The 50,575-nt window shown below is 71.2% G+C and carries 41 protein-coding genes, 3 tRNA genes, 4 pseudogenes and 1 riboswitch; of the genes and pseudogenes, 28 read left to right on the top strand and 20 right to left on the bottom strand.

From position 1 onward, the window contains the following. The 5 genes and pseudogenes from ACFYXA_RS24365 to ACFYXA_RS24345 all read left to right on the top strand — a co-directional run. Positions 1 to 311: pseudogene (locus ACFYXA_RS24365) on the top strand (RNA helicase); the annotation flags it as partial. Positions 312 to 500: 189 nt separating this feature from the next. Next, positions 501 to 573, top strand: a tRNA-Lys gene (locus ACFYXA_RS24360). Between the two features lie 480 nt (positions 574 to 1,053). Further along, a complete protein-coding gene (locus tag ACFYXA_RS24355; RefSeq protein ID WP_389036298.1) occupies positions 1,054 to 2,010 on the top strand; it encodes an STAS domain-containing protein in 957 nt (318 codons plus the stop codon). 134 nt (positions 2,011 to 2,144) lie between these two features. After that, positions 2,145 to 2,615 (top strand): DUF5994 family protein, encoded by a 471-nt coding sequence (locus tag ACFYXA_RS24350; protein WP_389036294.1) that lies wholly within the window; start codon positions 2,145 to 2,147, stop codon positions 2,613 to 2,615. Positions 2,616 to 2,692: 77 nt separating this feature from the next. Beyond that, positions 2,693 to 3,886 carry a PP2C family protein-serine/threonine phosphatase gene (locus tag ACFYXA_RS24345; protein WP_389036291.1) on the top strand — a complete coding sequence of 398 codons (1,194 nt, stop codon included), beginning with the start codon at positions 2,693 to 2,695 and terminating at the stop codon, positions 3,884 to 3,886. A 36-nt stretch (positions 3,887 to 3,922) separates the two neighbouring features. Here ACFYXA_RS24345 and ACFYXA_RS24340 read toward each other — a convergent pair. The 3 genes and pseudogenes from ACFYXA_RS24340 to ACFYXA_RS24330 all read right to left on the bottom strand — a co-directional run bounded on the left by ACFYXA_RS24340 (position 3,923) and on the right by ACFYXA_RS24330 (position 6,769). Then, positions 3,923 to 4,403 (bottom strand): annotated as a pseudogene (locus tag ACFYXA_RS24340) (DUF5994 family protein). Positions 4,404 to 4,559: 156 nt separating this feature from the next. Next, on the bottom strand, positions 4,560 to 6,086 hold the full coding sequence (xerC, locus tag ACFYXA_RS24335; protein ID WP_389036288.1) for a tyrosine recombinase XerC: 1,527 nt from the start codon (positions 6,084 to 6,086) through the stop codon (positions 4,560 to 4,562). Beyond that, positions 6,083 to 6,769, bottom strand: a complete 687-nt coding sequence (locus tag ACFYXA_RS24330) for a helix-turn-helix domain-containing protein (RefSeq protein WP_389036285.1) — start codon at positions 6,767 to 6,769, stop codon at positions 6,083 to 6,085. The genes xerC and ACFYXA_RS24330 overlap by 4 nt, the downstream gene beginning before the upstream one ends. 96 nt (positions 6,770 to 6,865) lie before the next feature. Between ACFYXA_RS24330 and ACFYXA_RS24325 the strand changes: the two genes are divergently transcribed. The 5 genes and pseudogenes from ACFYXA_RS24325 to ACFYXA_RS24305 all read left to right on the top strand — a co-directional run bounded on the left by ACFYXA_RS24325 (position 6,866) and on the right by ACFYXA_RS24305 (position 12,544). Next, positions 6,866 to 7,105: a hypothetical protein gene (locus ACFYXA_RS24325; protein ID WP_389036282.1), complete on the top strand. Its 240-nt coding sequence runs from the start codon at positions 6,866 to 6,868 to the stop codon at positions 7,103 to 7,105. A gap of 263 nt (positions 7,106 to 7,368) precedes the next feature. Beyond that, positions 7,369 to 8,631: a DUF3631 domain-containing protein gene (locus ACFYXA_RS24320; protein WP_389036280.1), complete on the top strand. Its 1,263-nt coding sequence runs from the start codon at positions 7,369 to 7,371 to the stop codon at positions 8,629 to 8,631. A 488-nt stretch (positions 8,632 to 9,119) separates the two neighbouring features. Continuing rightward, complete coding sequence (locus ACFYXA_RS24315; RefSeq protein ID WP_389036277.1) at positions 9,120 to 9,917, top strand: DUF2637 domain-containing protein; 798 nt, start codon at positions 9,120 to 9,122, stop codon at positions 9,915 to 9,917. 346 nt (positions 9,918 to 10,263) lie between these two features. Beyond that, entirely contained in the window at positions 10,264 to 10,824 is a 561-nt protein-coding gene (locus ACFYXA_RS24310) for a MobC family plasmid mobilization relaxosome protein (RefSeq protein ID WP_389036274.1), read from the top strand. Beyond that, positions 10,821 to 12,544, top strand: a pseudogene (locus ACFYXA_RS24305) (relaxase/mobilization nuclease domain-containing protein). Before ACFYXA_RS24310 ends, ACFYXA_RS24305 begins: the two are co-directional and overlap by 4 nt. A 61-nt stretch (positions 12,545 to 12,605) precedes the next feature. On the opposite strand, the gene ACFYXA_RS24300 reads toward ACFYXA_RS24305, so the two are convergent. The 6 genes from ACFYXA_RS24300 to ACFYXA_RS24275 form a co-directional block, all read right to left on the bottom strand. Beyond that, entirely contained in the window at positions 12,606 to 12,971 is a 366-nt protein-coding gene (locus ACFYXA_RS24300; RefSeq protein ID WP_388576014.1) for a hypothetical protein, read from the bottom strand. 894 nt (positions 12,972 to 13,865) lie between these two features. Further along, positions 13,866 to 14,453, bottom strand: coding sequence for a class IV adenylate cyclase (locus tag ACFYXA_RS24295; protein ID WP_125499778.1), 588 nt, complete (start codon positions 14,451 to 14,453; stop codon positions 13,866 to 13,868). An 11-nt stretch (positions 14,454 to 14,464) separates the two neighbouring features. Next, positions 14,465 to 15,127: an SAM-dependent methyltransferase gene (locus tag ACFYXA_RS24290; protein ID WP_389036270.1), complete on the bottom strand. Its 663-nt coding sequence runs from the start codon at positions 15,125 to 15,127 to the stop codon at positions 14,465 to 14,467. Beyond that, complete coding sequence (locus ACFYXA_RS24285) at positions 15,045 to 15,617, bottom strand: hypothetical protein (protein ID WP_389036267.1); 573 nt, start codon at positions 15,615 to 15,617, stop codon at positions 15,045 to 15,047. Before ACFYXA_RS24285 ends, ACFYXA_RS24290 begins: the two co-directional genes overlap by 83 nt. Before the next feature lie 61 nt (positions 15,618 to 15,678). Continuing rightward, complete coding sequence (locus ACFYXA_RS24280) at positions 15,679 to 16,581, bottom strand: radical SAM protein (protein ID WP_125499775.1); 903 nt, start codon at positions 16,579 to 16,581, stop codon at positions 15,679 to 15,681. Positions 16,582 to 16,686: 105 nt separating this feature from the next. Further along, on the bottom strand, positions 16,687 to 17,379 hold the full coding sequence (locus ACFYXA_RS24275) for an HAD family hydrolase (RefSeq protein ID WP_389036264.1): 693 nt from the start codon (positions 17,377 to 17,379) through the stop codon (positions 16,687 to 16,689). Positions 17,380 to 17,476: 97 nt separating this feature from the next. Between ACFYXA_RS24275 and ACFYXA_RS24270 the strand changes: the two genes are divergently transcribed. Together ACFYXA_RS24270 and ACFYXA_RS24265 are read left to right on the top strand one after the other, a co-directional pair. Beyond that, positions 17,477 to 18,250 (top strand): XRE family transcriptional regulator, encoded by a 774-nt coding sequence (locus ACFYXA_RS24270; protein WP_389036261.1) that lies wholly within the window; start codon positions 17,477 to 17,479, stop codon positions 18,248 to 18,250. Continuing rightward, the gene (locus ACFYXA_RS24265) at positions 18,237 to 18,704 is read left to right on the top strand and encodes an NUDIX hydrolase (RefSeq protein WP_389036258.1); all 468 of its coding nucleotides are present in this window, start codon (positions 18,237 to 18,239) and stop codon (positions 18,702 to 18,704) included. Before ACFYXA_RS24270 ends, ACFYXA_RS24265 begins: the two co-directional genes overlap by 14 nt. On the opposite strand, the gene ACFYXA_RS24260 is transcribed toward ACFYXA_RS24265, so the two are convergent. Further along, entirely contained in the window at positions 18,692 to 19,255 is a 564-nt protein-coding gene (locus ACFYXA_RS24260) for an HD domain-containing protein (protein ID WP_384607194.1), read from the bottom strand. The genes ACFYXA_RS24265 and ACFYXA_RS24260 overlap by 13 nt on opposite strands. Before the next feature lie 113 nt (positions 19,256 to 19,368). On the opposite strand from ACFYXA_RS24260, the gene ACFYXA_RS24255 reads away from it, so the two are divergent. From ACFYXA_RS24255 to ACFYXA_RS24220, 8 genes are all read left to right on the top strand, one after another. After that, on the top strand, positions 19,369 to 20,391 hold the full coding sequence (locus ACFYXA_RS24255; RefSeq protein ID WP_382077161.1) for a hypothetical protein: 1,023 nt from the start codon (positions 19,369 to 19,371) through the stop codon (positions 20,389 to 20,391). 150 nt (positions 20,392 to 20,541) lie between these two features. Continuing rightward, positions 20,542 to 20,615 (top strand) — tRNA-Lys (locus tag ACFYXA_RS24250). A 267-nt stretch (positions 20,616 to 20,882) separates the two neighbouring features. Beyond that, positions 20,883 to 21,800: a hypothetical protein gene (locus ACFYXA_RS24245; protein ID WP_389036254.1), complete on the top strand. Its 918-nt coding sequence runs from the start codon at positions 20,883 to 20,885 to the stop codon at positions 21,798 to 21,800. Between the two features lie 321 nt (positions 21,801 to 22,121). After that, complete coding sequence (locus ACFYXA_RS24240) at positions 22,122 to 22,613, top strand: hypothetical protein (protein WP_242620783.1); 492 nt, start codon at positions 22,122 to 22,124, stop codon at positions 22,611 to 22,613. A 26-nt stretch (positions 22,614 to 22,639) separates the two neighbouring features. Next, on the top strand, positions 22,640 to 24,244 hold the full coding sequence (locus ACFYXA_RS24235; protein WP_389036251.1) for a hypothetical protein: 1,605 nt from the start codon (positions 22,640 to 22,642) through the stop codon (positions 24,242 to 24,244). A 52-nt stretch (positions 24,245 to 24,296) separates the two neighbouring features. Further along, the gene (locus ACFYXA_RS24230; protein ID WP_389036248.1) at positions 24,297 to 25,013 is read left to right on the top strand and encodes an ATP-binding cassette domain-containing protein; all 717 of its coding nucleotides are present in this window, start codon (positions 24,297 to 24,299) and stop codon (positions 25,011 to 25,013) included. Further along, positions 25,010 to 26,212: an FtsX-like permease family protein gene (locus ACFYXA_RS24225; protein ID WP_389036245.1), complete on the top strand. Its 1,203-nt coding sequence runs from the start codon at positions 25,010 to 25,012 to the stop codon at positions 26,210 to 26,212. The genes ACFYXA_RS24230 and ACFYXA_RS24225 overlap by 4 nt, the downstream gene beginning before the upstream one ends. A gap of 145 nt (positions 26,213 to 26,357) precedes the next feature. Next, positions 26,358 to 26,756 (top strand): ASCH domain-containing protein, encoded by a 399-nt coding sequence (locus ACFYXA_RS24220; protein ID WP_389036242.1) that lies wholly within the window; start codon positions 26,358 to 26,360, stop codon positions 26,754 to 26,756. Positions 26,757 to 26,775: 19 nt separating this feature from the next. On the opposite strand, the gene ribA is transcribed toward ACFYXA_RS24220, so the two are convergent. Then, positions 26,776 to 27,411, bottom strand: a complete 636-nt coding sequence (ribA, locus tag ACFYXA_RS24215) for a GTP cyclohydrolase II (RefSeq protein ID WP_352251281.1) — start codon at positions 27,409 to 27,411, stop codon at positions 26,776 to 26,778. 203 nt (positions 27,412 to 27,614) lie between these two features. Continuing rightward, positions 27,615 to 28,136: a MarR family transcriptional regulator gene (locus ACFYXA_RS24210; RefSeq protein ID WP_352251283.1), complete on the bottom strand. Its 522-nt coding sequence runs from the start codon at positions 28,134 to 28,136 to the stop codon at positions 27,615 to 27,617. Between the two features lie 50 nt (positions 28,137 to 28,186). On the opposite strand from ACFYXA_RS24210, the gene ACFYXA_RS24205 reads away from it, so the two are divergent. The 4 genes from ACFYXA_RS24205 (at position 28,187) to ACFYXA_RS24190 (ending at position 32,078) form a co-directional block, all read left to right on the top strand. Continuing rightward, positions 28,187 to 29,320, top strand: a complete 1,134-nt coding sequence (locus tag ACFYXA_RS24205; RefSeq protein ID WP_389036237.1) for a dihydrofolate reductase family protein — start codon at positions 28,187 to 28,189, stop codon at positions 29,318 to 29,320. A 99-nt stretch (positions 29,321 to 29,419) separates the two neighbouring features. Next, positions 29,420 to 29,493, top strand: a tRNA-Met gene (locus ACFYXA_RS24200). 352 nt (positions 29,494 to 29,845) lie between these two features. Further along, a riboswitch (cyclic di-AMP (ydaO/yuaA leader) is annotated at positions 29,846 to 30,004 on the top strand. Between the two features lie 7 nt (positions 30,005 to 30,011). Next, the gene (locus tag ACFYXA_RS24195; RefSeq protein ID WP_389036235.1) at positions 30,012 to 31,058 is read left to right on the top strand and encodes a M23 family metallopeptidase; all 1,047 of its coding nucleotides are present in this window, start codon (positions 30,012 to 30,014) and stop codon (positions 31,056 to 31,058) included. Positions 31,059 to 31,133: 75 nt separating this feature from the next. After that, positions 31,134 to 32,078 (top strand): aldo/keto reductase, encoded by a 945-nt coding sequence (locus ACFYXA_RS24190; protein WP_352251289.1) that lies wholly within the window; start codon positions 31,134 to 31,136, stop codon positions 32,076 to 32,078. Positions 32,079 to 32,147: 69 nt separating this feature from the next. Here the strand turns inward: ACFYXA_RS24190 and ACFYXA_RS24185 are convergent, their stop codons facing one another. From ACFYXA_RS24185 to ACFYXA_RS24170, 4 genes are all read right to left on the bottom strand, one after another. After that, positions 32,148 to 33,809 (bottom strand): PrsW family intramembrane metalloprotease, encoded by a 1,662-nt coding sequence (locus tag ACFYXA_RS24185; protein ID WP_389036232.1) that lies wholly within the window; start codon positions 33,807 to 33,809, stop codon positions 32,148 to 32,150. 51 nt (positions 33,810 to 33,860) lie between these two features. Next, entirely contained in the window at positions 33,861 to 34,685 is an 825-nt protein-coding gene (trmB, locus tag ACFYXA_RS24180) for a tRNA (guanosine(46)-N7)-methyltransferase TrmB (RefSeq protein WP_389036229.1), read from the bottom strand. Between the two features lie 672 nt (positions 34,686 to 35,357). Continuing rightward, the gene (lhgO, locus tag ACFYXA_RS24175; protein WP_389037152.1) at positions 35,358 to 36,566 is read right to left on the bottom strand and encodes an L-2-hydroxyglutarate oxidase; all 1,209 of its coding nucleotides are present in this window, start codon (positions 36,564 to 36,566) and stop codon (positions 35,358 to 35,360) included. An 88-nt stretch (positions 36,567 to 36,654) separates the two neighbouring features. Next, the gene (locus ACFYXA_RS24170) at positions 36,655 to 38,079 is read right to left on the bottom strand and encodes an MFS transporter (protein ID WP_352251295.1); all 1,425 of its coding nucleotides are present in this window, start codon (positions 38,077 to 38,079) and stop codon (positions 36,655 to 36,657) included. Between the two features lie 723 nt (positions 38,080 to 38,802). On the opposite strand from ACFYXA_RS24170, the gene ACFYXA_RS24165 reads away from it, so the two are divergent. Further along, positions 38,803 to 40,980: an asparagine synthase-related protein gene (locus ACFYXA_RS24165; RefSeq protein ID WP_352251297.1), complete on the top strand. Its 2,178-nt coding sequence runs from the start codon at positions 38,803 to 38,805 to the stop codon at positions 40,978 to 40,980. A gap of 3 nt (positions 40,981 to 40,983) precedes the next feature. On the opposite strand, the gene ACFYXA_RS24160 is transcribed toward ACFYXA_RS24165, so the two are convergent. The 3 genes and pseudogenes from ACFYXA_RS24160 to ACFYXA_RS24150 all read right to left on the bottom strand — a co-directional run bounded on the left by ACFYXA_RS24160 (position 40,984) and on the right by ACFYXA_RS24150 (position 44,381). Further along, positions 40,984 to 41,274, bottom strand: coding sequence for an NPCBM/NEW2 domain-containing protein (locus ACFYXA_RS24160; RefSeq protein WP_389037149.1), 291 nt, complete (start codon positions 41,272 to 41,274; stop codon positions 40,984 to 40,986). 803 nt (positions 41,275 to 42,077) lie between these two features. Beyond that, a pseudogene (locus tag ACFYXA_RS24155) lies at positions 42,078 to 43,455 on the bottom strand (RNA polymerase sigma factor); the annotation flags it as partial. A 158-nt stretch (positions 43,456 to 43,613) separates the two neighbouring features. Continuing rightward, positions 43,614 to 44,381 carry a TetR/AcrR family transcriptional regulator gene (locus ACFYXA_RS24150; RefSeq protein ID WP_130439470.1) on the bottom strand — a complete coding sequence of 256 codons (768 nt, stop codon included), beginning with the start codon at positions 44,379 to 44,381 and terminating at the stop codon, positions 43,614 to 43,616. 380 nt (positions 44,382 to 44,761) lie between these two features. Between ACFYXA_RS24150 and ACFYXA_RS24145 the strand changes: the two genes are divergently transcribed. Together ACFYXA_RS24145 and ACFYXA_RS24140 are read left to right on the top strand one after the other, a co-directional pair. Next, complete coding sequence (locus tag ACFYXA_RS24145; protein ID WP_352253643.1) at positions 44,762 to 46,138, top strand: NAD(P)/FAD-dependent oxidoreductase; 1,377 nt, start codon at positions 44,762 to 44,764, stop codon at positions 46,136 to 46,138. Positions 46,139 to 46,361: 223 nt separating this feature from the next. Continuing rightward, on the top strand, positions 46,362 to 48,014 hold the full coding sequence (locus ACFYXA_RS24140; RefSeq protein ID WP_389036223.1) for a SpoIIE family protein phosphatase: 1,653 nt from the start codon (positions 46,362 to 46,364) through the stop codon (positions 48,012 to 48,014). A gap of 61 nt (positions 48,015 to 48,075) precedes the next feature. Here the strand turns inward: ACFYXA_RS24140 and ACFYXA_RS24135 are convergent, their stop codons facing one another. Further along, a complete protein-coding gene (locus ACFYXA_RS24135) occupies positions 48,076 to 49,338 on the bottom strand; it encodes an MFS transporter (RefSeq protein WP_352253647.1) in 1,263 nt (420 codons plus the stop codon). Positions 49,339 to 49,506: 168 nt separating this feature from the next. Between ACFYXA_RS24135 and ACFYXA_RS24130 the strand changes: the two genes are divergently transcribed. Then, positions 49,507 to 50,070, top strand: a complete 564-nt coding sequence (locus tag ACFYXA_RS24130) for a MarR family transcriptional regulator (RefSeq protein ID WP_352253639.1) — start codon at positions 49,507 to 49,509, stop codon at positions 50,068 to 50,070. The last annotated feature ends 505 nt before the right edge of the window (positions 50,071 to 50,575 follow it).

Below are 50,575 nucleotides of genomic sequence, written 5' to 3'. Positions count from 1 at the left end.
CCCGTGACCGTGGCGCCGGCCGCTCCTTCGAGCGCCGTGACGACCGCGGTGGTTTCAACCGCGACCGTGACCGTGACCGTGGCGCCGGCCGTTCCTTCGAGCGCCGCGACGACCGGGGCGGCTTCCGTGGGCGTGACGAGCGCGGCGGGCACCGTGGCAGCGACCGTCCGTTCAACCGCGACCGCCGCGACGACCGCCCGGGCTTCCGCACCGGCGGCCACGACCGCCCGTACGGCCGCCGTGACGACCACCGCGGCGGCGGCTCCTTCGGCCGCCGCGAGGACAAGCCGCGCTGGAAGCGCAACGGCTGAGTCCCTCTGAAGTGACGAAGGGCCCCGTGACACGCGATGTCACGGGGCCCTTCCACATTCACCACGCGCGAAAACGCCGTCCGAAGCGCCCGTTTCCTTCCCCTTCCCGACCACTGACAGGGCCGTGTCCCCGATACCCGATCGGAGACACGGCCACGTCCCGCTATGCTCGGGGAGGCAACATCGCCTGGGCCCTTAGCTCAATTGGCAGAGCAGTGGACTTTTAATCCATTGGTTGTGGGTTCGAGTCCCACAGGGCCTACGGCTGGTAGGCGGGGGATATGGCCCCTGACCTGCTACGCAGCGCCTGAGTCGGCTTCGGTCGGCTCGGGCGCTGCTTCGTTTTCAGGCCCGTGCGTGAGCGATGCGTGAGCGGATGTGCCCGTGACCTGCGGAACGTGCTTGGGCCCGGCGGCGGTGGATACCCCGTAGGTATGGGGTCAAGCAGAGTGCCCCACGAGTGGGCCGTCTGCCGCGGATGTCTCCATGGACCCGTTCGGCAGGCGGTGTGCTCGGCTCGGATGAGTCTGTCCGGCGCCAGATTTCCGGTTGCCGGCGACGTACGGTGAAAGTACCGAGGGCGTCACGCACTCCGACTCTCCTGTCGGGTCGTCCTCGGCGAGAGACGAAAACCCGGGCCGCCCGAGCGGACGGTGCGGAGACGGGTCGGCATCATGGCCACCGCGATCACAGCAACTCCGCGACCCTCCCTGGTTATCGCGTTTCCCTGCCGAGGGGCGGCGTGACGGTCGTGCAGCGGCTGGACATCCACCGGCGTGACCGGGGAGAGCGGGCCCTCGTCACGCTCGTCGGCGCGATCGGACCCGCCACGGCTCCCCTGTTGCGGGCCGCGCTGGAGCAGTGCCTGCGCGACGGCGTGACCGGCATCGACGTCGATCTCACCACCGTCGGCTTCTGTGACTCCCAGGGCCTGGACGTCTTCCTGACGGCGTCGCAACACGCGGACCGGGCGCATGCTTTCGTGCGGCTGCACCATCCGTGCGCCCAGATCACCCGACTTCTCGCCGTCACCGGCTCCGCCTCCCTGCTCAGTGAGGTGCCGGGTGCGTCTCCGTCGGCCGACGAGCAGCAGGGCGGCGGCGGCCTGGTCGGTGCACCTGTAGTGAAGGACGGGATCCGTCTCCGCCGCCTGACCCGCTGGCAGGCGGAGGACCTGAGCGAGGACATCGCCGACCTGGCCGTGGAACCCGTCGCGGGCTTGTCAGCGAGCACGGACCGGGAGCGGGGCGACTTCTTGGGGCGGCTTGTCATCAGCGCCCGACGGCCCGGCTTTGCGTTGCTGGTCGCCGAAACGACGGTGCTGGTGGGGTGTGCCTTCGGATTCCCGGTGGGTCCCGGTGCCCGCTCGGAGCGGGGGTTGCAGGAGAGCGTCCAGCGGCTCACCGGCTGTGCCCGGTTCCTGCTCCTCACCCAGGTCGTTGCGCATCATCACGCCCAGCGCCGAGACATCGGTCGCCGTCTGCAACAGCGTCTGCTGGCCGACCGGCGCACCGCGCTCGGAGTCGCCCTGATCCGTCCGGCAGACCAGGCCGGCCAGGCCGCCTTCGAGTCCTGGGGCTGGCGAAATTGCGGAGAGATGGTGGGGTTGCCCGGTCTGGGCGCACCCTGCGTGCTGGTCCTCTTCCAGGAGAACGCGCCTGTACCGGCGCCTCCGGCCTTGGGCCCGGGCCGGGCGTAGCCTGGGAGACACCGAGAGCATGTCGGGCGCACGATCTGGCGGCGCCGTTCCCGGCGAGTGACGAACGAGGGCAGCGCCTTCACTGCCCGGGACGGGATCGCACGATGGACTCCCTCACACCGCCCGCCGAAGGTATGCCAACGGATGACGAGCACACGTACCGGATGCCGCTGGCGCGGTTGAGCCTCACCCCGGAGTCCAGCCACGGCCCGCTCGACGGAGCATGGTGGCCGCGCTGTGACGTCCTGGAGCTGGAGTTGCCCGCCCTCGTGGGCTCGTTGGACCCCGGCCACGGTACGGTCACCCGCGTCACGGTGGGGACTGCCGCGTGGCCCGACGCCCCGGGAACGGTGCCGGCGCCCGACCACGTGATCGAGGTCCTCCTGAGCGAGGCCGCCGACGAAGCGCATGCCATCACCCTGGAGTGCGGCACCGTGGGGCGCTGGGAGCTGCTGGTCATCCCGCCCGACGAGCCGACGGGAACGGCCGGTCGGCTGCTGACGGCCGCCGCCGATCCCTGGAACACGCAGTCGGCTCAGTGCATCCTGGCCCGCGTCGAGGACGGCCACGGCCAGGAGAGCGCCAGGCAGCGGAACGGCCCATGATGGACTGATGGGACAGGCAGCTCTTTCGTCGGCCACCGCCGCCGCCCGCGTCCGCGTGGATCACGTTGGGTGAGCGGATGACGGCCGAACCGCGCGCGGACCGCTCCGAGAGCTTCGGGGAAGCGCTCCTGGGGACGGTTCTCGATCGCGCGCATGAGCTTCCGCCCCACCTCGTCGGCCCACTGGTCGCCGACATGATGGAGCGGCTGGGGGGCCGCCGTCCGCAGATCCTGCTGCAGGACTACGGCCAGCTGCTGCTCGTCCCCTTGCCCGGCGAGGGCCTCACGGACGGGGGCCCGCAGGTGATTGACGATTCCGCCGCGGGCCGCTGCTTTCTCGGTGCGCTGCCCGTCGAGCTGCCCGAGGGTGACGGCGTACGCGTCCACCTGCCGCTGCTCGACGGCGGCGACCAGGTGGGCGTCATGGCCGTGACGCTGGACCGGGTCGACGACGACGACCGCCGCATGCTGCGCCGGCTCTCCGCTCTGGTGGCCGACCTGCTGGTGACCAAGCACGGATATTCCGACCTGTCCTTCCGTACCCGACGCCGTGAACCGATGAGCGTGGCCGCCGAGATCCAGTGGGCGCTGCTGCCGCCCCTGGCCATGATCATGCCGCGCGTCGCCCTGGCCGGAGTCCTGGAGCCCGCGTACGACGTGGCGGGGGACAGCTTCGACTACGCGCTCAACGGCGACGTCCTCCACCTGGCCATGATCGACGCGATGGGGCACGGCCTCGGCGCGGCCACGATGGCCACCGTGGCCATCGGCGCGTACCGCTACGCCCGCCGCCTGAGCACCGGCCTGACGGAGATCTACGCCTTCATGGACGACGCCGTGGCGAAGCAGTTCGGCGCCGACCACTTCGTCACCGCGCAGATGATGCGGCTGGACACGACGACGGGCCACCTGCAGTGGGTCAACGCCGGACACCCCGCACCGATACTCGTCCGCGACCACCGTGTCACGCGCCGACTGGTCGGCCCGACGACTCTCCCCGTGGGCCTTGGCGGTGCGGAGCCGGAGGTAAGTGCGCTGCGGTTGGAACGGGGAGACCGCGTCCTGTGCTTCACCGACGGGCTGATCGAGGAGCACGCGACGGGCGAGGAGCAGTTCGGGGAGGAGCAGTTGATCGACTGGGTGAACGGGCTGGAGAGAACCGGCCGCGGGGTCCGGGCGGTGGCGCGTGCCCTGTCGCACACACTCAAGCGGGCACGGGGCGGCCAGACCACGGACGATGCGACGCTGCTCCTGGTGGAGTGGCGCGGCTGACCGCACCGCCGAGTCTGCCCCGCCTGCGGCGACTCATCAGCCCGACGCCGTCTGCCCGCCTCCTGTGTCGATGAGGATCTGCTCCGCAGAGCTGACGTTGCCGGCCAGGACGGCCTGCGCCATCGCCGCGTGAGCGGCCTCGGGCGTCGCCTCCGGGGGGATGACCAGCAGCGAGAAGTGGTCCCTGTCGCCCCGGGTGATCAAGATGGTGCCATCACCCACTGGGAAGGTCCACGTGCACCACGCGGTCGTCGATGACGATCCGCGTCGGGAGCCCCTCCCAAGCTGTGGCGTCCAGCCCGACCCGGCTCAGAGGGCCCAAGTGCTCGGCGAGGGCGCTCAGCAGCGCGGGCAACTCGGCTCCGATGTCCCGCGACCGTGGCCACCATGCACCGTCGAGGACGCCTTCGCGTGATGCCGTCGTCTCCAGCCGGAGCAATGCGCTCCCCGGTCGCACGGCATGGTGTACACCACTTGGCAGATGCCGGGAAGCATGGGATATGTCGGAGTCGGCCATGAGCGGACCACCCGTTCGGGATGCGTTGCGAACACGGGAATCGCCTCGCGCTCACCACGCTACTCCAGGTACCGCCCGGCGCCGGTACTTGCGAGATCGCTGTGGTGGAGAGACCTGCTTTGACACCAAGCGTGAGCGGGCGGGCAGAGGCTTCGCTCAGGCGACGGTCTCGTCGCCTGCCGGACGGGACCGGGGAATCAGCTTCGCCGCCTTCTCGGCGATCTCACGGTCCAGCTCGGGGAGCAGGCTCGTGTACGTGTCCGAGGTCAGCGTGATGGTGGAGTGCCGGAGCGTCTCCTTAACGGTGTGGATGTCGCCACCGCCTCCGTGCGTGAGCGTCGCGGCCACGTGGCGCAGGTCCCGCAGGGTGATGGGCGGCAGGTCGGTCGTGGCGAGGATGCGGCGGAAGGTCTCCGAGACCGTCTCCGGGTGGAGCCAGGAGCCGTCCTCCTTCGTGAAGACCTTGCCCGTGTCCTGCCAAGCTGCGCCCCACTTGGCCCGCTCCTTGTCCTGGCGGGCCTTGTGGTCGCGCAGGACGGCGATGTTCATGCTGTCGAGCGCGATCGTGTTCGCGCTGCCGTCCGTCTTCGGCTCGGACTCGTAGGGGTCCCAGCCGTCCACCACGATCTCCTTGGCAGGGGTGATGAGGCCGGCGTCGAGATCGATCTCGTGCCAGTCCTGGCCGACCGCCTCACCGCGCCGGAGGCCACGGGTGCCCATCAGGTGGAAGGCCGCGTACAGACGGTCGCCCTCTGCGGCGTCGAGGAAGGTGCCGAACTGCTGCGGGGTCCACACCATGACCGTGCCGGGGATCTCGCCCGTCTCGCGCCAGCGCCGGACCCGCTCCGCGGTCCAGAGGAGGGGCTTGGGGCGCCTACCGGACTCCAGCTCGACGTGGGAGGCCGGGTTGAAGGTGATGAGCTGCTGGGCGATCGCGGAGTTCAGCGCCGCGCGCAGGGTGCGGCGGATCGCCTGCCGGGTGGCCGGGCCGGTGATCTTCCGGAACGGCTTCATCTCCGCCAGCTTGGCCCGTTCGACCGCGAGGAGCTTCCGCTCGGCTCCCACGGGACGTCCGGGCTTGCTCGGCTTGCAGCGGGCGATCTGCTCGCGGCGGGCCTCGTTCTCGGCCGCGATCACCTCGTTCTCATCGGCGATCGTGTCGAACATCTCCACGAGGTGGCCGACGTTGAGCCGGTCGAGGCGTACATGGCCGATGTGCGGCTTCAGGTGAACGCGGATGTGGGAGGCGTAGCCGTTGAGCGTGGTCTTGCGGCGCTTCTTCGCGGCGAACCACTGGTCGAGCCACTCGCCGACGGTGAGGCTGCCACGGAGGGCCAGGCCCGCCCTGAGGCGGCGTTGGGTCTCCTCGATGGCCGGCAGCGGGGCTTTCTCGGCTGCGACCTCCTCCAGCATGGTGACGAGGCGCTGGAGGCTGTCAGGGTCGTCCTTGTCCGCCAGGGCGAGCAAGGAGCGCACGTGGTCGAGGTCGGCCTGAGCGTCCTTCAGGGACTCATAGCCGGCGCGGCTGAAGGAGCGGCGGGTGCCGTTCTCGCGGGGTGGCAACTCCTGGCGTATGGAGTAGTAACCGTGCTTGCGGCCCTTGCGCTTGGGGCACGAGGCGCCGAGTTCCTTGCCGGTCCTCGGGTCGCGGCAGGAGCAACGGCGGTAGGTGGAGCCCTTCAAAGGCGTTCCTCCGGGGTGGTTTCGGTATCGTGTTCGGGCGGGTCGACATCGCCCAGTGCGGGTGGCAGATCAGGTGGGGTGGCCCCCTCCTCGCGGAGGTCGCGGCGGAGGTAGCGGAGCCTGTACTTGGCCGAGACGGCCTGATCGGCGTACTTGGCCTGCTGGCGCTCGGCTTCTTCCTTCTCGGCGCGGCTGGTGGCCGTCTTGGCCGCGAACCGGGCCTGTTCTTCCTCTTCGAGCGCGGCGAGAGCGGTGCGGACGAGACTGGCGTGAAGCTCGAAGTCGGGGACCAGGCCCGCGTCGTAGCCGGGCACGTCCTCTTCCCCGGTGAAGCGCCGTAGGGCGTCCCAGGTGGGCACGAGGTGCTGGAAGGGGAGTTCCTGGGTCTTTTCGACGTAGCCGACCGGGAAGATCAGGCAGACCGGGTACGTCTCCAGGGCGGCGGCCAGGACCATGACGTCCGCGAGGGGGAGGTTGGCCCGGCGGCCGGACTCCATGTTGGCGATCACGTTGCGCGGGATGGGATGTCCGAGCTGTTCGCACCGGTCCGCCAGGTCCTGTGCGCTCCACCCCATCTCCTTCCTTCTGCGCCGGACTTCGCCGGCGACGTTGGCCTTGATCCGGTCCGCCCACTCGGGGACGTCGTCCTCGTCACTTCCATCATCGAAACCACGTTGTGTCATAAAGACACATTAGCTTGGCCATCCTGGTTGGTAGACGCCTGGAGCCGGACGTGATGACTGCGTTCGCCGAGGGCTGCATGGAAAGGGGCGCACTGCATGCGCGACGACGCGATGGCCGGAGACTCGAAGGGCTCGAAGGGGATGAGTCGGGAGGAGGTACTCGCCCTCCCGGTGGCGGTTGACCTGGACACGAGCAATCGAGCGCTGGGGCTCGGCCGGAGCAAGGGCTATGAGCTGGCGAAGCGAGGCACCTACCCGTGCAAGGTGCTGCGCCTGGGCAACGCCTACCGGGTGGTGACTGCGGACTTGTGGGAACTGCTGGGTCTGGCGGCGTGAAGGGGCGGCAGCGTAGCAGACGGTTCTGCGCTGAGCTGACACAGAATCGCTGGACTGTTGCCGGGGGTGGACGTACTGTCCGTGTTCCCTCGGGGCGCCGAGCGAGTGTCCCGACTCGGGACACAGGGCGTGTTCAGTCTCTGAACGCAGCGAGCCTCCGGCGCGGCAACGCCGGAGGCTCGGGAATCCCCGTCGCCCGTCTCCAACGAACGATCCGCGCCGCTGGGCCTGCATGCCCGGCGGCGCAGAAGAGGAGCCACCTGGTGCAACCTGAGAACCCTGCGCCCTATTCCACCCCCGTATCCCCTGCCACCGCATGGCCGTCGGTCGCGGTGCCGGGCAAGCCCGACCAGGGCGAACCCGAGCACGCTGCGTCGGTCGCGGCGGCCGAGACCCGGGCGCCGGATCCGGAGCCGACCGTCGGCTCGGCGCTGCTGGACGAACTGCGTGAGCAGACAGCGAAGTTCGTGATCCTGCCCTCGCCGGAGGCGCTGGATGCGGTGACGCTGTGGGTGGCGGCGACGCATCTGCAGCCGGCCTGGCAGCACGCGCCGCGTCTGGCGGTGGTGGGGCCGGCGAAGCGGTGCGGCAAGTCGCGGCTGCTGGACGTACTGACCGAGACGGTCCACGAGCCGATGCTCACCATCAACACCACACCGGCTGCGGTGTTCCGGTCGATCACCGAGGAGCCGCCCACGCTCCTGGTGGACGAGGCGGACACCATCTTCGGCACGCCGAAGATGGCGGAGAAGAACGAGGAGATGCGCGGCCTGCTCAACGCCGGCCACCAACGCAACCGCTACGTCACGCGGGTGGTTGGCAACGACCACACCCCGCACCGGTTCGCCACCTTCGCCATGGCGGCCCTCGCGGGGATCGGTGACCTGCCCGACACGATCATGGACCGGGCTGTGGTGATCCGTATGCGCCGCCGGGCGGAGGGCGAGCGCGTCAAGCCCTTCCGCTCCCGACGCGACATCCCCGCTCTGCACGACCTGCGCGACCGGATCGCTGCATGGGCAAGGCCGCTGCTGGATGAGGCAGCGGACCTGGAGCCGGACATGCCGGTGGAGGACCGGGCCGCCGACACCTGGGAGCCGTTGGTCATCATCGCGGACCTGGCCGCCGGATCCTGGCCCCGTCGCGCCCGAGAGGCGTGCGCACGGATGGTCGCCGCAGAGGTCGAGGCAGAGGAGGACCGGCCCGGCGGAGCCCGAATCCTCGCTGACATCCGCAGGGTGTTCGTAGCCCAGCGCGAGCCCGACAGCCTTACCACGGACGAACTACTCCACCAGCTCCGGCAGGATGCCGAGAGCCCCTGGGCGGAGTGGGGACGCAACGGGCTGAACGCCAAGGACCTGGCAGCGATGCTCCGGGAGTTCGACATCAGGCCCGGCAACGTTCGCCTCCCCGATGGAACCCAGCGCAAGGGCTACATGCGCAACAAGTTCCTCGACCCCTGGCGGCGCTACTGCCCCACTGCCCACCCAGTGGACACCAAGCCTGCCACCCCCAGCGCAGACTGACCCCCGCATCCCCCGGTGGGCGTCCCTGCCGTACCTGCCGTGATCCCGCAGGTCAAAAGGCTGCAGGCAAGACGGCAACCGGCGACAAGACGGCAACACGATCATGGTGAACCGCTGCCGCCGGGAGGACGCAGCCCGGATCCGTCTTGCGCCGTCCCACGCGTCCTCGCCGTATCACCGCAGGTCACAGCCTCGCCGAGCGGGACGGCACAACGTGGCAGTGCCGTCCCGCCCGGCCGGGGACACGACGAGACGCCGCCGGCAGGCCGCCCGCCGTCAGGCCGCGCCGCACACGCCGGACGACGCCCGAACGCCGCCGGTACGGCACATCCACGCCCTGCCGTACCGGCCCTGACCTGCGCTTGCAACGGCCAAGACGGCAAGACGGATCACACCGCCAAACCCCAGGAGCACCCCGCTTGACCCTCCCTACCCCCACACCCAGCCCCACCTACCGGGGGCACCGTCCCGACGAAGGACGGCTGTCGATGACCAAGCAGGACATCGAGCGGTACACGCTCGGTGCGGCCGGAGTCGTCATCGTCGCCCTCACCATCAGCGGATTCTGGCTGTCGTACGCACACCTCGCCGAGGTCGCCGGACAGCACGGGCTGCGCAGCTCTCCCATCCGCCGCTGGGCCTGGCCGGCGACCCTGGACGCGTTCATCGTCGCGGGCGAACTGCTCATGCTCCGCGCGGGCCTGCGCAGGGTGACCGACAGGTGGGCGATCGCCCTGACGGCCACCGGATCGGTCGGCTCCATCGCGCTCAACGTGGCCGGAGTCAACGGCACCGGCAGCGCGGGCACCGTGCCACTGCTCGACTACGTGGTCGCCGCAGTCCCCCCGACCGCCGCACTGCTGGCCTTCGGCGTCCTGATGCGGCAGATCCACCAACTCGTCGACCAGCCCGCGGGGCATCCGGAACTCGCGCCGGTCCAGGCGCCGGAACCACCGGTCACCGCACCCGCCACGCTCGCCGAGGCACCGGCCGAGCCCGCCCAGCCCGTGCCGCCGACCGCCGTGTCGTGCCAGCCGACGAACCCACCGTCCGAGATTGCGGAGAGCAGGCCGCGCGGTGGCCGCCCGCCCGGCGCCACGCTTGAGGAACTCGTGGAGATCGGCCGGATCGCCCTCGCCGAGCACGGCACGCTCACCCGGTCACTGCTCCGGAATGCCGTCAAGGCCAAGGGGCTGACGATCAGCAGTGAGCGGCAGACCGATGTGATGACCACCCTCCGGTCCGAAATCGAAGCCGCCGCCGAGACCGGTCCGGACAGCGGCTGACCAGAATCTCCACGGGGTGACCGGAACCCTTCCGGTCACCCCGGCCAGTCGGCGACCGGTCTCACTCGCCGCCCGCTTATCCACATCTGTGGACGAGGCGGTGACTGTCCCCACTCCGCCGCCCCCTCCTGCGGAACTGCCCGCCTTGCCCACCCCTCCTGGAGCACCGCCCGTGACGCACAACCCGCACCACCCTCAAGACACCCCAGACGAGCCGATACCGCTGACGAAGTCCTCTACGCTGATGAACCGTCTGCGGCGTGCGTTCGGACGGGGTGCCCCTGGCGGAGCCAGTAGTACCCCGAGTCCGACTCAAGGCCGGTCTTCGGGGGTCTCCGCCCCGGGGGTGGCGGAGACGGCCCAGCGCCAGGGGGTGCAGGACCAGGGGCTCGGGGCCGAGGGCAGCGCCGACCCGGAGACGCTCCACACCGTCCAGCGCCAGATCCTCCACCCCGCACCCGCCACCGTGCCAGCCGCCGAGGAACGAGCCGTGCAGAGCGTCCAGCCGGCGATCCGCCGTTTCACCGGCACCAAGCGGACCGTACGCGTCGGCCCCCTGCGCTTCACCGGCGACGAGCACGTCCTGCTCCAGGAGGCTGCCACCGAGCACGGCTACAAGGGCGAGTCCGGTTTCGCCGCCGACATCGTCCTCGCATTCATCAGCGGCCGGTTCACCGCCAACCTGCCCCTGTCCGAGGACCGCCGCCGCACGCACATCTTCCGCGCCCAGGTCCTGCGCCAGCTCAACCGGATCGGCGTCAACGTCAACCAGATTGCCCGAGCCCTCAACAGCGACCTCACCCCACCCGAGATCCGTCGGCACCTTGCAGAACTCCAGGACCTGCTGGAGCTGATCGCCGAAGCCCTGCGCGAGCCCGCCGACCTGGAAACGGAGGCGCCCGCGTGATCGCCGCCATCAAACCGGCCGGGTCCAACACCCGCGGCCTGCTCGCCTACCTCTACGGCCCCGGCCGCCACGACGAACACCTCGACCCGCACATCGTGGCCGGATTCGCCATGCTCGGCATGCCCGACCCCGGCCGTGACGAGAACGCCACGCTCACCGAACTTGCCCGCCACCTCGACGCGCCCGTACGCCTGCGCAACAGCGAGTTCGGAAGGAAGGTCACCGACCACGTCTGGCACTGCCCCGCCGCGCCGCGCCCGAGGACCGCTACCTCTCCGACGCCGAGTGGGCCGAGATCGCCCAGCGCATCGTCCAGGCCGCCGGCATCGCCCCCGCCGACGACGACCTGGCCTGCCGCTGGATCGCCGTACGTCACGCCGACGACCACATCCACATCCTCGCCACCACCGTCCGCGAAGACGGCCGCCGCCCCAAACTCCACGACAGCGGCCTGCGCATCGGCGACGCCTGCCGCGAGATCGAGAAGGACTACGGGCTTAGGCAGTTGAAGAAGGGCGACCGCACCGGCGCCCGTCGCCCCACCCAGGCCGAGATGCACAAGGCCGAACGCCTCGGCTGGGACAAGACCAGCCCCGAATGGCTCCAGAACCGCATCCGCGCCGCCATTCCCCACGTGACCAACGCCGAGGAATTCATCGCCTACCTCGCAGCCGACGGCATCGAGGTCAAGGCCCGGCGGGGCCCGTCAGGAGACCTCCTCGGTTACGCCGTCGGCCGTCCCGGCGACCTCAACGAGAACGGCCAGCAGATCTTCCACTCCGGAGGCAAGATCGCTCCCGACCTCTCCCTGCCCAAAATCAAGGCCCGCCTCGAATCCAGCTGGCCCGAAGAGCACCCCACCGCCCGCCGCAACCGCCCCAGCACCCCCTGGCACCAGGCCACCGACGCACTCGACACCCTCCACACCGACCTGGTCGACGACACCCACGCCCAGGCCCACATCGCAGCCCTCGGCGAACTGATCGAAGCCACCGCCCAGAAAGCACCCGGCAACCTGCGCGCCGAACTCCAAGCCGCCTCCGCGGCGTTCGCCCGAGCCCAGCGCTCCCAGATTCGCGCCGAAGACCGCGCCGCCCACGCCGTGCGAAGCGCGGCGCGCGACATCGTCTACACGGCCACCGGCCCTGACGGCAGCGCGCTGGCTGCCCTGCTCGCAGCCCTCGTCTGGGCCGCCGTCGTCGCTGGGCGCTGGCACGAGGCGAAGGACCATGCTCACCAGGCCGATGCCGCCCGCCAGGCCGTCCAACACCTTCAGGCAGCCGCAGACCGTGCCCTCGCCCCGACGCTCGCCGAACTCACAGTCCGACCGCCCAGGAAGGAAGCCCGTCGCGTTGTCGCGAACGACGTGCGAGCTGCTGTCCCCGACCACGCGGAACGGGTCCTCGCCGCCCCGGCCTGGCCTGCGCTCGCCACCGTCCTCGCCGACGCCGAAGCCCGTGGCCACCGGCCCGAGCAGCTCCTAAAGGAGGCCGCCAGCCAGCGTGAGCTGACCACCGCTCGCCAGCCCGCCCGCGTGTTGATCACCCGCATCCAGCACACCGGACGAAACCCGGCACCCAACCGCCGCGCCGAGGCAGCCCGCCGCCGCACCACCATCGCCGACGCCTCGGTCGCCGGCCAGCAGATCGGACATCTGCCCGCAGGCACGGGGCCCAGCCAGTCCATGGGCGGCCAACAGGTGGTGCGATCGCGCCGCTAGCGAGGCCGAGGCGTCGAGCTTGCCAGGCAGCCCGAGGAACGGGCCTGCCTGGCAACCCGGGTCACACGCCCTGAGACTTGAATCGCCATACCGCGTGCTCCAGTCCCCCTGGTTCGTGCCCGAGAACGGCTGCTGCTTCCTCGTATGCGGCTCGGAGCTCGTTGTAACGAAGTTCCATGACACCGGCGTCCGCAGCGAAAGCCCGCAGATGTACGTCTACGGCGACCTGCGATCGGCCGACAAGGTTGCCGATGTAGTCGACGCTCTTCGGCCCCACTCCCTTCACCTTGCGCAGAGCGGCCCGATTGTCCTGGTGGTCAAGCCATGCACAAAGGTCGGCACGAGTATCGACACCACTGGAAGCCAGCAGGTCAGTGAGGTCGTGGGCCGTCGCGACCTTCCTGGGACTCTTGAAGTTCATCGCCACGGCAAGATCCTCCGTCGCGAGTCGTTCTCGGAAGCCGCGGACCGTGGAAGCGTCAGGCCACGCCGATTGGAGACGAAGAAGCCTCGGCCGAAGTGTCAGTTCATATTTACAGCGCGCGTGGAAGCTGGCGTCGCAGATGACAGCGCCCATGTGGGTCCACCCACCTGGCGGGTGGAACGGGCCGTCGCCGAGGACAGACCGAACGTGTGCAGCGAGCCGCTGAGCGGGGCTGAGCAGGGCCATGGGCCTATGTTGGCTCGTCGGTCCGAGAATCGGGGCGGGAACAAACACGAATGTTCCGGGGTAGGGCATGGCGGCGCTGGTGGCGAACGTCGCCTCCTTGGCACCATGCATCGCGGATCGTAAGTTCGAGTCGGCTCCCAGGAGCCTCCCCGGTGGAGCTGGCCGCCGCTTACACGCTGGGGTACCACTGGAATCCCGCCCTGGCCACCGGGCTCGTGCCGCGGGGGAACGGCAGGCTCTTCCGAGACCAGGGCGGGGGCTCAACTGCGTCGCAGGAACCTGCTCTGGCCGCGGTGCCTGCCGGTACGTCGGGCCGAGGGCGGTCCCGCGACCGTGGCTGCGGGAGAGGGATCAGAGGAAGCCGGTTCGTCCCTGCTGATCAGCGACTCCCAGACGCGCGCTTGGAGTTCGCGGATGCAGGGCCCGCACGCGTACATGGGAGCCTGAGCGCCGGCGACGCTCGCGGGGCCGATCCACAGCACGCGTGTCCAGCGTCGGCCGCAGTAGAGCCAGCAGAAACCGTCGACCCATTCGTTGCCGTCGTCCGTGGCTGCTGGGGCGGGTAGCCCGCCCCGGGCGAATTCCGCGATCCCGGGTATCACCCTGTGCTGTAAGGCGATTTCCGTCAGCATGGTTCGTCGGCTTCCTCGATCAGGATCCCTGGGTCACCGCGGAAGCACTCTCCTGCTTCTCGCCGTCGGAGAACAGCAGGGTGGGCTCGGCGAGGATGTCGCGGCCGGCCTCGCTCTTGTAGATCTCGTCGACGCTGCCGAACCGGGCCTGGGAGTAGTCGAGTCCCAGAAGATCGGCGGCCTGGCGAACGGACGCCTCGTCGGGCCCCTCGATCTCCAGGAACGTGGGGAGGTCGGGCCAGGTGTCGAAGTCGAAGGCGACCTCTCCCAGGCGCCACTCCTCGCGGTAGTTCTCCTGGTAGCGGACCTCGGTGAGGCCGACCCGGCGGAGGATGTCGGCCATGGCGTGCAGGTCGGCGACCTCGGTCTCGATCTCCTTGGTGCCGTCGATCGTCGTGGCGTCGGTGACCTGCTTGAGCGTGAGCGTTGAGCGGGTGCCCTCGTCCCGCAGACGGAGCCACGCCCCGCCGTCGAGGGAGTCGTTCTCGAAGATCTTGCGGGTGAGGAGAGTGCGGGGAAGCGCCTGGACGGCGCCGAGGGCAGCCAGCTTGGCCTGCAGGCCGGCGACGTCGACGGCCAGGAACTTCGCCTCGTACTCGTGCTTCATGGATCCTTCTCTCAGAGACGGTCGGTGAGGGTGGACGAACGGGCCGCCAGGAGCAGGCCCATGCGATGGATGTGGTCGTGTGGCTGGCCGATGTGAGGCCGCTCGGTGAACTCGTTCGTGCGCAAGGTGAGCAGCACGTCCCAGTCCCCGAGGAAGTGACGGTGCAGGCGCTCCGGAGAGGTGTAGTGCTCCACCAAGTGATGGCGCCTTTCCACGGGCATCATGAACTCCGCACCGAACACACCGCCCGGGCGGACCAGGCGCTGCATGCGGTCGACGAACTCGGCGAGAGGGCGGTGGTGGTTGGCACTGTAGTGCCACGAGCAGCTCGTCCAGACCGCCTCGCACGGCACGTCCAAAGGTTTCCCCGCGAGGAAGTCCTCTTCGATCACCTGCACACGGTCGTGGAGTTCCTCCAGCTTGAGCCGGTCGATCAACCCCATGGCGTGCACCTGGCTGTCACCCGGGAGGCGTACCTCACCTCCATGCACGGCGAGCGCGTCGCGTTCGATGGCCACTACGCGGTACCCGGCGGCGGCCAGGGGCAGGACGAACTTGCCGTCGCTCGCACCGACGACGACGACGGTGGAGTCAGGAGCAACACGTTCCCGCAGGGTCGCGAGGAACTGAGGGAAGAAGGTGAGGGTGTGCTCCCACAAGCTCTGTGTCTGCATGGGAGGGCGCTCCTTGCGTATCGGTGGCGGTGATCACGCGGAGGACTTGTTCGGGGGTGAGCCCTGTGGTGTCGATGCGTCGCATCGGGAACGAGGCGTAGGCATCCGCCACTTGGTCCGTGACGGTCTCCGCCAGCGCGTCCCATCGCGATATCGGCTTGTCCCGGGCTGCGAGGCGGCGCCGGCGTTCGTCCTCAGCGCAGACGAGGTAGTACGTGACGGGAGTCGGCAGCCAGGCCGGCAGAGTGACGCCGAGCCGGGCGCCCAAGGCTCGGTGGCTGGTTAGGCACCGGGCGAAATAGCTCTCCACGACAACCGGAACGCCGCTTCTGAGGAGCCGCTGGATCTCTTCGGCTGCTGTGAACAGTGCGGAGAGGTAGAGGCACATCCGAGCCTCGACGTTCGTCCGCCTGTCCACCTCGCGCCTGAGGGGCTGGTAGAAGGCTGGCACGGTGGGCACAAGGACGGCTTGACGGGCAACGGCGAGCATCGGAGCGATCGTCGACTTCCCAGTGCCCCGTAAGCCTTCCAGGCTCTCGAATCTCGGCTGGTCAGGCACGGGCGTACACCACGTCCGGTACGGAGAGCGTGAGCTCGTCGGTGGCGGAGGGCCTGTGAACGATGCGGTTCGCGGCCTTCTCGTACCAGAACGCGTGAGAGTCCTTGCCCACCGCCTTGCAGGACATGGTGAGCGCACCGCGCGGGTCGGCCTCGATCCGGTCGATCTCACGAGGACCGCCGGGCGGAGCGCAGACCTCCGGAGCACCGTGCTCGGAGAGGTCCTCGTCGACGATCACCTCAAGCGGCAGCCTGGTCTGCGCGAGCTCTTCGCGGAGCCGGCCGTAGGCAGCCGTGTCCGTGACCAGCAGCTCGGGGTGGTCGGCTGCATTGCCTACCGGCCGCAGGTGGTGGAGCTTCAGTTGCCGGACTCCGAGCTGCCCGAGGATGCTGGCGAGAGGGAGGACCTCGCCGATGTTGTGAGAGGTCACGGTCATGGTCGCGCCCGTCGGGACACCGAGGTCCCGTGCGAGGCTGAGTGAGCTGAGGGCGCTCTGGTAGCTGCCGCGCTTGCGGATGCCGTCGTTGGTCGAGCCAACGCCCTCCAAAGAGACCCGGAGCAGGTCCAGGTGTGGAGCGATCTCGGTCAGGCGGCGCTCGATCCGGTATCCGTTGGTGCAGATCTCGACGCGCTGGCCCAGTTCCTCCTTGGCGTGCCGGACGACCTGCGGGAGCTCCCGGTGGACGAACGGTTCCCCGCCAAGGAGGGTGACGGCCTCCGTGCCGTATTCGTCTCGCATCAGGGTGAGGAGTCTGACGGCTTCCTCGGCGGTGAAGGCGTCGGCGTACTGAAGTCGCTTGCCGTGGAAGCAGTGCAGGCACGTGAAGTTGCAGCGGTACAGAAGCTGCAGGTACAGCATCCGGATCTTCCTGATCCCGGTGACTTCCCCGATCACATGGGCTCCTTCGGCTGACTGCCTGGTGGGAACCCCGATGGTGGCGGTCTGCCAGGGGACCTCGTCACCGCGTTCGGGGACGGTCCGAGGACGTCCTGGGACGTTTTACGCGCCCGCGAAGGACTCCAGGATGCCGAGAACCCGCCTGGTGTCCGACAGGTCGGGGAGGATGTCGTAGGCGCCGGCAGCGGCCAGTTCCTCGGCACTGTGGACACCAGAGGCGACCGCAAGGATCGCGGAACCAGTGGCGAGGGCGGCTTCCACGTCGCGGGGGGTGTCTCCCACCAGGACGACGGGCACATCGGCCGGAACGCCACGGCGCTGCTGTATGCGTTCACGCGCGACCGCGACAAGTTCGGGGCGGAGCTCGGCGTCCGCTCCGTAGGCGCCGGCAGGCAAATCCAACAGCGAGTCGAGGCCGAAAGCGGAAAGCTTCACGTGAGCGTTGGCGGCGATGTTGCCGGTCAGGACAGAGGAGACCCAACCACTTCGTGCGGCAGCGGCCTTGAGCACCTCGTGAACCCCGGGCAAAGCCGTCCCGCGCAGGCGCAGATCATCAAGGCGGTCATGCCCAGCTTGCGCGAGGGTGGCCTCGATGACGGACCACTCGGGTACAGGTAGCCCGTCACGAAGGAACATATCCCGCATGATGAGTCGATCCGTGCGCCCCTCGGTACGCGCCGGCTCCGACGGTTCGCGTCCCGCGAGTGATGAGAAAGCGGCAGCGTAGATCTCCTTGCTGACCCCCGCGTTCTCGATGAGGGTGTGGTCGATGTCCCACAGGACGATGAGCTCCATGGCGCCAGGGTAGGCAGTCCCTTCGGAGCTCTGCTTCCGTGACAACGTCCCATAACGTCCTTGCGCGATCATGCATGGGGCCGCTTCCATGGCTCCTGTGAACGACCGACTGCACTCTGTGCTCGCGCAGCGCGGCGTCTCGCCCGAATCGCTCGCGGAAGTCTGCGAGGTGGACCCCAAGACGGTGAGCCGGTGGCTGGGAGGGCGTGTTCCACACGCACGGCATCGCTTCCGCGTCGCCCGCCACCTGCGCGTGGAAGAGACCTTCCTTTGGCCGACGCCGCCTCGACGGTCCGGCCGAGCGCGTGACGGGTTAGGCACCGAACTGGTCGGCACTTATCAGAACCGGGCCAGCGTGCCGCGTGACGTCTGGCTCTCGCTGCTGCGCGAGGCCCAGCACGAGATCAGTGTCCTCGTCTTCTCCGGCACGTTCTTCGCGCAGTCCAATCCGCACGTAGCCAAGATGCTCTCCGAGCGCGCGGCGGAGGGGGTCCGGGTGCGCCTGTGCTTCGGTGACCCGGACGGCCAGGCCGTCGCGATCCGAGGCCGCGAAGAGGGAATCGGCGACACTCTTGCCGCCAAGATCCGAGCATCACTGACGTACTACCGACCCCTGCTGGGCGAGGCCGGGTGTGCCGTACGCCTCCACGACACCACGCTCTACACGTCCATGTTCCGCTACGACGACAACCTCCTGGTCAACCCCCACATCTGGGGGCAGCCGGCCAGCGCCAACCCCCTGCTCCACCTCAAGAGGACTGAAGGCACTGGGTGGTTCGACAGTTACGCTCAGAGCTTCGATGCCGTCTGGGCCGCCGCGCGGTCGTGGACACCCGACCACGAGAGGACCACCGCCCATGGGCAGGACTGAGTACTACAACGACCCGGCCGCCCCGAAGGCAAACACGCTTATCCCGGCCAGCAACCTGCTCGTCGTCGACGAGACCGGGGCCATCCTTCTCCAGCGCCGCCGTGACACCGGCCAGTGGGCGCTTCCCGGAGGCGCGCAGGACATCGGCGAGACCGCGGCAGAGTGTGCGGTACGCGAGTGCCTGGAAGAGACCGGGATCATCGCCGAGATCACCGGCTTCCTCGGCGTCTACACCAACCCGAACCACATCGTCGCCTACAGCGACGGAGAGATCCGCCAGCAGTACGAGAACACGTACATCGGCCGCCCCATCGGCGGAGCTCCCACGATCAACGACGAGGCTGACGGGGTGCGCTTCGTCCAGCCGGCCGACCTCGACCAGTACGACATCCACCCGAGCATGCGCCAGCAGATCGGGGACTACCTGGCCGGCACCTATCCCTACCTCGGCTGAGCCGCCAGCGCCGCCTCGATCCTCTGCACAGAAGAGAGGATCTCCGGCGCCGCGCGGCGGATGAACCGGCCGACCACACTGTCCGCGCCATACCGACTGTTGATCTCCGCGATCCGCTCCGGCGCACTGGTCCGGGCGCCGTCGGGCGTCGTCGTCATGTCGCAGTAGACGAGAGCGTCCACCAGTAACGGCTCCTCCAGCAACGGAAACTCCGACGCCAACTCGTCCCGCAGCCCGCGCTCCTCAGCCTCCAGCAGGGCAAAAGAGTGGTTCGCGACCAGCCGCACCAGCCGCTCGTCGGCCCCATGCTCGTCACGGAGGAACCTGGCCCCGTCCAGCGGGTGGAACCCGGTCACGGCCAGCCGAGGTGCGTACCCGATGTCGTGCAGGGTGGCGGCAGCGACGAGAAGAGCGCTGTGCTCCCCGAGAAGCCCCCGGACTTCGGTGGCGCGCTCGGCCACTCCTTGCGTATGGGCCCACCTCCGGGGAAGCTCAGCGGCGAGCTCGGATTCGGCTACCTCCGTCGCCCACTTCGTGATCAGATCGGCCATGTCTGGCTTGATGCCCCCAAGGTCTCTCGAACACACCACGGCGCCCCCACCAAGCAGCACCAAACTAGGTCGAGTCGGCAGCGAGTGTCAGCGCTCCACGCCAGGATCCTCCTATGCACATCGACTTGGAGCGCATAGCCGCGATCCAGCGGTCGGTCATCGGAGCTGTGTTACTCGTTGCCATAGTGATGGTGACGTACCGATCGCTTGCCTGGGTCGCGCGTCGGATCCGCCGGATACAAGAGTGGTGGTCGGCCTGGAACGCGAGGGTTGCCGATCGGGACATAGCGCCGACAGCTCAGGCGCTCCAACGGCTTGGTTTGGCAGACCTGCCGATCCATGATCTCCGTGAGGCTGGCCGGAAAACCGCCGGATCCGTAAAACTCCGCTATCAACTGCTCACCTTCGCGGTCAGCATGGGGGCCTTCGACCTGTTGATCGCCGTGATCAAAACCATCGACACTCAGCGGGTGCAACCGGACCTGAGGCCACCGGCGCTGATGCTCGCTGGTGTGACGTTGCCCCTCCTGATGTGGGCCGCCCGGCGTGGCAAGGCCATCGTGGGTTACAGATTCCTGCTCTCGATCATGGCTGCCATCGAGGCGTGTGAGGCTGTGGCCAGCGCGGATACGAGCGCCAGGCATCAGGCGCTTCGGCATCTGGATGACACGTGCTCCATCGTTCGGCGGTCGCTTCTGCGGGTTCACCGGATCTCGAACAGCGTCAGGCGTGGATCTCCCCGGCAGCGCAGCACAAAGCGTCACGCCGCCCTCGTAGTGGCAAAACTGCAGCTTGCCGAGGCGCAGGTTGACACCAAGGGCATTGGTGGGCTCCGCAGTCTGGCCGCGCTGCTCGCCAAGATCGGCAACAGCTACGCTGCCGGAAACGCTGGCAGGCTTCTGCCAGAGCAGAGGCTTCGAGGCACGGTTCCGGTGGCCAACCGAGAAGGGCTTCGGCTGGTTGCCGTGGTCTCCGCTCCAGTAGCAGCGGTTTGCCTGGCCGTTCTGACGGGGCTTCCCTCAGGAGTCGAGACCGTCTTGGCGGCCGCTGTAGCTGTGGTGGCTGCTGCGGCCGCATACGGGCCGCGGGTCGCAATCGCCAAAGCGGCCGAGATCATGAGCATTTTGAAGCAGTAGTACTGCGCTCATTGGTACTGAACGCGCTGCTCAGCAGGTTCTTTTTGCGTGAGCGATGCGTGAGCGGACGATGCGGCACGAGCTGTCACGAGCCACACCGCCCGTCACGGCGCACATGCCCTGACCAGGTGGTTCCGGACCCCGAAGCACGGCCCGGAACCACCCGGCAAGCCTTGGCCAGGACTTTTAATCCATTGGTTGTGGGTTCGAGTCCCACAGGGCCTACAGAATCGCCCCCAGCTCAGAGGCACTTCGAGCTGGGGGCGAGTCCGTTTCACGTCCTCTTTCTGATCGCGGGCTGGCTCGCCGCCGACCCGCAGGGGAAACCGGGCGGCCACGCCTGCGAGCTGCCTCCTGGCTCCGGCTCGGCGCCTTCCAGGGTCATCGTCCACGCGCGGTGCCATCGCACCACGCTGAGAAGACGCCCTACCGCGAGGCATCAACTCTCGGCCACTCTTTGCCACGGCTGTCATGAGAGCTACCGTTCTTATATGACTGATATAGCCAAAGAAGTCCGATTGGTCCTCAGTGGTCGCATCGCGTTCGAACAGGACATAAGTGTGGCCCAAGGCGCCCAGGTGATCGGCCTACTGCAGGCTCCGCCGGAGCCGGGGCGTCCAGAGCATGCCCCCGAGCGTCCTGCTCTTCACCCGGCGCTTGCCCTCGAGGCTGAAGAGGCTCGCCTAGAACTCCCCGCGCGGGACAAGGAACGCCCTCGGCCGTCCGTCGAGGGTCCGCGCCAAGCGCTGGAGTTCTCGGGTGCGAGAACCAACCCGGAGAAGATGACCGCCTTTGCCTCGTATCTGACGCAAGTGGAAGGCCATGACGCCTTTACGCAGAGTGATGTACGGAGACTCTTCCAGCGGGCGCGTGAGCGCATCCCGGCACACTTCACCCGTGACTTTGACAGAGCCGTGCAGGTGGGCTGGATTCATGAGGGGGAGGTCAAGGGTGAGTTCTACCTGTCGCAGGCAGCCCAGAACGTGATCGAGGACGGCTTCGGCGGCCTTCGCGTCAGGCGTGGCGGCAAGTCCGCTGGCGCGGGTTTCGCGTCGCGAGGGGGTGCGGCCAGGCAGAGGCCGCGCTCTGTCCCCGTACCGGAGGCGTTCGCCGGCCTCGACCAGATTCCCACGACGCTCGATGGGGTGATTCCCTACCACCGGGTCAAGCTGAAGCGGGACAAGCTCCTCTGGGCCCTCAAGTTGGCGAAGCACCTCGGTGTCGAAGCCCTCCAGAACACGGAGGCTGCTTGGCTCACCGACAAGCTCGGAGACGCGATACCCAACCGGGACATGACCGGTCACTTCACGGGCCTGCATCGTCAGGGATTTGCCAACCGCTCGATGAGTGACAATGCCATGCGGATCACGGAAAAAGGCGAGGAGTACCTCGGCTTGCTCTCTGCGTGAGCAGATGGTGCGGCGCACAGGTTCGGCGAACTCGTGAAACCCCGAATCCTTGGCTTCCACCACCCTGGTCGGCCCCCGTTCATGGGGAACCTCCCAGCGGTCGGCCTACCTCTCGCGGGTGAATCAAGGGCGGGCTCCCGTGGTCGATGCGGGGTTCGGGGTGGCTGGGTGCGGTGTTGTGTCCGGGCCGGAAACGCGGTCTGGCCTCGGGTGGGGTGGTGTCGGCTTCGGGGTGGGAGGGCCGCTCATGCATCGTTTTCGGGCGCATGTTCTGGAATGTGCGGCATGTACTGTTCGGCGCCTGATCAAGGACGGGTGGACATGACGCATGAACACGGGGGACCGACGATGAAGAGGACGTTGCTGACCACGGGACTGGTCTCGGTGCTGGTCATGGGGTACGTCACGCCGAGCGTGGCCATCTCCGACTCCGCCTCGACGGCTCTGCCCGGCACCGGCGCCAAGCTCGAGGTGAACGCCTGGCAGTGCAGCGCCTACGCCGACAAGTGCTCCTTCAAGACCTCCACCAAGGCCAAGAAGGGCGGCGTGAAGTACAACGTCAGCAAGATCACCAACATGGCCACCGTCAAGGCGAACGGCTGGCAGGCCACCCTCGCGTTGAGTCCCAGCGGGACGCAGGTGAGTGAGAACACCCGGCAGGTCAGCTGGACCAACGAGAACACCTGGATCGCTGACATCAACGGCATCGCCGATCCGGGCGGCTCGTTGAACACGAGCATCACCACCTGCTCCGACGGCGGCGCCTTCAAGTCCGGGGTCAAGGCGTTCGCTTCCGCCTGTGCCAACGACTGAGCGACGAGTTGAAGCGGAGCGGCCGCGTGAGGAGCAGTCTTCTTCCGGGCGGGGCGCGCCGTCCGAGCCGTCGTCATGCGCTCGCCGCGGGAGTGATGGCGGTGGCCGCCGGGGCGCTCGCCGTCTCGATGGCCGGCGGCGGAGTCGTCGAACGCCCTGAACCTCCGGGAAGCCGCCTGGCCGAGCAGCTCGACGCCCTGCGTGGCGCCAACGACCTGGTGCGCGCGGGCCGTACCGACGTCGGGCGGGACCCGGCCCTGTATCCGACCGCGTTCGGACGGCTGGAGGCGGCTCTCGCCGGTCGTCAGGTCCCGGCGCTCGACCGCCAGGCGCTGGCGGACCTCGTCCGCACCGACATGCTGGACACTCCCGCCTGGCAAGCGCACTACGTGTGCCTGGCGATGGCGGATTCGAGCAACCCGGACGCGGGGGAGGTTCTGGAGCGGGCCGGGCTCCGGCGCCGGGCGGTGAGCGAGGCGCTCGCCTACCTGCGCGCACCGGACCGCGGCGACGACGCCCTGACCTCGCTCGCTACGCGTGCCGCCTTCCTCCGTACGGCGACCTGTCTGGGCGCCGACGACGAGGTGCCCCGCACGACGCTCGACCGCCTCGCGGCCGACACCGCTCGGGCCGGGCAGCCGGCGCCTGCGCTCTATGCCGTCGAGGCTCTGCGGGATGTGGGAGTGACGGCTCGTGCCACGCGTGCACTGAGGGACGCCGACACCGCGGCGACGGCCGACTGCACGGCCGTGGACCCCGTTCAGCGAGCGGCGTGGGCTCTGCTGCGCCGGCAGCTGACGCGGCAGACGCAGACCTGTCTGCTGCCCGCCCTGCGCGACCCGGACCCGCAGACCCGGTGGCTGGCCAGGCGTGCGCTCCTGCTGGCGGCCGACCGCCCGGCGTCGTCGCTGCCCACCGCTGTCGGCGGCGTCCGTCCAGACGGCCTCGTCGCCAAGGCGCCGACGCAGCTCGGCACCCTCACCGCCACCTACGAAGCCGCCCGCGCCCTCACCGCCAGCGCCCGGCAGGCGCACACCCCACAGTGGCTCAGGAAGCGGCTCCGGCAGTTGGGTTCCGATCCCGCACTCGAGGCCTCGGACCGCATTCTCCTTGCGATGACGTGTCACCGCCTGTCCCTGGCCTGCGGACCACAGGCGGACAAGGGCGTGAAGGAGGCCGCCGCGCTGGTGGTGCCCGCCCGCCTGACCGAGGCGAACCAGCGGAGTTGGTACGGAACCATGGCGGCGCGAGCGGAGTTCGGGCTGGGATGCCCGCGCACCGCCGTCGACCTGCCCGCGGGTGAGGACACCGTGCTGTCCGACACCTCGCTGCGCATCGTGGTCGTCCTCGCCGACGCGGGCTGCACGAACCGGGCACGACAACTCACCGCGCACGCCGATCTCATGGGGCAGGCACAGCAGGCGCTGCGCGACGGGAAGTTGGCGACCGCCTCCGATGCGGTGCAGGCGGCACTCGCCTCCGACCGGAGCATCCCGCAAGCGTGGTGGGACGGACTGCCCCGTCTGCTCGACCGCTACCGCGACGCGAAGTTCCCCGACCTGTACGCCGACGCGCCGGGCGGCGCCGCGTCCGCCGAGGCGACCCGGGCCGCGTACTACCTCCTCGCCTGACGCCGAACTCCGGTCCCTCGCCCGGGATCCCTCTCGAAAGGACGCTTCCCTCATGTGCACCGACTCAGCGCCACCCGTCCTGGCCGAAGGCCTCGCCTTCCGGTACGGCGGGTCGGGCGGTGGTCTCGTATCCGCGGATCTACGGCTCGACGCGGGGGTCATGGCAGCCGTCGAGGGGCCCTCGGGTTCGGGGAAGAGCACGCTGCTGGCCCTGCTAGGGCTGATCCTCTCGCCGGACGCCGGTGTCCTGCGCATCGCCGGGACGGACACCGCGCGCCTTGCCGGGGCCGAACGGGACCTGCTGCGGCGGCGTTCGATCGGCATCGTTCTCCAGGATCTCGGGCTGCTCGGTTTCCTCAACGCGTGGGAGAACGTCGCCGCAGCCTTCGGACCCCGGCTGGGCCGGCACCGGGCCGTGGCCCGAGAGCTGCTCGGGGACCTGGGGATGGGGGAGTTGGCCGACGCACCGGTGGCCGAGCTGTCCGGGGGGCAGCGGCAGCGGGTCGCCGTCGCGCGCGCCGCCGTGAAGAAGCCGGCGCTCGTGCTGGCCGACGAGCCGACCTCCGGCCTGGATCCCGACAACGCGGACTCCGTGATGCGTGCCTTGCGCGCCTGCGCCGAGCGGGGCGCCGCCGTGCTGCTCGTCACGCACGCGAGTGCCGTCGCGCAGGCGTGCGAAGAGCGGTATGTGCTCGACGCCGGTGTGCTGTACAAGGCCGGAACCGGTGCCGGTGCGCACGAGACAGCGGACGAAGGGGCTCTGGGATGAGTCGGTGGTGTCTGTACACATGGGTGCGTGAGCCGTGTTCCCTGCGTCGGGGGCTCCCCGCCCTCGCCGTTCTCGCCGCCCTCCTGGCCACGGCCGCCGGTGTGGCCGGCGGCGCCGCCGGGGCCGTGGAGCGGGACGTGCTGGGGTCGGGCGGTCTGACCCAGATCGAGCTGTCGGCGTTCGAGGGGGATGCGTCGGTACGGCCCCTGACCGCCTCCGCCCTGCGCGAGGCAGACGGCGTGTCCGGCGTCCGTGAGGTCGTCGCCGACTACGTCTCCGTGCTGTACGCCGAGGAGGACGGCACCTACGACCTGCCCAGTCACACGCTGACGCCGGGCGATGATCTGCCCTACGTCGAGGGGGCGGCGCCCTCCGGACGGCTCTCGGAGGGAGAGGTGGTCCTGCCCGCCTCCGCGCAGGGGACCGACTTCCGGCCGTTCCTGGGACGGTCCCTCGCCTTCGGGTACACCAGGGCGACCGGGAGCGCCTCCGGTGGGACGGAGGTGCTGCGGCTGAAGGTCGTCGGGCTGTACGACCCCGGCTGGCAGGTCGACGGGCCGGGGACGGCCTATCTCGCCGAGGGGACGGCGGTGTACCTGGCGGCCGCGCGGGCAGGGCAGACGGCGGAGGTCTTCCGGGACAAGGAAGGGGCGCGGTCCGCCGTGGTCGTGGTGCGTCACCAGCGGGACGTGGCGTCCGTCGTCACCGCCCTGCGGCGGGACGGGTTCTCGGCGTCTCCCGTGTCCGACAGGGTGCGGCACCTGCCGGGGCTGTTCGGGGCAGCGGACCTCGCCATGCGCGCGGGCGTGCTGGTTCTCGCGGTGGGCGCCGTGGTGCTGGGCGCGGTACGGGCCGGAGACAGCGTCCGGGGGCGGATCGGACAGTTCGCGGTTCTGCGGATCCTCGGATCCGGGCGCGGCGAGCTGCGGCGGATCCTCCTCGACGAGGCCGTGCTGACCGGCGGAGCGGCAGGCCTCGCCGGTGTGCTCGTCGGGGCCGGGACGTCGGCGGCGCTGGCGCGTCCGCTCAGCGGCCTGCTGGGGCTCCCCATCGCCCCGCTCGACGCGCTGCCGGGGCTCGGCTGGGCCGCGTCCACTCTGGTGTTGCCCGCCCTCGGGCTCGCGCTCGGCACTCTGCTCGGCAGTCGGGAGGCGCTGAGGCGTGATCCCTATCTGGTGGCGCGGGCGCACGGTGTGTAGGCGTCATGCGGTGGTGTGATCGTCGGGGTGGGGACCATCATGCTGCTTCGGTGGTCGCGTTCGGTGGGCTGCCGGCCGGCGCAGGTGGGGTCCGCTGACGAGGCCCGGCCGCTGAGCCGGACCCCTACGGGTGGAGGAGACGACGATGTGGCCACGGGTGGACGGCATGCGGGCGTTGGAGCTCGGCAGCCCGGACGAGATGCGGGCGCGGCTCAACTCCCTTGTGCTCGACGGGTCGAAGAGGGCCACGACCGGGCTGCTCGCGGAGTACGTGGAGGAGACCGAGGGGCTGGAGTACGTCGGTGAGCGCCTCGCGCTGGTCGACGTCGACGGTGTGCGTGTCGCGACCGTCGAGGTCACCGGCGTCGAGCGGACCGTCTTCGCCGAGGTGACCTGGGCGCACGCGGCGGCCGAGGGGGAAGGCGACGCCGACCTGGAGGAGTGGCGGGCGGGACACCGCCGATTCTGGGACTCCGAGGGCGCGCCGGTGGAGGAGGACACGCCCGTGGTGTGCCTGGCGTTCCGGGTCGTGGAGACGGTGTAGTCCCGCAGTACTACGGGGTTCAGCCGACGCTGAGTCCAGTGAGGCTCGCCAGTGGCAGGGTGTGCTGGGTCTGGAGGACCTTCGCCCGCAGGTAGCGGACGTTGTGCTCGGTGGTGAAGACGCCCGTCGGCACCCGGTCCAGGACGTCGATCCCCAGCGCCCGCAACTGGCCTGCCTTGTCAGGGTTGTTGGAGAGCAGGTCGAGCCCGGAGATGCCCAAGGCGCGCAGCATCTGGGCGGCGGCCGTGTAGTCGCGGTCGTCCTCCGGCAGGCCGAGCGCGGCGTTCGCCTCGTAGGTGTCCAGGCCCTGGTCCTGGAGGGCGTACGCGTCGAGCTTGTTGTAGAGGCCGATGCCGCGGCCTTCCTGGCGCAGGTAGAGCAGCACGCCGCCGCGGTCGGCGATGCGTTCGACCGCCTCGCGCAGCTGGGGGCCGCAGTCGCAGCGTGCGGAGCCGAAGACGTCGCCGGTCAGGCACTCGGAGTGCAGCCGGACCAGGGGGACGGGGCCGGGGTCGCCGAGGACCACGGCGACGTGCTCCTGGCCGTCGGCCAGGCCGTGGAAGGTGACCAGTTCGGCGTCGACGGAGTATCCGTCACCGAAGCGCAGCGGCACCCGGACTCGGGCTCGCGGGGTGGCGGCAGGGGTGTCGGGCATGCGGGTCCTCCCGGTCCGGGAAACGGATGCTTCAGATTTGAAGCAGATCGACCGAGCCTGACGCTATCCCATGCTTTAACTTTGAAGCAACCGGGACCGGTTGTGACGTGGGCCATGCGGGGCACGGGTGCGAGCGGCCGGCGTCACTCGTGCCCGGTCGGCCTCACTCGGTCCCGGTCGGTCTCACGCGGTCCCGGCCGGTCTCACTCGTTCCCGGAGCACGGCGACGACCGGCGGCGCCACGGGAGGTCCTCCGGCGCGCCCTCCTCGCCGTCGCCCTGGAGTCCCCGCGTGACCTGCGTGAAGATCTCCTCCAGTTGCCCCACCTGCTCCGGCGTGAGCCGGTCGAACAGGAAGGCCCGGACCGTGTCGACATGGCCGGGCGCCGTGTTCTCCAGGACCGTCATGCCCTCGTCGGTCAGGACCGCGACGCTTCCCCGCCTGTCCCAGCGGCAGTCCTCGCGCCGCAGCAGCCCGTCCTTCTCCAGCCGGGTGACCGCGTACGTCAGCCGGCTGCGGGTGATCTTCAGCCGTTCGGCGAGGTCCGTCATCCGCAGCCGGCGTTCCGGCGACTCGGAGAGGTTCGCGAGGATGGAGTAGTAGAGATGGGGCATGCCGGCCTCCTGCTGGAGCTGCCGGTCGATGGCGTCCTCCAGGAGGAGGTAGCCGGCGACGTAAGCGCGCCAGGCGCGCTGCTCCTCGGGGGTGAGCCAGCGGGTCGTCATGCCACCAGTGTAAGTTTGCTTCAAACTTGAACCAAGGGAGAGGTCGCGCGATGCCGTACCCGTACGTCCTGCTGTCCGCCGCCGTCTCCCTCGACGGCTACCTGGACGACACCGGCCCCGATCGCCTGCTGCTCTCCAGTCCCGCCGACTTCGACCGGGTCGACGAGGTGCGCGCCTCGGTGGACGCCATCCTGGTCGGCGCCGGCACCATCCGCGCGGACAACCCCCGGCTCCTGGTCAACTCCCCGGACCGCAGGGCTGCCCGGGTCGCTTCGGGCCGCCCTGAGTACCCGCTCAAGGTCACGGTCAGCGGCTCCGGCGAGCTGGACCCGGCGGCGAACTTCTGGCGCACGGGCGGCGAGAAGGTCGTCTACACCACCGACGAGGGAGCCGGGCGCGCCCGCTCGCTCGGCATCGCCGCCGACGTCGTCCCGCTCGGCCCCGCCCTGGACTGGCGCCGGCTCCTCGAACACCTGCATGACGTCCGGGGCGTGCGGCGCCTCATGGTCGAGGGCGGCGGGACGATCCACACCCAGCTCCTCCAGCAGGGCCTCGCCGACGAGATCCAGCTCGTCCTGGCTCCCCTCTTCGTGGGCGACGCGGGCGCGCCCCGGCTCTTCGGGCCCGGCGGCTACCAGGGCGGACGGCTGCGGCTGGTCGAGACGCGGCGCATCGAGGACGTCGTCCTCACCCGCTACGAGCCCACCGCGCCCGGCACCGGACCGCTGCCCGTCGCCGCCGACCGGCACTGGCTGGCCCTCGCCTGTGAGCTGGCGGCCGCCTGCCCGCCGTCGCGGACCGCGTTCAGCGTGGGCGCGGTGGTGGTGGCCGCCGACGGGACGGAGCTGGCGCGCGGTCACTCGCGGGAGGCCGGCGACCCGGTCGTCCACGCGGAGGAGGCGGCCCTCGCGAAGATCGACCCCGCGGACCCCCGGCTGGCGACGGCGACCGTGTACAGCAGCCTGGAGCCCTGCGCGCAGCGCTCCTCCCGGCCGGCCCCCTGCGCCCGTCTGATCCTGGACGCGGGCGTCCGCCGTGTGGCGACGGCCTGGCGGGAGCCGGACACCTTCGTCCGCGAGGCCGACGGCAGCGGGCTGCTGGCTTCCGCGGGAGTGGAAGTGCTGGTGCTGCCCGAGTACGAGGAGCGTGCCAGAGTTCCCAACAGCCACCTGACGGCACCCTGAGCGCGCCCCGGTTTCCGGCCCGCCCGGGCCCTGAGCGCCCCTGATCCGGGCGGTGGTCATTCGGGGTCCCGCGCATGGTCTACACTGGTGTCATACCGACGCGGGGTGGAGCAGCTCGGTAGCTCGCTGGGCTCATAACCCAGAGGTCGCAGGTTCAAATCCTGTCCCCGCTACTGAAGGCCGAGGGCCGGAACCCATTGGGTTCCGGCCCTCGGTGCGTCTCCCTCCGGAGGGCTACCCCGTGTACCGCCCGGGAGGGATGACTCCCTTGATCGCCGTCACATAGTGTGACCGCATGAGCGCCCTGCGCATGGCGTCCGGGCGCCCGTCACTTGTGGTGTCCGGTTCAGGAGTGACCCGTAGGGGTGGAGGGGCGGTCAACTCGCCCGTTTTTCACCGCTCATGGGGAGAACGTCCAGGCCAGAAATGTTGTTGATCAAGAAGAACGGCTTGGAAACATGCCCCTGCGTCTATTAACGTTCGATAACGCAGCGCGGTCGTCCCAGCCGACACAAGAGTCGGCTCCGTGCGCACGCGCCGAATCCCGCAAGGGAACCGGGGAACCACCACCATGGGGTGAATCACGCGAAGCCGCCGTATGACAACGGCCGGTTTACGCGCGTAGGAGACCTTCCCGCTCCGAACCCGTCAGCTAACCCGGTAGGCGACGGAAGGAAAGGAGTACGCCCGCGTGGCGTCCAACCGGCCTGCCGCAGAAGCCCCCTCCGTGCCCAGCCAGACGTTCGGCTATGGCAGCTACCGCACCGACGAGGGCCCCTGGGAGGAATGGAACCCCACCGCGGAGTCCGTTCGCCCGGTTCGCGGCCGGCATCGTGTCGCCAAGCAGCGCGGCGGACTCGCCCGTAGCTCCACGGTTCTCGGCGTCGGCGTCATAGCCGCAGTCGGCGGCGCCGGCATGGCCAGCGCCAACACCGGCAAGCCGCCGGTCTCCATCTCCATGCCGGACCTCCCCTCCGTGGGTTCCCTCATCTCCGACGATGACACCCCCCAGGAGAGCGCACCGGCCCTCGCCGCCTTCGGCAGCGTCACCGCCGAGCCGGTGGCCACCGCGACCGCGGACCAGACCGTCGCCGAGAGCACCGCCGACGCCGGCGAGGTGCTCCGCAGCCGGATCATGGCGCAGGCCGAGTCGCAGCAGACCCAGATCGAGGCCAAGGCGGCCGAGGCCGCCAAGGCGGCCGCCGTCAAGGCCCAGGCTGACGCCGCCGCGAAGGCCAAGGAGGAGGCGGAGGCCAAGGCCGCCGCCGCGAAGCAGAAGGCCGCCGAGGAAGCCGCGGAGAAGGCCGAGGCCGCACGCCTGGCCAAGCTCGCCGGCCAGTACACGCTGCCGACCTCCTCGTACACCCTCACCTCGACGTTCGGCGAGGCCGGCGCCTACTGGTCCTCCGGGCACCACACCGGGCTCGACTTCGCCGCCCCCACCGGCACCCTGATCAAGGCCGTGCACAGCGGCACGATCACCTCGGCCGGCTGGGACGGGTCGTACGGGTACAAGACCGAGCTGACCCTGGACGACGGCACCGAGATCTGGTTCGCCCACCAGTCCTCCATCAGCGTCAGCGTCGGCCAGAAGGTCACCACCGGCGAGGTCATCGGCCGCGTCGGCGCCACCGGCAACGTCACCGGCGCCCACCTCCACCTCGAGGTGCACCCCGGCGGCGGCAGCTCCGGCATCGACCCGGCGGCCTGGCTGCGGGACAAGGGACTCAACCCCTGAGGTTGTCCTGACGTTTGCGAACTCTTGGCCGGAGGTGCGGAATGCGCACCTCCGGCCTTCGCGTTGAAGTGAGGCATGACTTCTCTGCGCAAGCTAGGTTCCTCCGACCTCGAGGTCTTCCCGCTGGCCCTCGGGGGCAACGTCTTCGGCTGGACCGCCGACGAGGCGGCCACCTTCGCCGTCCTGGACGCCTACACGGCCGCAGGCGGCAACTTCCTCGACACCGCCGACTCCTACTCCGCCTGGGTCGAGGGCAACAGCGGCGGTGAGTCCGAGACGCTCATCGGCAAGTGGCTCCGTGCGCGCGGCAACCGCGACGACGTCGTCGTCGCGACGAAGGTCAGCCAGCACCCCGACTACCAGGGGCTGACCGCCGCCAACATCAAGGCCGCCGCCGACGCCTCCCTCCGCCGCCTCGGCACCGACCACATCGACCTCTACTACACCCACTTCGACAAGCCCGAGGTCCCCGTCGAGGAGATCGTCGGCGCGCTCGACGAGCTGGTGAAAGCGGGCAAGGTGCGGCACATCGCCGCCTCCAACATCTCGCCCGAGCGACTGCGCGCCTCCCTTGAGTTCTCCGACCGCGAGGGACTCGCCCGGTACGTGGCCCTCCAGCCCCACTACAACCTGGTCTCCCGCGACACCTACGAGGGCGCGCTGCAGGAGACCGCCGCCGAGGCCGGTCTCGCCGCCGTCCCCTACTTCTCGCTCGCCTCCGGCTTCCTCACCGGCAAGTACCGGCCCGGCGCGACGGTCGACAGCGCGCGGGCCGAGGGCGCCGCCAAGCACCTCGAGACCGAGCGGGGCCGGCGGGTCCTGGTCGCTCTGGACGAGATCGCCCGGGCGCACGACGCCGAGGTCGCCACGGTGGCCCTGGCCTGGCTCGCCGCCCAGCCGACGGTGGCCGCGCCGATCGCCTCCGCGCGGACGGTGGACCAGCTGCCGGCACTGCTCGCGGTGGGCGGACTGAAACTGACGGAGGCGGAGGTCGCGCGGCTGACGGAGGCTTCTGCGTGAGCGGTGCCGGAATGGCGTGAGCCGTGGCGGAGCGTCACCCCGTCTGAGGCGGGTGCCGTTCCTCGGGGCTCACCCGTAGGGAGTGTGGCCCGGGTGGGTCGGAAGCCCCGTGTGTCCTGGGGAGCCCGCGTGTCCTGAGGGCGCGGGGTGCCCCGGAGGGGCAGGCGCGGGGGGTCCGGCGTATCCGGGCCCGCCCACGGGTGCGGGCTGTCCCATGTGACCGGGCTGTCCGGCGTACCCGTGCTGTCCCGCGGGGCCGGCGGCGTGCGGGTGTTGGCCCCCGTACGACCCGTAGGCGCCGGGTGCTCCGTGCGTCCCGGGGCCGCCGGGCGCCCCGTGAGACCCGTACGACCCGGATCCGCCGGCTGCCCCGTAACCCGCGGGCGACCCGTAGCCCCCGTACGGCCCGGGTCGTACGGGTCCGGGGTGCGGGTACGGTCCCGGCACCGGGTGCCCGTACATCCCGTGGACCGGCCAGGGCGGCACGGTCACCGGTACCGGAGGGGCCGTCATACGGGCCGCGTGCTCCAGCGCGGGCCGGGCCACGTCCTTGCGTCGCCACAGCTCGTTCAGCAGCTCCCGTTCCCGGGAGACGAAGTCGGCGCCGGCCCGGCCGAGCCGCCCCCGGTGCCGCAGGAATGCCAGCGACGTCGCGTAGGCCTCGTACTGTGCGACCGTCCGCCCGGCGGGCTTGCCGAGGTGCTGCCGGGCGTACTTGCGGGCCAGCAGGCGCGCCCGCATCGAACCGAGCGCGTACGGCTCCGCCGGCGTGATCCAGCCGGCCGCCGCGTACGCGGGCAGCTCCTCGCGGACCGTGCCCAGCTCGCGCTGCCGCGTCCACACCACCAGCCAGGTCAGCACGCCGAACGCGGGCACCATGAACGCCCCGTACACCGCGAAGAAGCCCCACGCGCCGAGGACCGACGAGCCGTTCCAGAGGGCGTGCATGCCCATCGCGAGCAGCAACCCGCCCAGCGGGAGGAGGACCCTGCGCACCCGCCGCCCTTCCCCGGACAGCGCCGCGATGCCGAAGCCGATGCCGGTCAGGACGGTGAACAGGGGATGCGCGAACGGCGACATGATGACGCGTACGAAGAAGGTCGCCGCGGTCACGGAGGCGATGCCGCTGTCGCCGCTGAGCTGGTCGGTGCCGAACGCGGTGCCCAGGTAGAGGATGTTCTCGGTGAACGCGAAGCCGGTCGCGGTGACGCCGGCGATCACCACGCCGTCCACGAGCCCGGTGAAGTCCCGTCTGCGGAACAGGAAGACGAGGAGCACGGCCGCCGCCTTCGCGGACTCCTCCACGACCGGGGCTATCACCGTCGCGCCGAGGGTGTCCGCGCTGGAGGGGTCGGCGGTCGAGGTCGCGATCCACCTCGTCGCGAAACTGTTGGCGACGATCGCTATCAGCGCCGCCGCGCACGCCCCCCACGCGAACGCGAAGATCAGGTTCCGCCAGGGGCCGGGCTCGACCCGGTCCAGCCAGCGGAACGCGGCTATGAGCAGCGGTACGGGCAGGATCGCGAGCCCCAGGCCCACGAGGAAGCCCTGCGTGCCGGTCTGTTCGCGGACGAGGGCCAGGATGACCAGTCCGGACAGCGCGAGCAGGGTGATCAGGGCGCCGTAGCGGACCCACTTGTGCTGCCACCAGTGCGCGTGCCGGAGCCCACTGCCCTCGGCTGCTGTGCCGGGGTCCGGCGGGTACGGCGGAAACGGCGGACTGATGGCCACGGCATCGACCCTAACGAGCGAGAGGACGGCGGTGTAGGGGATTTCGGCCGGTCAGTGATCCCCGCGCTCCCCGTGCTGTACGCGGCGGAAGAGCAGATCGTTCACCACATGACCCTTGTCCAGCCCCTGTCCCTCGAAACGGGTGAGCGGACGGAAGGCGGGACGTGGCGCGAAACCGCCGTCCGGGCTGGTGTTCTCGAACTCGGGGTGCGCGGTGAGGACCTCGAGCATCTGCTCCGCGTACGGCTCCCAGTCGGTCGCGCAGTGCACGAGCGCGCCCGGCCTCAGTCGCGTCGCGGCGAGGTCGAGGAACTCCGGCTGGATGAGGCGCCGCTTGTGGTGCCGCTTCTTGGGCCACGGGTCGGGGAAGTACACGCGCAGTCCGGCCAGGGAGTCCGGGGTGAGCATCTCGCGCAGCAGGATGATCGCGTCGCCGTTGCCGACGCGCACGTTGGCCAGGCCGTTGCGGTCGGCGAGGGCGAGCAGGTTCCCCTGGCCCGGGGTGTGCACGTCCACCGCGAGGATGTTGGTGCCCGGGTCGGCGGCGGCCATCTGCGCGGTGGCCTCGCCCATCCCGAAGCCGATCTCCAGGACGACGGGGCGGTCGTCGCCGAACAGCTCGGCCAGGTCGAGGGGCCGGCCGTCGATGTCGAGGCCCCACTTGGGCCACAGCCGCTGCAGCGCGTCGGCCTGACCGGCGGTCACCCTGCTCCGCCGGGGCTGGAAGCTGCGGATCCGCCGCTCGAAGTGCGAACCGGCGGGATCGGCCTTGGGCCCGTCGGGGAAACGGGGCTCGCCCTTGGCCCGCGTGTACCGGACGGACTCACCCGGGGCATGACCTTGGGCGGAGGACTCGGAGCTCAGGAAATCAGACACAGTGGGTCGATTTTACGTGCCCCTACGAGGCACGCGGGATCCGAGGCAACCGGGCTTGCGCCACCCACGAGGGCACGGCACCGGCGCCCCGCGACAGGCGGGGGGCGCGGCCCGCTCTCAGACGGGAGCCGGGCCGACGCACGGGATTCTCCAGCCGGCCGACTGACAGGGCCGCAGCCGGCCGACTTCCCGGGGCGGCAGCGGCCGGCCCCTCGGGGCCGCGGGGACGTCAGCGCAGATCGGCTCAGCAGCCCGGACTCATGGAGCCGGGAGCAGGTCCGATCCCGCATGCGCAGGACGCCGGCTCACCGGGGCCGCAGCTTGCTGGCTCGCCGGGGCGCGACTGGCTCGCTTACGGGGCCGCAGTCCGGGCCGCAGCGCACCGGCGTGCAGGGCGGCAGTCGGTCGGCTCCCCGGGCCCGCAGCCGGTCGGGGCACCGGGCCCCGTAGTCGACCTGCTGCCCGCTGGCCCAGCAGGCCCGGCACCCGCAGTCGTCGACTCACCGGGGCCGCAGCTTGCTGGCTCGCCGGGGCGCGACTGGCTCGCTTACAGGGCCGCAGTCCGAGCCGCAGCGCACCGGCGTGCAGGGCGGCAGTCGGTCGGCCCGCCGGGGCCCGCGTCGGCCCGTTGCCCGGCGCCTAAGCAGACCCGCCGAGCCCCAGCGGACCCCGTCACAGCGTCCCCAGTGCGTCGAGGGCTCTGCGGGCTACCTCTCGGCCGATCGGGAGGGAGGCTGTTGCTGCGGGGGAGGGGGCGTTCAGTACGTGGATCGTGCGGGGGGTCTCGCGGATCAGGAAGTCGTCGACCAGGGTGCCGTCCCGCAGCACCGCCTGGGCGCGGACGCCGGCCGGCGCGGGCACCAGGTCCGCTTCCTCCACCGCCGGCAGGAGCCGCCGTACCGCGTCGACGAACGCGCCCTTGGACAGCGACCGCCGCAGCTCGCCCACCCCGTACCGCCAGTGCCGCCGGCCCATCCGCCACACTCCCGGCCAGGCCGCCGTGGCCGCCGCCTCCCGGGGGCGCACGACACCCCAGTCGTACCCCTCCCGGGCCAGCGCGGGCACCGCGTTGGGGCCGACGTGCACCTCGCCGTCGATCCCGCGCGTGAGGTGCACGCCGAGGAACGGGAACGCCGGATCCGGCACCGGGTAGACCAGCCCCCGCACCAGAGAGGGCCGCGCCAGCTCGTAGTACTCCCCCCGGAACGGCACGATCCGCACCTCGGGCTCGTCCCCGGCGAGCCGGGCGACCTCGTCGCAGTACAGGCCGGCGCAGTTCACCAGCACCCGCCCACGGACGACGTCCCCGCGCGAGGTGAGCACGGCGACACCCCGATCCGGACGACGGTCGACCCGCACCACCCGCGCGCCGTAGCGGATCTCCGCCTCCGAGGCCTCGCCCAGTTGCCGGGCGACCGCGGTGTAGTCGCAGACGCCGGTCGTGCGCACCTGGATGGCGGCGAGCCCGCGCACCTCCGGCTCGTACTCCGTGATCTGGGCGGGGCCCAGCTCGCGCACCGGGATGCCGTTCTCCCGGCCGCGCTGCACGAGCGCGTGGAGCCGGGGCAGCTCGGCCCGGTCGGTGGCGACGATCAGCTTGCCGGTGACGGCGTGCGGAATGCCGTACTCCGCGCAGAACTTGATCATCTCGGCCGCGCCGCGCACCGCGTACCGCGCCTTGAGCGAGCCGGGCCGGTAGTAGATCCCGCTGTGGATGACCCCGCTGTTGCGCCCCGTCTGGTGCCGGGCCGGCCCGGGCTCCTTCTCCAGCACCGTCACCCGTGTCCCCGGCGCGGCCCGCGTGATCGCGTGCGCCGTCGACAGCCCGACGATGCCGCCCCCGACGACGAGCACATCACAGTCGTACGCCACCACCTGCACCACCTCCGCCTCCGATAGTGCCCTGCGCCACTGACAGTCACTTCAAACGCCGAGAGGTACAGCGCCTCGGGCCACGCTCGACGGAGCGCTACGCCGGAGTCATCAGCAGCGGCCGGGCCCTCTCCCGCAGCTCCACCACGCGCGGCTCGTCGCCGTACGGCTCCAGGCGGTGCAGGAGGTCCTTGACGTACTCGGTGGTGCGCGCCGAGGAGATCCGCCCGGCCACCTCCACCGCGCGCACCCCCTGCTCGCAGGCGGCGTCGAGGTTGCCGGACTCCAGCTCGGCGACGGCCGAGACGACGAGCCTGAGCCCGTGCGAGCGCACGAACTCCTCCGTCGGCTTCGACAGCGCCTGCTCGGTGAAGCGGCGCACCTGGCGCGGCGCCTTCAGGTCGCGGTAGCACTCGGCGGCGTCGGCGGCGAAGCGGTCGTAGGAGTAGAAGCCGAGCCACGACGGGTCCTGGTCGCCGTCGCGGGCGCGCTCCAGCCAGCTCTCGGCGGCCTTGAGGGCCGCGCCGGCGGCCGGGGCGTCCCCCGCGCGCGCGTGGGCGCGTGCCTCGACCAGGCGGAAGAAGCTCATCGTGCGGGCCGTGGCCAGTCCCCGGTTGCGCTCCAGGGCGGCCTGCGCGAGGTCGACGCCCTCGTCGCCGAAGCCGCGGTAGGTCGCCTGCAGGGACATGGACGCCAGGACGTAGCCCCCGAGGGGGACGTCGGCGGCGGCACGCGCGAGGCGCAGCGCCTGGATGTAGTAGCGCTGGGCGGCTTCCTGCTGGCCGGTGTCGAAGGCCATCCAGCCGGCGAGGCGCGTGAGTTCGGCGGAGGCGCCGAAGAGGGCCCGGCCGACCTCGTCGGAGTAGGAGCCGAGCAGCAGCGGGGCCGCCTCCACGCGCAGGCACTCCGGCACCATCGACGAACGCCAGTCGCCGCCGCCGTACTTGGAGTCCCAGCGGCGGGCGTCCTCGGCGGCCTCGCGCAGTTTCTGCACGTCGCTGTGGCCGACCTTGAGCGGTGCGCCGGAGCCGTCGCCGGAGTTCGCCTCGCGCGCCACCGAACTGTCGGCCGGGGTTATCAGCCATCGTGAGGCGGGCGTTGCGTACGCGCTTACTGCGAACGAACCGGCCAGCGACTGCCAGATGCCCCCGGCGCCGGCGCGCCGGCCGGCGAGGTCGAGGCGGTACAGATCGGTCGCCGAGCGCACCGCCTGGCCGACGTCTCTGGGGAAGGCGAGGCCGACTTCGGGCGCGGGGTCCGCGTCCGCGAGGCCGATCTCGTGCAGCGGCACCGGGCGGCCGAGCTTCTGCCCGATCGCGGCCGCGATGAGGTGCGGCGCGGCGCCCTGCGGCACCATGCCCTTCGACACCCAGCGCGCGACGGACGTCTTGTCGTACCGGAGCGTCAACCCGCGTTGGGCTCCGAGATCGTTGACGCGTCGGGCGAGTCCGGCGTTGCTGATTCCCGCGAGGGCGAGAACGGCGCCGAGCTTTTCGTTCGGCCCGCGTTGCTCCCTGGACATTGCGCCACCCCTCGACACAGACGGCTGCCGCGCTGGCATAACCACGCGGCATTCGTAAACCCAGCGTAGTTCGCCGCATCCCAAGCGTTAAGGGGCATTCTTCCGGTTGGCGGGATTGTGGTCCGTACGCGAGTGCGGGTGTCGGCACGGACGGTTGCGGCGTGCTCCCGCCATGTGGCCGTGCGCCCGCCCGTGCGCTCTTCTGCGGCCCGGGGGAGAGCGGTTCCATGGTCGTGCGTGGGTCGGCCCGCTGTACTGGATCCAGTGGGCTGGGGGATGCCGCCGCCACAATCCCCGCGGGCGGCGGAGCGGTCCGGGGGGCGTTCTCCGCCCTCCGGATCGGCGCGCCCGGCCGAGGGCGCGGTTGTGTACGGAGCGTGTGCGAGGCTGCGTCAACAGCCTGCGCGCGTGCCGGATTTGGCCGAAAATCGACCCTGTGTTCCGCTGGCGTTCGCGCCCCTCACCATGGAAATCGACGGCGCACGCGGCGGTTTGAGGGAGCGTACAGGGGGCGCATTCATGTCGCGCACGCCGGGGCGTGTGCGACTGCCGGCGCTCCCCGCGCGGGAGTTCGCGCAACGCTCCCGGTCGGCGCGGGGGCGCGCCAGGGGCGCACTTCCGGGGATCACAAGCGGCGTCACCTCCTTCTGCGGCGCGCTCTTCGTGGCAGCATGTGAACCGTTCGTACGGTGCACTGGTTGTCCACAGCCTGTGGAGGCGTCGATGCGGTGGTTGGTGGGATGGAGCAGCGCCGCCACGGGAGCCACCGGCCCCGGCGCCCCCGGGACGGGGAGCGTCGGCGGCCACGGCGGCCCCGGAACGGGACGCCATGACGGCTACGGCGGCCCCGAGGTCTACGCCGGCGAGGACGGCGGACGGATCGGCCACGACGGCGAGACCCTCCACCCCGTGGGCTCCCGGCTCCTGTGGGGCGACCCCGACCCGCTGTGGGCGGTCGGCGACTGGCGCCCCGACGAGGTCCGCGTCGTCCGCGCCGACGCCCAGACCCGCGTCGCCGTCCTCGGCACCTGCGGCGCCACCGACGAACAGCTGCGCGTGGGCCTCTTCGCCGCGCGCGGAGGGGCACTTCGGCATCTGACGGCCTGGCCGGGCAGCTACACCGCGGTCGTCCAGGTCGGACGCCGCATCACCGTCTGCGGCGATCTGGCGGGCGCGCGCCCGGTGTTCCACACCCCCTGGGCCGGCGGCACCGCCTACGCGACGGCCGCCCTGCCGCTGGCCGACCTCATCGAGGCCAACCTCGACTTCGGCCACCTGGCAGCCCTGCTCGCCGCCCCCGACGTCCCGGCCGCGGTCCACGACTCCACCCCCTACGACGGCGTACGACGGATTCCGCCGGGGCACGCGCTCATCCTGCGCGCCGGGGCGCGCGAGATCGCCGGGTACGAGCAGGTCGCCTCGCTCGCCGTGGCCGCCGCCCCCGTCGACCCCGACAGCGCGGTGGACGCCGTACGCGACGCGCTCGTAGAAGCGGTACGCGCGCGTCTGTCCGCGCCGCGCCACGTCCCCGACATCGATCCCGGGCCGGTGCCCGGAATGGGGCCCGCCGAGCGACGCGCCGCGCGCGGGATGCCCGTGCCGGGCATCGGCGCCGACCTCTCCGGCGGCCCCGCCTCCACCACCCTCGCGCTGCTCGCCGCCGGCCTGCCCGGCATGCCGGGCACCGTCCTGGGCCACGGCACGGGCGCCGGTGAGCGTCTGCTGGCCGTCACCTTCAACGACCTGGCCGTCGGCGGCCACGAAGCGGAACTGGAGCGCGCCGGCGCCCTCGCGGCCGGCCCGCGCCTGCACCACGTCGTCGTCCCCGGCGGCGAGGAGACCCTGCCGTACGCCGATCTCGACGGGCCGCTGACCGACGAGCCCGGCGCGAGCCTGGTGACCGCCGCCCGGCACCGCGCGCGCCTCGCCGCGGGCAGCGCCGACCACTTCACCGGGTACGGGGCCCGGCAGGTCCTCGACGCCCACCCGGCGCGGCTGGCCGACCTGCTGATGGACCGCAAGAGACGCCACCTCGTACGCCCCGTCGCCGCCCTCACCAAGGCGGACGGCTCCGTGCTCGTCCCCGCGCGCGTGTACGGCGCCGCCCGAAGACTCGCCCGCACGCCCTACCGGGCGGGCGTGGAGAACCTCGCCGACCGGCTCCTGCACCGCCGTTTCGACGATCCCGGGGACGCGGCGGGAGCCGTCGGGGCCTCGCTCGCGGCCCTCGCCTGGGGCGGACCGGGGCCCGCCGCCCGCTGGCTGACCGGCGAGGCGCTCGCTGAAGTATCGGTTCGTCTCCAGAGCACGGCCCACCGGGCCGGGGTGGGGCCCGGCCAGCGCCCCGGCGACTACCGGGCGCGTGCGGCGCTGGCCCGCTACGCGGCGGACCTGCGCATCCTGGAGCAGGCCGCCGAGCTGCGCTCCCAGCGGCTGCACGCGCCGTTCCTCGACAACCAGGTCGTCCGCGCCTGCCGGGCCCTGCCCGAGACCCTTCGCGTGCAGCCGGGGGCGCGGGCCGCGATCCTGCGCACCGTGCTGAAGGGGGCCGGCGTCGCCGAACTGCCGAGCGGCTGGGGCGCGCCCTCCCAGGCCTCCACCGCCGCGGCGGCCCGAGCGGGCCTGCGCATGGCCACGGACCCGCTGCTCGCCCTCTTCGACGCGCCCCTACTCGCCGAGGCCGGCCTGGTGGAGGCCCGCGTCGTCCGCAAGGCGCTGCGCGGGGCGGCCGCGGGCGAGCCCCTTCCGCTGGACGGCCTCGCCGACCTCGTCTCCCTCGAACTGTGGCTGCGCCGCCTCCTCGCCCGCAGGGGCACCTGCTGGACGGGCACCCCGGCCCGCTCCCGCGCGGTCCCGGCGGGGATCGCTCCGCAGCGGCGGGCGGTGTCCTCCGGCGGGTGACCCTCAGGAACAGGTGAACCGCGACTCCGCCCAGTCGGCCAGGACCACGGTGCCGAGGCCGCCGCGCGGCTCGACCTCCAGCCGGACGGTCCTGCGGCCGGCGAGGTCCACATGGACGGGTACGGCGGGGTCGCCGTCCTCCAGCGCACCGGACGTCCACAGCGGGACTCCGTCGGCGTGGACGGCGAAGGAGACGCCGCCGAGGCGCCGCGTGAGGTCGTCCACGCCCACCAGGGCGTCGAACGCCGTGCAGGCGCGGTTCAGCTCGACGGTGACCGAGGAGTCGCCGTGCACGGTCACGCCCGAGTCGCGCTGCCACACCCAGCTGCTCCGGGCGAGCCGGATCTCGGGGCGGGAACCGTCGCCCACGACGTCGAAGTCGAGCTCGCCGAACCGGAAGACGGAGGACGCCGGGGCGGGCGGGGGCGGTGTGGGGGTGGGCGTCGGTGTCGGGGTCGGTTCGGGTGCAGGGGACGGTGGCGGGGCCGCCGAAGGCTCGGGGACGGTCGGCGTGGGCGTGGGCTCGACCGCGTGGACGGGAAGGATCTCCGCCGGTCCGGAAAGGGCTTCTTCCCGCGCCACCGACGGGCGGCCGGACGTCGGCGACGGCGTGAGCGGCGGCTGTGCCGGGCTGGGCGTCACCTCCTCAGGCAGGACGACTGGCGCGGAGACGGAGGGCGTCGCCTCGGGCCGCTCACCGGGACCGTCGTCACCGACGAGCGCGAGAACGACCACCGCGACGGCGGCCACGGCCACCACCCCGGCGGCGACACCGGCCTTGACGGCCCCACCGGCCCCCACGCCGCCGTTCGCGAACGGCCCAGCGGAGCCGGCTCCGGTGCCGCCGTGGGCGAACGGCCCGGTGGCGGCCCCGAAGCCGCCGTTCGTGAGGGCCCCTGCGGCCCCGGCCGACGCTCCGCTTCCCCCGACACCCGCCGCCGAAGAGCCCCCACCCCCTACGGCGGCCCCGCCGACGCCGCTGCTGAAGCCGCTGCCTGTTGTGATGCCTGCGCCTGCGCCTGCAGCACCGCCGGCGCCGCCGAGGCTGCCGACTGCGCTGCCTGTCGTGACGCCCGCACCTGTGGCACCGCCGACGCCGGCACCTGCCGCGCCGACGACACCGGTGCCTGCCGTGAGGCCCGCACTTGCCGCTCCTGCCGTGCCGGTGCCTGCCGCGCCGGCGGTTCCCGTCGCCCCGCCAGCGGTTGCGAGGCCCGCGCCTGTCGCGCCGGCCGCGCCCCCAGCGGCTCCCGTTGTCCCGGTGCCTGCCGCGATGCCGGCCCCCGTGGCGCCGGCAGCCCCGCCGCCTGCTGTGGCCCCCGCCGCCATGCCGCCCGCTGCCGCGCCCCCTGCCGCGGCAGCTCCAGTCCCCCCGCCGCCTACCGCCCCGGTGGCCCCCGTCGCCGTACCGCCTGCGGCCGCACCCGCGCCGCCAGTTGCAGCCCCGCCCGCTGCCGCGCCCGCCCCGCTTGCCGCGCCCCCCGCCAGGATTGCCGCCGTCTTGGCGTAGCCCGATGCGCCGAGCCAGCCGAGTACGGCCAGCGGGACGACCGCGGGGATCGTGCCGGCGACCTCCTCGAGTTGCAGGGCCGCCAGCCGGCACCTCGCGCACTCGTCCAGGTGCCTGCGCAGGCCCCGTTCGGCGCGGGTGCGCAGGCGGCGGCGGGCGTAGGCGCCGAGCTGGTCGGCGTAGCGGGCGCACTCCTCGTCGCTCATGAGGGTGGCGTTCACGTGGGCCTGGAGATACGCCTGCTTGAGGCCCTCGCGGGCCCGACTGGCGAGGACGCGCGTGCCGTTGGCGTCGAGGCCGAAAAGCGTGGCGACCTCGCTCGGCGACTCGTCCTCGACCTCGGTGTGCCACAGCACGGCCTGCCAGCGCTCCGGCAGCGAGCGGAAGGCCCGCATCGCCATGGACCGCTCCGCCTCAAGCATCGCGCTCACGTCGGCGCCCTCGTCGAGCGTGTCGTGCCCGGCGGTCTCGGCGGAGCGGGCCGCCCGCTCCGCGAACACCGCGAAGTCGTCGACGAGTTGCTCCCGCCTGGCCGACCGCGTCCACCCCGCGGCGACGCGCCGGACGCAGGTCAGCAGATAGGCGCGTACGGCGTGCCGGGGGCCCGAACCGCCGCGCACCGCCTGGAGCATCCGCGCGAAGACCTCGGCGGTGAGGTCGTCGGCGGTGTGGGCGTCGCGGCAGCACGTGCGCGCGTAACGGCGTACGGCGTCGGCGTGACGGCGGTACAGCTCCTCGTACGCCGTGTCGTCGCCCGCGCGCATCCGGGCGACCAGGTCGCCGTCGGCCGGCAGGGCCTCCCGCGGCGGCGGGATGTCGCCGTCGCGCCGCTCGCGCTGGGGCGGGACACCGCCCGCGGAGAAGGACCCCGCGCGTCCGTCCCGGCCGGGCACCCGCGGTGAGATCCGCCCCCCGGCCCGTACGTCACCGTCGTCCTGTGAGGCGTCCCGCCCGCCAACGCTCATCGCGCAAAGCCCCCGCCGCCCGCACAACCGGTCCCGATCACGGCGTCAGAGTGCCACACCGGAGTCGGCCCGCCGGCCGCGCGAAAACACGAAAGTGCGGGTCGGGGCGGGAACGCCGAAACGTCCCCGCCCCACAATCACCCGATCGGAGCAACCCGTCAGGAAGAGGGCCGCGACCGCAGCCCCTCCAGCAGGATGTCCAGCAGGCGTGCCGAAGCCGCCGCCTGCTGCGCCGCGTCCGGCAGCGAGGGCGCTGCTGTTGCGATCACCAGCAGCACGTCCGACACCGACACGTCCGGCCGCAGCTCGCCCGCCGCCCGGGCCCGCTCCACGAGCTGGCCCACCACGTCGAGCAGCGCCGCCGCCCCGGCGTCGTCCAGGACGGAAGACGAGCTCGCCTCGGACACCAGCCGCAGCTCACCCGCGGCCGACTGGGACCGCTGCTGCGGCACCCGCGCCAGATCCGCCGCGGGCGCGTCGTCGCCGTCCTCGGCGACTCCGACCCGCAGCACCTGCGGCGGCAGCAGCCGCCCGGCGCCCGACGCCACCGACGTCCGCAGGAAGCGCGACAGCGCCGACCACGGCTCGTCCTCCTGCCCCAGCGCCGCCCGCGCCTGGTCCGTCAGCCGGGAGGTCTCCTCCTCGGCTATCCGCCGGACCAGCACGTCCTTGCTGGGGAAGCGCCGGTACACCGTGCCGACGCCGACGCGCGCGCGGCGCGCCACGTCCTCCATCGGCGCGCCGTAGCCCAGCTCGCCGAACACCTCACGAGCCGCGCGCAGCACGTGCTCGAGATTGCGCTGTGCGTCCACGCGCAGCGGCGTGGTCCGCGGGCCGTCCCCGCGTCCGTTGCCCACCGCCGCGCTCACCGCGCCGCCGGGTGCAAGGGCGGACGCGGACGACCAATGCGTGTCCTGAATGTGCATGAATGATCCCCCGGTAATGACGTCTCCCCCCGGAGACACTCCCCGCCATCGAAAGCCGGGGTGCGCGAAGAGGGGACCGCGACCGGCGGACCCGCTCGCCGCGGACCCGACGAGCGCTTCCCCCTGACACCCCGTCGACATACGAACATAGTTGAGAGGCAGTCAATTCAGAAGGGGCAGGTTCCGCACGGAGCGCCCCCCGATCGGAGCACGGGCCGTATACGTCCCGATTGCGCCCCTTCCCGCCCCCCAGCGCACCCACGCTGACCTGCACATCTGTCAGGGACGCCGGTGTTTCGGCCAACCCGGTGCGGGCCACGGAACCGGTCACACAAATTGCCGGGCCTGTGGACAAACTCCGGCGACGGGTGCGTCATGGGATGGTGAAGGAACGTGCGCGCATTCTCGTTGTCGGCGGCGGCTACGTCGGGATGTACACGGCCCTGCGGCTCCAGCAGAAGCTGAAACGGGAACTCGGCCGCGGCGAGGCCGAGATCACCGTCGTCACGCCCGACCCGTACATGACCTACCAGCCGTTCCTGCCCGAGGCCGCCGCCGGCGCCGTCTCCCCCCGCCATGTCGTCGTCCCGCTGCGCCGCGTCCTGCCGCACTGCCGGATCATCGTCGGCGAGGCCACCGCCGTCGACCACGCCGCGCGCACCGCCACCGTGCGCACCCTCGCGAGCGAGGAGGACAGCACCGGCGCGCTGCGGCTGACGTACGACGAGCTCGTCCTCGCGCCCGGATCCGTCTCCCGCACGCTCCCCGTCCCCGGGCTCGCCGACCACGCCATCGGCTTCAAGACCGTCGAAGAGGCCATCGGCCTGCGCAACCACGTCATCGAACAGATGGACATCGCCTCCTCCACCCGCGACCACGCGATCCGCGACGCCGCCCTCACCTTCGTCTTCGTCGGCGGCGGTTACGCCGGCGTCGAGGCGCTCGCCGAACTGGAGGACATGGCCCGCTACACCACGCGCTACTACCACAACGTCACGCCCGAGGACATGAGGTGGATCCTCGTCGAGGCCTCCGACCGGATCCTGCCGGAGGTCGGCGAGGACATGGGCCGCTACACGGTCAGCGAACTGCGCCGCCGCAACATCGACGTCCGTCTCGGCACCCGGCTGGAATCCTGCGCCGACCGCGTCGCCGTCCTCAGCGACGGCGCCCGTTTCCCCACCCGCACCGTCGTGTGGACGGCCGGCGTCAAACCCGCCCCGCTCCTCGCCGCCACCGACCTCCCCCTGACCGCGCAGGGCCGCCTCAAGTGCACCCCCGAGCTGACGATCGACGGCGTCACGCACGCGTGGGCCGCGGGAGACGCCGCCGCCGTCCCCGACGTCACCGCCGAACCCGGCAAGGTCACCGCCCCCAACGCCCAGCACGCCCTGCGGCAGGCCAAGCTCCTCGGCGACAACATCGCGCGCTCCCTGCGAGGCGAGCCCCTGCGCACGTACGCCCACAAGTACGTCGGCTCGGTCGCCTCACTGGGCCTGCACAAGGGCGTCGCACACGTCTACGGACGCAAACTCAAGGGCTACCCCGCCTGGTTCATGCACCGCGCCTACCACCTCAGCCGCGTCCCCACCTTCAACCGCAAGGCACGCGTGCTCGCCGAGTGGACGCTGGCGGGACTCTTCAAGAGGGAGATCGTCTCCCTCGGCTCACTCGAACACCCGCGCGCAGAGTTCGAACTGGCTGCCGGAGGAAAGCCCTCCGACGAGTCATCCGGCGACCCGAAGGGGTCGTCCTGAGCCCGATCAGGAACTCCACCGACCGCCCCCACGTCTGACGAATGCCGGTCCGGACGGCGGCCGCACTGCCAGACTGCATCCCGCTTCCCGAGCCCCGGCGGACCACCGCCCATCCCCCGACCACCAGGCCGTCCTCTCTGCTGCAACACCCGGGTGCTGCGACGACGTGCACCGCCGCGCGGCCCCGGAACCGGCCGCCGACGACTACGCGAGGCAAGGATTCGTGAACTTCACGCGCTGGAGCGCCCGCCTCCCCGGAACGCAGCGCCGCGCCGCCGCGCGAGCCGAGCACACGGTCACCACCCCGGACCGCCGGGGCGAGGGCTCCGTGCCCGCGGCCCGCGCCGAACGACTCACCGACGAACCGCCCCCGGCCCCCGCCGTCGACGAACTCCCGGTCCGTGAGGTCCTCGACCGCGTCCCGGCCCTCGTCGCCCTCGTCCACGGCCCCGAACACCGCCTCGCCTACGTCAACGACGCCTACGCGGCGGCCTTCGGCACCCGCCACCCCGGCGCACCGGCCGCCGAAGCCCTCCCCGAACTGCGCGACCTCGGCCTCATGCCCCTCCTCGACCAGGCCCTGCGCAGCGGCAGACCCCGCACCCTGAAGTCCCGCAAAGCCCCCGACGGGCGCAACTACACCTTCACCTGCACCCCCGTCACCGAGGACGGCGGCAAGTCCGCCGTGCTCGTCTTCGCCACCGACGTCACCGACCACGCCGAAGCCGCCGACCGTCTCAGAGCCAGCGAACGCCGCCAGCGCGAGACCGCCGTCACCCTCCAGCGCTCCCTCCTCCCCCAGGAACTCGAACAACCGGACGACCTGCGCATCGCCGCCACCTACCACCCCGGCGGCACCGAGGCAGCCGTCGGCGGCGACTGGTACGACGTCATCACCCTCGGCGGCGGCCGCACCGCACTCGTCATCGGCGACGTCATGGGCCGGGGAGTGCGCGCCGCGGCCGTCATGGGCCAGCTCCGCACCGCCGTCCGCGCCTACGCCCGCCTCGACCTCCCCCCGCACGAGGTCCTCCAGCTCCTCGACGGCCTCGCCATGGAGATCGACGCCAACCAGATCGCCACCTGCGTCTACGCCGTCCACGACCCGAACGAGGGACGGCTGCTCTACGCCTCCGCCGGCCACCTGCCCATCCTGGTCCGCGACGAGAACGGCGCCGTCCGGCGCGCCGACGAGCCCACCGGCCCCCCGCTCGGCACCGGCGGCTGGATGCACGCCTCCGGCACCGTCCCCCTCGGACCCGGCTCCACCGCCGTCCTCTACACCGACGGCCTGGTCGAACGGCGCGACGAGGACCTGGACGACGGCATCGCCGCCTTGGAGCGCGCCCTGGCCGGCCCCACCGGCACCCCCCAGGTGGTCTGCGACCGCCTGGTCCGCTCCGCGGGCGTCACCGCCGACCACGACGACGACGTCGCCGTCCTGGTCCTCCAGCACCCCCACCGCACCGGCGCCGACGGCGAACTCTTCCGCAACGCGGCCCTGGAACTCCTCGGCGGCGTCGAAGCGGCCCCCCGCGCGCGTGCCTTCGCCTCCGGCGTCCTCACCAGCTGGCGCTTCCCCACCGAACTGCACGACCTCGGCGTCCTCGCCGCCAGCGAACTGGTCGCCAACTCCCTCCAGCACGGCACCCCGCCGATGCGCCTGCGCCTGCGCCGCACCGACCGCCGCCTGATCATCGAGGTCACCGACGGAGACGACCACCTCCCGCTCCGCCGCCTCGCCGAGCCCGGCGACGAGTCGGGCCGGGGCATCGCGATCGTCGCGACCATCGCCTCCCACTGGGGCAGCAGACGCACCCCCGGCGGCGGCAAGGCGGTGTGGTGCGAGTTCCTGCTGCCCAAAGCCGCCGACTGACGAAAAAAGGGGCGGCCGTCGCCCATGACGACGGCCGCCCCTGCCAGGCTGCTGCCCTGCCTCACGCCTCGGCGGCCACCGGCTCCGCTGCGGCCCCGCCCCGGGCGACCACCCGGTTGCGCGCCTGCCACGGCTGGTCCTGCGCCACGGTGAGCCGCCGCCCCAGCCGCAGCGCCAGCACGCTGATCCCCAGCGAGAACAGCAGGAACGTCACGACGTACGGCGCGTGCAGCGAGGCGCCCATCGGCCCGCCCACGGCCGGCCCCACCGCCAGCGCCAGCTGCTTCACCAGGGCGAACGCCGAGTTGTACTGACCCGCCATCCCGGACGGCGCCAGATCGGCGACCAGCGGCGCGACGGTCGGCGACAGCATCGCCTCACCCAGCCCGAACAGCGCGTACGTCGACACGAACGCGGCCGTCGCCATCTCCTGGCTGCCGTGCCCGAGCCCGGCGAACCCGGCGGCGACCCACGCCACGGCCCAGATCAGCCCCACCGCCGCGATCACCCGCGACCGCCTGCGCCGCTCGACGAACTTCAGCACGGCGAACTGCGCGACCACGATCATCGCCGTGTTGGCGGCCAGCGCCGTCCCCAGCGCGGACGTCGAGATCCCGGCGGCCTCCACGCCGTACGCGCTCAGCCCCGACTCGAACTGCCCGTAGCAGGCGAAGAACAGCACGAACCCCAGCACGCACAGCTGCACCATGGCCCGGTTCCCGAGCAGCTGCTTCCAGCTCCCCTTCGCCGATCCCCGCGGAGCGTCCTCGACCCGCGGCGCGCGCGGCATCCGCACCGTCACCATCACCACGACCAGCAGCAGGAACATCGCGGCCTCGATCGAGAACAGCAGCGTGAACGACGACACCCGCGTGGCGTCCACGAGATGCCCGCCGATGAGCCCGCCGACGCCCAGTCCGAGGTTCTGCAGGAAGAACTGCATGGCGAACGCCCGCGACCGGGTCTCCGCGCTGGAACAGTCCACGATCATCGTGGCCAGCGCCGGCTGCATCACGGCCTGCCCCGCCCCGAGCGCGCCCGCGGCGGCCAGGACGGCGGCGGCGTCACCCGCGAGCCCCAGACTCAGCGCGCCCACGGCGGCGGTGACCAGGGCGGCGATCAGCACCGGCAGCGGGCCGCGCCGCACGATCGCCCGACCGGCGAACGGCAGCACGATCAGCGCGGCCACGGCGAACACGGCGAGCACCAGCCCCGCCGTCATGGCCCCCAGGCCCCGCACCTGCGCCACATAGACGTACAGGTACGGGACCGTGAAGCCGAGCCCGAACGCGCTGAGTGCGTTGCCCACGTGGATCCGGCGCATCGCTGCGCCCATCGCCCTGGTCACGTTCACCTCTCTCAAGACAGGGGCCAGCCGGTAGATGGCCGACCCAAGGACTTACAACCGAAGACTTCGAAGATAAATTTCGAAGCTAAACAGTACAGCCTCAAGAACTTCGACGCGAACGAGCCCCGTGCGATACTGGCGGCCATGGGCGACACCCCCGACGACACCGCAGGCCTCGACGGCGAACCGACGCTCGAGGAGCAGATCGCCGCCTACCAGCGCGAGTTCCAGGACCTCGACCCCCAGGTCGAGAAGATCGTGTCGGCGCTGTCCCGCCTGAACCGCCGCATGAACGTCGCCTACAGCCGCCAGACCGCCGCGCTCGGCATGAGCAACACGGACTGGGAGGTCCTCAAGGCCCTCGTCCTCTCCGGCGCCCCGTACCGCCTCGGCCCCAGCGACCTCGCCAAGCGACTCGGTCTGACGCCGGCCGCGATGACCCACCGGATCGACCGCATGGTCTCCGAAGGACTGGTGACCCGGGAGCGGGACGAGACCAACCGGGTCCGCGTGATCGTGGAGCTGACGCAGGAGGGCCGGGAGAAGTGGCTGGAGGCGATGAGATCGGCGACGGTCTTCGAGGAGGACCTGCTCCAGGACCTCACCGCGGCGGACCGCACCGCCCTGGGCGAGGTGCTGACCAGGCTCCTGCGCCGGGTGGAGCACGCCCAGCCCGACGCCGGCGGGCGTCTCAGCGACCTCGACTGACCTCGCCGAAAAGACCTTGACAGGGGTGCTTGACATCCCCCGGGACGATCCGTAAGGTTCTTCGGGTTGCCACGGAGCCGTAACGGTTCTCCGGCAGCACCTCCGCCGCAGAAGCGGCACCTCACACCACAGCAAGATCTCCCAACGGGATCGAATTCGGCGCGCCCGAATTCCATTCGATGGGGCATTCGGCAGGCTGATCGCTCTCGATCCTTTCGATCGACTCGATTAGCACTCGCCGGGGCGGATCCGCTAAGGTTTGAGACGTCGGAACGGCCCAACAGCCGGGAAGGCAACCCCCTCTGACTGGGAATCAGGGCCGAAAGGATCTGATAGAGTCGGAAACGCCGGAAGGGAAACCGCGAGAGCGGGGAACCGGAAAGCACCGAGGAAATCGGATCGAGAAAAGATCTGATAGAGTCGGAAACGCAAGACCGAAGGGAAGCGCCCGGAGGAAAGCCTGAGAGAGTCTCTCGGGTGAGTACAAAGGAAGCGTCCGTTCCTT

This window comes from Streptomyces sp. NPDC002566, assembly GCF_042889585.1.
Classification (GTDB): Bacteria; Actinomycetota; Actinomycetes; order Streptomycetales; family Streptomycetaceae; genus Streptomyces.
The sequence above is the reverse complement of the archived record's forward strand: the minus strand, read 5'-3'. Positions and strand labels throughout refer to the sequence as shown.

Coding starts and splice junctions, on each gene's coding strand:
- ACFYXA_RS24135 (WP_352253647.1), bottom strand. CDS start 49,338: ATGCGCCGGATCCACGTGGGCAACGCACTCAGCGCGTTCGGGCTCGGC.
- ACFYXA_RS24285 (WP_389036267.1), bottom strand. CDS start 15,617: ATGCTCGCCGTTGCCCGTCAAGCCGTCCTTGTGCCCACCGTGCCAGCC.
- ACFYXA_RS24190 (WP_352251289.1), top strand. CDS start 31,134: ATGACTTCTCTGCGCAAGCTAGGTTCCTCCGACCTCGAGGTCTTCCCG.
- ACFYXA_RS24210 (WP_352251283.1), bottom strand. CDS start 28,136: ATGACGACCCGCTGGCTCACCCCCGAGGAGCAGCGCGCCTGGCGCGCT.
- ACFYXA_RS24325 (WP_389036282.1), top strand. CDS start 6,866: ATGCGCGACGACGCGATGGCCGGAGACTCGAAGGGCTCGAAGGGGATG.
- ACFYXA_RS24350 (WP_389036294.1), top strand. CDS start 2,145: ATGCCAACGGATGACGAGCACACGTACCGGATGCCGCTGGCGCGGTTG.
- ACFYXA_RS24170 (WP_352251295.1), bottom strand. CDS start 38,079: ATGTCCAGGGAGCAACGCGGGCCGAACGAAAAGCTCGGCGCCGTTCTC.
- ACFYXA_RS24245 (WP_389036254.1), top strand. CDS start 20,883: ATGACTGATATAGCCAAAGAAGTCCGATTGGTCCTCAGTGGTCGCATC.
- ACFYXA_RS24145 (WP_352253643.1), top strand. CDS start 44,762: ATGGTGAAGGAACGTGCGCGCATTCTCGTTGTCGGCGGCGGCTACGTC.
- ACFYXA_RS24230 (WP_389036248.1), top strand. CDS start 24,297: ATGTGCACCGACTCAGCGCCACCCGTCCTGGCCGAAGGCCTCGCCTTC.
- ACFYXA_RS24265 (WP_389036258.1), top strand. CDS start 18,237: ATGGGCAGGACTGAGTACTACAACGACCCGGCCGCCCCGAAGGCAAAC.
- ACFYXA_RS24220 (WP_389036242.1), top strand. CDS start 26,358: ATGTGGCCACGGGTGGACGGCATGCGGGCGTTGGAGCTCGGCAGCCCG.
- ACFYXA_RS24315 (WP_389036277.1), top strand. CDS start 9,120: ATGACCAAGCAGGACATCGAGCGGTACACGCTCGGTGCGGCCGGAGTC.
- ribA (WP_352251281.1), bottom strand. CDS start 27,411: ATGCCCGACACCCCTGCCGCCACCCCGCGAGCCCGAGTCCGGGTGCCG.
- ACFYXA_RS24165 (WP_352251297.1), top strand. CDS start 38,803: ATGCGGTGGTTGGTGGGATGGAGCAGCGCCGCCACGGGAGCCACCGGC.
- ACFYXA_RS24130 (WP_352253639.1), top strand. CDS start 49,507: ATGGGCGACACCCCCGACGACACCGCAGGCCTCGACGGCGAACCGACG.
- ACFYXA_RS24275 (WP_389036264.1), bottom strand. CDS start 17,379: ATGGAGCTCATCGTCCTGTGGGACATCGACCACACCCTCATCGAGAAC.
- ACFYXA_RS24295 (WP_125499778.1), bottom strand. CDS start 14,453: ATGAAGCACGAGTACGAGGCGAAGTTCCTGGCCGTCGACGTCGCCGGC.
- ACFYXA_RS24205 (WP_389036237.1), top strand. CDS start 28,187: ATGCCGTACCCGTACGTCCTGCTGTCCGCCGCCGTCTCCCTCGACGGC.
- ACFYXA_RS24240 (WP_242620783.1), top strand. CDS start 22,122: ATGACGCATGAACACGGGGGACCGACGATGAAGAGGACGTTGCTGACC.
- ACFYXA_RS24255 (WP_382077161.1), top strand. CDS start 19,369: ATGCACATCGACTTGGAGCGCATAGCCGCGATCCAGCGGTCGGTCATC.
- ACFYXA_RS24330 (WP_389036285.1), bottom strand. CDS start 6,769: ATGACACAACGTGGTTTCGATGATGGAAGTGACGAGGACGACGTCCCC.
- ACFYXA_RS24290 (WP_389036270.1), bottom strand. CDS start 15,127: ATGCAGACACAGAGCTTGTGGGAGCACACCCTCACCTTCTTCCCTCAG.
- ACFYXA_RS24260 (WP_384607194.1), bottom strand. CDS start 19,255: ATGGCCGATCTGATCACGAAGTGGGCGACGGAGGTAGCCGAATCCGAG.
- ACFYXA_RS24345 (WP_389036291.1), top strand. CDS start 2,693: ATGACGGCCGAACCGCGCGCGGACCGCTCCGAGAGCTTCGGGGAAGCG.
- ACFYXA_RS24225 (WP_389036245.1), top strand. CDS start 25,010: ATGAGTCGGTGGTGTCTGTACACATGGGTGCGTGAGCCGTGTTCCCTG.
- ACFYXA_RS24150 (WP_130439470.1), bottom strand. CDS start 44,381: ATGCACATTCAGGACACGCATTGGTCGTCCGCGTCCGCCCTTGCACCC.